Annotated in this window: 53 protein-coding genes and 1 other RNA gene (1 of these 54 running past the window's edge); 37 read left to right on the top strand and 17 right to left on the bottom strand. The window is 40.2% G+C overall.

Annotated elements, in window-relative coordinates; all coding sequences use genetic code 11:
- Positions 1–525, bottom strand: the 5' portion of a protein-coding gene (gene tolC, locus Q1K78_RS06025; RefSeq protein WP_300175451.1) for an outer membrane channel protein TolC. 801 nt of this gene lie to the left of the window's left edge; only the first 525 of its 1,326 coding nucleotides appear in the window; it begins with the start codon at positions 523–525; the stop codon falls past the left edge of the window.
- A 234-nt stretch (positions 526–759) separates the two neighbouring features.
- On the opposite strand from tolC, the gene nudF reads away from it, so the two are divergent.
- The 6 genes from nudF (at position 760) to parC (ending at position 7,563) form a co-directional block, all read left to right on the top strand.
- Positions 760–1,395, top strand: a complete 636-nt coding sequence (gene nudF / locus Q1K78_RS06020; RefSeq protein ID WP_300175449.1) for an ADP-ribose diphosphatase — start codon at positions 760–762, stop codon at positions 1,393–1,395.
- Between the two features lie 4 nt (positions 1,396–1,399).
- Positions 1,400–1,831 carry a DUF1249 family protein gene (locus tag Q1K78_RS06015; protein ID WP_300175447.1) on the top strand — a complete coding sequence of 144 codons (432 nt, stop codon included), beginning with the start codon at positions 1,400–1,402 and terminating at the stop codon, positions 1,829–1,831.
- Positions 1,832–1,846: 15 nt separating this feature from the next.
- A complete protein-coding gene (cpdA, locus tag Q1K78_RS06010; protein WP_300175445.1) occupies positions 1,847–2,671 on the top strand; it encodes a 3',5'-cyclic-AMP phosphodiesterase in 825 nt (274 codons plus the stop codon).
- Positions 2,672–3,256 carry an esterase YqiA gene (yqiA, locus tag Q1K78_RS06005; RefSeq protein WP_300175443.1) on the top strand — a complete coding sequence of 195 codons (585 nt, stop codon included), beginning with the start codon at positions 2,672–2,674 and terminating at the stop codon, positions 3,254–3,256.
- A 143-nt stretch (positions 3,257–3,399) separates the two neighbouring features.
- Positions 3,400–5,280, top strand: a complete 1,881-nt coding sequence (gene parE / locus Q1K78_RS06000; protein WP_300175441.1) for a DNA topoisomerase IV subunit B — start codon at positions 3,400–3,402, stop codon at positions 5,278–5,280.
- A gap of 3 nt (positions 5,281–5,283) precedes the next feature.
- On the top strand, positions 5,284–7,563 hold the full coding sequence (parC, locus tag Q1K78_RS05995; RefSeq protein ID WP_300175439.1) for a DNA topoisomerase IV subunit A: 2,280 nt from the start codon (positions 5,284–5,286) through the stop codon (positions 7,561–7,563).
- Between the two features lie 127 nt (positions 7,564–7,690).
- Here the strand turns inward: parC and degS are convergent, their stop codons facing one another.
- Both degS and zapG read right to left on the bottom strand, forming a co-directional pair.
- Positions 7,691–8,758, bottom strand: a complete 1,068-nt coding sequence (degS, locus tag Q1K78_RS05990) for an outer membrane-stress sensor serine endopeptidase DegS (protein ID WP_300175437.1) — start codon at positions 8,756–8,758, stop codon at positions 7,691–7,693.
- Positions 8,759–8,963: 205 nt separating this feature from the next.
- On the bottom strand, positions 8,964–9,419 hold the full coding sequence (gene zapG, locus Q1K78_RS05985) for a Z-ring associated protein ZapG (protein WP_300175435.1): 456 nt from the start codon (positions 9,417–9,419) through the stop codon (positions 8,964–8,966).
- Between the two features lie 124 nt (positions 9,420–9,543).
- Between zapG and zapE the strand changes: the two genes are divergently transcribed.
- From zapE to sspB, 8 genes are all read left to right on the top strand, one after another.
- Positions 9,544–10,650 (top strand): cell division protein ZapE, encoded by a 1,107-nt coding sequence (gene zapE, locus Q1K78_RS05980; RefSeq protein WP_300175502.1) that lies wholly within the window; start codon positions 9,544–9,546, stop codon positions 10,648–10,650.
- A gap of 278 nt (positions 10,651–10,928) precedes the next feature.
- Positions 10,929–11,357, top strand: coding sequence for a 50S ribosomal protein L13 (gene rplM, locus Q1K78_RS05975; protein ID WP_300175433.1), 429 nt, complete (start codon positions 10,929–10,931; stop codon positions 11,355–11,357).
- Positions 11,358–11,372: 15 nt separating this feature from the next.
- On the top strand, positions 11,373–11,765 hold the full coding sequence (rpsI, locus tag Q1K78_RS05970; RefSeq protein WP_300175431.1) for a 30S ribosomal protein S9: 393 nt from the start codon (positions 11,373–11,375) through the stop codon (positions 11,763–11,765).
- Between the two features lie 398 nt (positions 11,766–12,163).
- Positions 12,164–12,757: a ubiquinol-cytochrome c reductase iron-sulfur subunit gene (gene petA, locus Q1K78_RS05965; protein ID WP_300175429.1), complete on the top strand. Its 594-nt coding sequence runs from the start codon at positions 12,164–12,166 to the stop codon at positions 12,755–12,757.
- Entirely contained in the window at positions 12,757–14,025 is a 1,269-nt protein-coding gene (locus tag Q1K78_RS05960; protein WP_300175427.1) for a cytochrome bc complex cytochrome b subunit, read from the top strand. The genes petA and Q1K78_RS05960 overlap by 1 nt, the downstream gene beginning before the upstream one ends.
- Positions 14,022–14,759 carry a cytochrome c1 gene (locus tag Q1K78_RS05955; protein ID WP_300175425.1) on the top strand — a complete coding sequence of 246 codons (738 nt, stop codon included), beginning with the start codon at positions 14,022–14,024 and terminating at the stop codon, positions 14,757–14,759. The genes Q1K78_RS05960 and Q1K78_RS05955 overlap by 4 nt, the downstream gene beginning before the upstream one ends.
- A gap of 142 nt (positions 14,760–14,901) precedes the next feature.
- Positions 14,902–15,537, top strand: a complete 636-nt coding sequence (gene sspA, locus Q1K78_RS05950) for a stringent starvation protein SspA (RefSeq protein WP_300175423.1) — start codon at positions 14,902–14,904, stop codon at positions 15,535–15,537.
- A gap of 1 nt (position 15,538) precedes the next feature.
- On the top strand, positions 15,539–16,000 hold the full coding sequence (sspB, locus tag Q1K78_RS05945) for a ClpXP protease specificity-enhancing factor (protein ID WP_300175421.1): 462 nt from the start codon (positions 15,539–15,541) through the stop codon (positions 15,998–16,000).
- 82 nt (positions 16,001–16,082) lie between these two features.
- Here the strand turns inward: sspB and Q1K78_RS05940 are convergent, their stop codons facing one another.
- From Q1K78_RS05940 to Q1K78_RS05925, 4 genes are read right to left on the bottom strand one after another with little or no spacing between them, the layout of a single operon-like run.
- Complete coding sequence (locus Q1K78_RS05940; protein WP_300175419.1) at positions 16,083–16,670, bottom strand: BON domain-containing protein; 588 nt, start codon at positions 16,668–16,670, stop codon at positions 16,083–16,085.
- Between the two features lie 4 nt (positions 16,671–16,674).
- Positions 16,675–17,265: a phosphoheptose isomerase gene (locus Q1K78_RS05935; protein WP_300175417.1), complete on the bottom strand. Its 591-nt coding sequence runs from the start codon at positions 17,263–17,265 to the stop codon at positions 16,675–16,677.
- 3 nt (positions 17,266–17,268) lie between these two features.
- The gene (locus Q1K78_RS05930; protein WP_300175415.1) at positions 17,269–17,640 is read right to left on the bottom strand and encodes a YraN family protein; all 372 of its coding nucleotides are present in this window, start codon (positions 17,638–17,640) and stop codon (positions 17,269–17,271) included.
- Positions 17,621–19,432 carry a penicillin-binding protein activator gene (locus Q1K78_RS05925; protein WP_300175413.1) on the bottom strand — a complete coding sequence of 604 codons (1,812 nt, stop codon included), beginning with the start codon at positions 19,430–19,432 and terminating at the stop codon, positions 17,621–17,623. The genes Q1K78_RS05930 and Q1K78_RS05925 overlap by 20 nt, the downstream gene beginning before the upstream one ends.
- A 136-nt stretch (positions 19,433–19,568) precedes the next feature.
- On the opposite strand from Q1K78_RS05925, the gene rsmI reads away from it, so the two are divergent.
- From rsmI to lpxC, 16 genes are all read left to right on the top strand, one after another.
- A complete protein-coding gene (gene rsmI, locus Q1K78_RS05920) occupies positions 19,569–20,432 on the top strand; it encodes a 16S rRNA (cytidine(1402)-2'-O)-methyltransferase (protein ID WP_300175411.1) in 864 nt (287 codons plus the stop codon).
- A 56-nt stretch (positions 20,433–20,488) separates the two neighbouring features.
- Positions 20,489–20,897, top strand: an RNA gene (gene rnpB, locus Q1K78_RS05915) — RNase P RNA component class A.
- Between the two features lie 167 nt (positions 20,898–21,064).
- Positions 21,065–22,015, top strand: a complete 951-nt coding sequence (rsmH, locus tag Q1K78_RS05910) for a 16S rRNA (cytosine(1402)-N(4))-methyltransferase RsmH (RefSeq protein ID WP_300175409.1) — start codon at positions 21,065–21,067, stop codon at positions 22,013–22,015.
- Positions 22,012–22,338, top strand: coding sequence for a cell division protein FtsL (gene ftsL / locus Q1K78_RS05905; RefSeq protein WP_300175407.1), 327 nt, complete (start codon positions 22,012–22,014; stop codon positions 22,336–22,338). The genes rsmH and ftsL overlap by 4 nt, the downstream gene beginning before the upstream one ends.
- Positions 22,335–24,074 (top strand): penicillin-binding transpeptidase domain-containing protein, encoded by a 1,740-nt coding sequence (locus Q1K78_RS05900; RefSeq protein ID WP_300175405.1) that lies wholly within the window; start codon positions 22,335–22,337, stop codon positions 24,072–24,074. The genes ftsL and Q1K78_RS05900 overlap by 4 nt, the downstream gene beginning before the upstream one ends.
- Positions 24,075–24,081: 7 nt before the next feature.
- The gene (gene murE, locus Q1K78_RS05895) at positions 24,082–25,563 is read left to right on the top strand and encodes a UDP-N-acetylmuramoyl-L-alanyl-D-glutamate--2,6-diaminopimelate ligase (RefSeq protein ID WP_300175403.1); all 1,482 of its coding nucleotides are present in this window, start codon (positions 24,082–24,084) and stop codon (positions 25,561–25,563) included.
- Complete coding sequence (gene murF / locus Q1K78_RS05890) at positions 25,560–26,918, top strand: UDP-N-acetylmuramoyl-tripeptide--D-alanyl-D-alanine ligase (protein WP_300175401.1); 1,359 nt, start codon at positions 25,560–25,562, stop codon at positions 26,916–26,918. Before murE ends, murF begins: the two co-directional genes overlap by 4 nt.
- A complete protein-coding gene (gene mraY / locus Q1K78_RS05885) occupies positions 26,918–28,000 on the top strand; it encodes a phospho-N-acetylmuramoyl-pentapeptide-transferase (protein ID WP_300175399.1) in 1,083 nt (360 codons plus the stop codon). The genes murF and mraY overlap by 1 nt, the downstream gene beginning before the upstream one ends.
- Before the next feature lies 1 nt (position 28,001).
- Complete coding sequence (gene murD, locus Q1K78_RS05880; protein ID WP_300175397.1) at positions 28,002–29,327, top strand: UDP-N-acetylmuramoyl-L-alanine--D-glutamate ligase; 1,326 nt, start codon at positions 28,002–28,004, stop codon at positions 29,325–29,327.
- Positions 29,328–29,329: 2 nt separating this feature from the next.
- Complete coding sequence (ftsW, locus tag Q1K78_RS05875; protein WP_300175395.1) at positions 29,330–30,532, top strand: cell division protein FtsW; 1,203 nt, start codon at positions 29,330–29,332, stop codon at positions 30,530–30,532.
- Positions 30,516–31,580, top strand: coding sequence for an undecaprenyldiphospho-muramoylpentapeptide beta-N-acetylglucosaminyltransferase (gene murG, locus Q1K78_RS05870; protein WP_300175393.1), 1,065 nt, complete (start codon positions 30,516–30,518; stop codon positions 31,578–31,580). Before ftsW ends, murG begins: the two co-directional genes overlap by 17 nt.
- An 18-nt stretch (positions 31,581–31,598) precedes the next feature.
- Positions 31,599–33,062 (top strand): UDP-N-acetylmuramate--L-alanine ligase, encoded by a 1,464-nt coding sequence (gene murC, locus Q1K78_RS05865; RefSeq protein WP_300175391.1) that lies wholly within the window; start codon positions 31,599–31,601, stop codon positions 33,060–33,062.
- Between the two features lie 229 nt (positions 33,063–33,291).
- Complete coding sequence (locus tag Q1K78_RS05860) at positions 33,292–34,032, top strand: cell division protein FtsQ/DivIB (protein ID WP_300175389.1); 741 nt, start codon at positions 33,292–33,294, stop codon at positions 34,030–34,032.
- Between the two features lie 14 nt (positions 34,033–34,046).
- Positions 34,047–35,309 carry a cell division protein FtsA gene (gene ftsA, locus Q1K78_RS05855; RefSeq protein WP_300175387.1) on the top strand — a complete coding sequence of 421 codons (1,263 nt, stop codon included), beginning with the start codon at positions 34,047–34,049 and terminating at the stop codon, positions 35,307–35,309.
- Positions 35,310–35,341: 32 nt separating this feature from the next.
- Positions 35,342–36,577: a cell division protein FtsZ gene (ftsZ, locus tag Q1K78_RS05850; protein ID WP_300175385.1), complete on the top strand. Its 1,236-nt coding sequence runs from the start codon at positions 35,342–35,344 to the stop codon at positions 36,575–36,577.
- Positions 36,578–36,682: 105 nt separating this feature from the next.
- Positions 36,683–37,600, top strand: coding sequence for a UDP-3-O-acyl-N-acetylglucosamine deacetylase (gene lpxC / locus Q1K78_RS05845; protein ID WP_300175383.1), 918 nt, complete (start codon positions 36,683–36,685; stop codon positions 37,598–37,600).
- Between the two features lie 101 nt (positions 37,601–37,701).
- On the opposite strand, the gene Q1K78_RS05840 is transcribed toward lpxC, so the two are convergent.
- Complete coding sequence (locus Q1K78_RS05840) at positions 37,702–38,172, bottom strand: DciA family protein (protein ID WP_300175381.1); 471 nt, start codon at positions 38,170–38,172, stop codon at positions 37,702–37,704.
- A gap of 331 nt (positions 38,173–38,503) precedes the next feature.
- Between Q1K78_RS05840 and secA the strand changes: the two genes are divergently transcribed.
- On the top strand, positions 38,504–41,227 hold the full coding sequence (gene secA / locus Q1K78_RS05835; protein WP_300175379.1) for a preprotein translocase subunit SecA: 2,724 nt from the start codon (positions 38,504–38,506) through the stop codon (positions 41,225–41,227).
- A 102-nt stretch (positions 41,228–41,329) separates the two neighbouring features.
- Positions 41,330–41,728, top strand: a complete 399-nt coding sequence (gene mutT / locus Q1K78_RS05830) for an 8-oxo-dGTP diphosphatase MutT (RefSeq protein WP_300175377.1) — start codon at positions 41,330–41,332, stop codon at positions 41,726–41,728.
- Between the two features lie 58 nt (positions 41,729–41,786).
- Here the strand turns inward: mutT and yacG are convergent, their stop codons facing one another.
- The 8 genes from yacG to nadC all read right to left on the bottom strand — a co-directional run bounded on the left by yacG (position 41,787) and on the right by nadC (position 48,890).
- On the bottom strand, positions 41,787–42,011 hold the full coding sequence (gene yacG / locus Q1K78_RS05825; RefSeq protein WP_300175375.1) for a DNA gyrase inhibitor YacG: 225 nt from the start codon (positions 42,009–42,011) through the stop codon (positions 41,787–41,789).
- 7 nt (positions 42,012–42,018) lie between these two features.
- Positions 42,019–42,765, bottom strand: coding sequence for a cell division protein ZapD (zapD, locus tag Q1K78_RS05820; RefSeq protein ID WP_300175373.1), 747 nt, complete (start codon positions 42,763–42,765; stop codon positions 42,019–42,021).
- A gap of 8 nt (positions 42,766–42,773) precedes the next feature.
- Complete coding sequence (gene coaE / locus Q1K78_RS05815) at positions 42,774–43,394, bottom strand: dephospho-CoA kinase (RefSeq protein ID WP_300175370.1); 621 nt, start codon at positions 43,392–43,394, stop codon at positions 42,774–42,776.
- Positions 43,391–44,278: an A24 family peptidase gene (locus Q1K78_RS05810; RefSeq protein WP_300175368.1), complete on the bottom strand. Its 888-nt coding sequence runs from the start codon at positions 44,276–44,278 to the stop codon at positions 43,391–43,393. Before Q1K78_RS05810 ends, coaE begins: the two co-directional genes overlap by 4 nt.
- 106 nt (positions 44,279–44,384) lie before the next feature.
- Positions 44,385–45,623, bottom strand: a complete 1,239-nt coding sequence (locus tag Q1K78_RS05805; RefSeq protein WP_300175366.1) for a type II secretion system F family protein — start codon at positions 45,621–45,623, stop codon at positions 44,385–44,387.
- A gap of 18 nt (positions 45,624–45,641) precedes the next feature.
- Positions 45,642–47,330, bottom strand: coding sequence for a type IV-A pilus assembly ATPase PilB (pilB, locus tag Q1K78_RS05800; RefSeq protein WP_300175364.1), 1,689 nt, complete (start codon positions 47,328–47,330; stop codon positions 45,642–45,644).
- Positions 47,330–47,782 carry a pilin gene (locus Q1K78_RS05795; protein ID WP_300175363.1) on the bottom strand — a complete coding sequence of 151 codons (453 nt, stop codon included), beginning with the start codon at positions 47,780–47,782 and terminating at the stop codon, positions 47,330–47,332. The genes pilB and Q1K78_RS05795 overlap by 1 nt, the downstream gene beginning before the upstream one ends.
- Positions 47,783–48,002: 220 nt before the next feature.
- Complete coding sequence (gene nadC / locus Q1K78_RS05790; protein WP_300175361.1) at positions 48,003–48,890, bottom strand: carboxylating nicotinate-nucleotide diphosphorylase; 888 nt, start codon at positions 48,888–48,890, stop codon at positions 48,003–48,005.
- Between the two features lie 123 nt (positions 48,891–49,013).
- Between nadC and ampD the strand changes: the two genes are divergently transcribed.
- The 5 genes from ampD to lpdA all read left to right on the top strand — a co-directional run bounded on the left by ampD (position 49,014) and on the right by lpdA (position 56,933).
- Positions 49,014–49,565 (top strand): 1,6-anhydro-N-acetylmuramyl-L-alanine amidase AmpD, encoded by a 552-nt coding sequence (gene ampD, locus Q1K78_RS05785; RefSeq protein WP_300175500.1) that lies wholly within the window; start codon positions 49,014–49,016, stop codon positions 49,563–49,565.
- A 288-nt stretch (positions 49,566–49,853) separates the two neighbouring features.
- Positions 49,854–50,624 carry a pyruvate dehydrogenase complex transcriptional repressor PdhR gene (gene pdhR / locus Q1K78_RS05780; protein WP_300175359.1) on the top strand — a complete coding sequence of 257 codons (771 nt, stop codon included), beginning with the start codon at positions 49,854–49,856 and terminating at the stop codon, positions 50,622–50,624.
- Positions 50,625–50,679: 55 nt separating this feature from the next.
- Positions 50,680–53,343, top strand: a complete 2,664-nt coding sequence (gene aceE, locus Q1K78_RS05775) for a pyruvate dehydrogenase (acetyl-transferring), homodimeric type (RefSeq protein ID WP_300175357.1) — start codon at positions 50,680–50,682, stop codon at positions 53,341–53,343.
- A gap of 11 nt (positions 53,344–53,354) precedes the next feature.
- Complete coding sequence (gene aceF / locus Q1K78_RS05770) at positions 53,355–55,226, top strand: pyruvate dehydrogenase complex dihydrolipoyllysine-residue acetyltransferase (RefSeq protein WP_300175355.1); 1,872 nt, start codon at positions 53,355–53,357, stop codon at positions 55,224–55,226.
- A gap of 276 nt (positions 55,227–55,502) precedes the next feature.
- Positions 55,503–56,933: a dihydrolipoyl dehydrogenase gene (gene lpdA / locus Q1K78_RS05765; RefSeq protein ID WP_300175353.1), complete on the top strand. Its 1,431-nt coding sequence runs from the start codon at positions 55,503–55,505 to the stop codon at positions 56,931–56,933.
- A gap of 82 nt (positions 56,934–57,015) precedes the next feature.
- On the opposite strand, the gene Q1K78_RS05760 is transcribed toward lpdA, so the two are convergent.
- The gene (locus Q1K78_RS05760; protein WP_300175498.1) at positions 57,016–57,621 is read right to left on the bottom strand and encodes a TetR/AcrR family transcriptional regulator; all 606 of its coding nucleotides are present in this window, start codon (positions 57,619–57,621) and stop codon (positions 57,016–57,018) included.
- Positions 57,622–57,671: the final 50 nt, after the last annotated feature.

Genomic DNA, 57,671 nt, shown 5'->3' with positions numbered 1-57,671 from the left:
GTGAACATCGGTAATTGCTGATAAGCCAACATCAAAACGTTGTTTAGTCTGTTCAAGTTGACGGCCTACTGCGGCTTTTTCTGAACGAACAAATTCTAAATTATCATTAGCACGCAGTACATCAAAGTAAGCTTGGGCAACACGTAAAATCACACCTTGCTGTTCTGCTGCATAAGTAGAATCAGCCTGACGAGCCGTTTTCTCTGCAATATCTAAACTTACCCAGCTTGATTGTTGGTAAAGCTCTTGAGATAAATTAATACCAGCAGTTAGACGGTCATTTTCACGAGTATCAAGATCACTACGAACGATATTGTAGCCAGCAGTTAAATCAATTTGTGGTAATAACGAACTTTGAGATGAGTTGACCGCTTCAAAAGCTGCATCTTTAGTTGCGGCTGCTCTTAATAGCTGAGGATCATTTTCTTTAGCTTGGTTGTATATTTGCGCAAGGTCATCGGCAGCAGCTAAAGAGCTGAAACTACCTAATGCCATTCCAATAAAGAGTGGAAGCAGTTTTCTCATGGTGGTTTGTCCTGCAAAAATTATTTTATATAATATAGTTCATAGAGTGTACATTATCTTTCTATGCTCTGGCTGTAAAGATTACGTTTTTTTACGTTTGATTGGCCCTTCTCCTTGTAATAATGTGGAAAGCTTCTAAAAAAAATGTAAGCATTATCAAAAAAGTTGAGCTAATAAATTGTTGCTATCATCGATGAGTGATAAAACAGAGCGATATAAAATAAGGAGTTCGGTATGGACACGACATCAAGCAAGTTCTTACACAATCAATTTACGTCTAATGATGTCGATGTTTTGTCAAAAGAGTCCTTATATAACGGCTTTTTTAAAATGACTAAAGTTGCGTTTCGTCATCAGCTTTTTAGTGGTGGTTGGAGTGACATTATCGAGCGTGAACTCTTTGAACGAGGGCATGCAGTTGCGCTGCTACCTTATGATCCACTTAGCGATCGCGTTGTTTTAATTGAACAAATTCGAGTAGGGGCTTTAGAGTCTCAATCCCCTTGGCAGTATGAAATTGTCGCTGGAATGATAGATAAAGGCGAATCAGCAGAGCAAGTCGCGATTCGTGAAGCTGAAGAAGAGGCCGGTATTTTTGTTTCTTGTTTAGAGAAAATTTCTCATTTTTATCCTTCTTCTGGTGGATGCACAGAAAAGTTAGACGTTTTTGTAGGTTGTGTTGATGCTTCTAAAGCAGAAGGAATTCATGGTTTAGAGGATGAAAATGAAGACATTCGAGTGCATGTGGTGACTCGTGAAGAAGCGTATGCTCTGGTTACTCGTGGCATAATTGAGAATGCAGCCTCAATTATTGCGCTTCAATGGTTAGAATTAAATGTTTCGCGCTTACGATCACAGTGGAATTCGTAATAACATGCGTAAATATCACGTAGACTTAGCCAGTTTGATGAGAGTATATGAAACCAATTACGCAAAATTGGTGTCACTTTTACCAAGAAATGAAATTATTGGTTCACTAGCAAGCTATAAAGTGTGCCAGCAGCAATATCAAATAAAAGTGAAAGAAGTGACGGTATATACTACATTGGTTGAGGTTTATCAGATAGATGAGCAACCTATTTACCCATTGCCTAAGTTGACAGTTAGACTTTATCACGATGCAAGAGTGGCCGAAGTATGTGCTAGCCAACAACTGGCGTATATTAAAGCAAAATATGAGTACCCGAATGGGAAAATGCTTCAAAAAGATGAGAAGCACCAATTAAACCAGTTCCTAAGTGACTGGCTAACATTTTGTTTGAAAAATGGGATAAGCCAAGAGCCCGTTTTTTTAGAAAAGAATTAAAAGGTTGTAGCTATTTTGCTCTCTGAAACATTACTTAATAATAAAAACAGCCTTATTAGGTTGTTACAAATAACAGATACTCATTTGTTTGCGCCTGAAGATGGAGCGCTTCTTGGCGTACCTACATTAAAAAGCTTTCAAGCCGTTGTTGAGCAAGTACAACGGCGCACTCCTGATTTTGATGCGATTTTAGCAACGGGTGATATATCTCAAGATCATACCGTTCACTCATACCAACATTTTGTTGCTGGTATTAAGCCATTAAAAAAACCGTGCTATTGGTTACCAGGTAATCACGATTATAAACCGAGTATGGGGGGAGTATTACCTTCTCCTCAAATCCAAACTTGTGAACATGTGCTTATCGGTCAAAATTGGCAATTAATTATTTTAGATAGCCAAGTTGTTGGTGTGCCTCATGGCGCGTTATCGCCAGAGCAATTAGCTTTGTTAGAAACCGCGCTTTCGCAGAACCCAGAACGTCATTCATTAATATTATTACACCATCATCCATTACCTGCGGGCAGTGCGTGGCTTGATCAACATCAGTTAAAAGATAATGAGGATTTTTGGTCAGTGCTTGAACGACACCAGAATGTCAGTGGTATTGTGTGTGGTCATATTCATCAAGAGCTCGATCGTAGGGTGAACGGAGTTCGTTTACTTGCGACACCATCAACCTGTGTTCAATTTCTTCCTGATTCCGATGATTTTGCGTTAGATCCTCAAGCACCAGGATGGAGAATATTAGATTTGTTACCTGATGGTACGATTGAAACTCAAGTTCATCGTTTGGAAAATTGTCATTTTTCTTCAGACAGTGAAGCGGGAGGATATTAAATGAAAAAACCGAGCTTACTTTTATATATTCATGGTTTTAATAGTTCGCCGCTGTCTCATAAGGCACTTGTGATGGCCCATTTTTGCGAAGAACATCGACCTGATATTAAGGTTATCGTACCTAAATTACCTTCTTATCCTCAAGAGGCTGCTCAATATCTAACTCAGATCGTTGAAAAATACAAAGCTGACTATCATATTGGTTTAGTGGGCAGTTCATTAGGTGGGTATCTATCAACGTGGTTACATAATACATATGGTTTTAACGCCGTATTAGTTAACCCAGCAGTAAAGCCTTATGAATTACTTGCCGATTATTTAGGCGCACAGGTTAATCCATATACTGGCGAAGAGTATGTGTTAGAAGAGAAACACATGGCTGAGCTATCGGCGCTACAAATAAAGGATATAGATTTACCAAACTGTTTATGGCTATTGCAGCAAGAAGGGGATGAAGTTCTTGATTATCGCCAAGCAGTAGAAAAATATTCTGGTTGTAAACAAACGATAGAAAAAGAGGGTGATCATAGCTTTGTTGATTTTGAGCGTTACCCTGGGAAAATTATTCAATTTCTCAATTTATAGTTACGCTTTCTCTACGCTAGAGACACAGTATCGATACAATCTTTAATACAAAGCCACATATTTAAGGAGGAATAGAGCCGTTTGCTTGACTTTCCTTCTTCCCTTTCAGACTATGTAACAAATTTTAAGAAGCCTTCCGAGATATGACTGAACAATATAATGCAGGAGCCATCGAGGTTCTAAATGGCCTTGAGCCCGTTCGTCGCCGTCCTGGTATGTATACCGACACCTCTCGCCCAAACCATTTAGGGCAAGAAGTTATAGATAACAGTGTCGATGAAGCCTTAGCCGGACACGCGAAAAAAGTTGAAGTGATTTTGCACGCCGATCAATCTCTTGAAGTGATTGATGACGGGCGTGGTATGCCTGTTGATATCCATCCGATAGAGAAGGTGTCAGGTGTTGAACTGATCCTTTGTAAGCTACATGCTGGTGGTAAATTCTCAGGTAAAAACTACGAATTCTCAGGGGGTTTGCACGGGGTTGGTATCTCGGTAGTAAATGCCTTATCAAAACGTGTAGAAGTCACGGTTCGTCGTGGCGGTGAGATCTACGAAATTGCGTTTGAACATGGTGAGAAGGTTTCAGATTTAACGGTTGTTGGCACTTGTGGTCGCCGTAATCGTGGTACAAGCGTTCATTTCTGGCCTGATACCAGTTATTTTGATTCACCTAAATTTTCGGTTACTCGCCTTGTTAACAATCTAAAAGCCAAAGCGGTATTGTGCCCAGGGCTAGAGATTGTTTTTAAAGACAAAGTAAATGATAAAGAGTACCAGTGGTGTTATGAAGATGGTCTTAAAGATTATCTTTTAGAGGGTGTTAGCGGTTATGCGCTATTGCCTGAAGACCCATTTACGGGTGCATTCTTAGGTAAAGGCGAAGCCGCTGATTGGGCCGTAACTTGGTTGCCTGAAGGTGGAGATCTTGTTTCTGAAAGCTACGTAAACCTTATCCCTACAGCTCAAGGCGGTACACACGTCAATGGCATGCGCCAAGGTCTTTTAGATGCAATGCGTGAATTCTGTGAGTTCCGAAATTTATTGCCACGTGGTGTAAAGCTAACGGCGGATGATATTTGGGATCGTTGTGCTTACGTTTTGTCGGTTAAAATGCAAGATCCTCAGTTTGCTGGTCAAACGAAAGAGCGTTTATCTTCTCGTCAATGTGCTGCATTTGTTTCTGGTGTTGTAAAAGATGCATTTAGCCTATGGTTGAATGAGAAACCACAAATCGCAGAGCTGATTGCTGAAGCGTGTATTGCCAATGCGCACCGTCGTATGCGAGCAGCAAAGAAAGTTGTTCGTAAGAAGATAGCATCAGGCCCTACATTGCCAGGTAAATTGACAGACTGCTCAATTCAAGATTTAGCTCGTACCGAACTTTTCTTAGTGGAAGGCGACTCGGCGGGTGGTTCAGCAAAACAAGCGCGTGATCGTGAATTCCAAGCGGTAATGCCATTACGAGGTAAGATCCTAAATACATGGGAAGTATCAGCGGACCAAGTATTAGCCTCTCAAGAAGTTCATAATATTTCTGTCGCGTTAGGGATTGACCCTGATTCCGACGATTTATCTGGTTTACGTTACGGCAAAGTTTGTATCTTAGCCGATGCCGATTCAGATGGTCTTCATATCGCAACACTATTGTGTGCCTTATATCTAAAACACTTCACGGCTTTAGTTCGTGCCGGTCACGTCTATGTGGCAATGCCTCCACTGTACCGTATTGACTGTGGTAAAGAGGTGTTTTATGCCTTGGATGAATCTGAAAAAGAAGGCGTATTAGATCGTTTAAGTAATAAGCGTGCAAAAATAAACGTGCAACGATTTAAAGGATTGGGTGAGATGAACCCACTTCAACTTCGTGAAACAACCATGGATCCAAATACTCGCCGTCTGGTTCAATTAACCATTGATGACGATGAAAAAACGAATGAAATGATGGATATGCTTTTAGGAAAAAAACGTGCAGACGACCGTCGTGCTTGGCTACAATCTAACGGCGATCAGGCAGAGGTATAACAAATGAGTGCAGAAATGTCCTTAGAAGGTGTTGAACAACTTCCATTGCGCAAGTTTACAGAAGACGCTTATCTAAACTACTCCATGTACGTAATAATGGATCGCGCATTACCTTATATTGGTGATGGTTTGAAACCCGTTCAACGTCGTATTATCTATGCGATGTCAGAGCTTGGTTTATCTGCGAATGCAAAATACAAAAAATCGGCTCGTACGGTTGGTGATGTATTAGGTAAATACCATCCACACGGTGACTCAGCTTGTTATGAAGCGATGGTATTAATGGCTCAGCCTTTCTCTTACCGCTACCCACTGGTAGATGGTCAGGGTAACTGGGGTGCGCCGGATGATCCAAAATCGTTCGCAGCAATGCGTTATACCGAATCAAAATTATCGAAGTTTGCTGATGTATTACTTGGTGAGATAAGCCAAGGTACGGTTGAATGGCAGCCAAACTTTGATGGCACAATGAAAGAGCCAAAGATCTTACCTGCGCGTCTTCCTCATATATTGCTGAATGGCATTATGGGTATTGCGGTTGGTATGGCTACCGATATTCCACCTCATAATGTGCGTGAAGTTGCTAATGCGACCGTTCATTTATTGGATAACCCTAACGCTGATTTAGATGAAGTAATGAACTTTATCCAAGGGCCTGATTATCCAACTGAAGCTGAAATTATCTCGTCCCGTAGCGATATTAAGAAAATCTACAATACTGGCCGAGGCAGCATTAAAATGCGCGCGGTATGGCATAAAGAAGGCGGTGATATTGTTATCTCCGCATTGCCGCATCAAGTGTCAGGCAGTAAGTTACTAGAACAAATAGCAAACCAAATGCGAGCGAAGAAGCTACCAATGGTAGAAGATCTTCGTGATGAATCGGATCATGAAAACCCAACGCGTATCGTGATTGTTCCTCGTTCAAATCGCATTGAAGCTGAACCACTAATGAATCATTTGTTTGCTTCTACGGATCTTGAAAAAAGCTTCCGTGTGAATTTAAACATGATTGGTTTGGATTTACGTCCGAAAGTGAAAGGCTTAGTTAGCATTCTTAATGAATGGATTGAGTTCCGTCGCACTACGGTTCGTAAACGTTTGCAGCATCGTCTTGATAAAATATTAGCGCGTTTACATATTTTAGATGGTTTATTAGCTGCGTATTTGAATATCGATGAAGTTATCGAAATCATTCGTACAGAAGACGATCCTAAACACCAGTTAATGACGCGCTTTGATTTAACTGCGATTCAAGCGGAAGCCATTTTAGAGATTAAACTTCGCCAGTTAGCAAAACTGGAAGAGATTAAGATCCGTGGCGAGCAAGATGAATTAGCGAAAGAGCGTGATCAACTTGAGAAACTGTTGGGTTCTGAGCGTCGTTTAAGTACGTTAATTAAGAAAGAAATCTTAGCGGATGCAGAGAAGTTTGGCGATGATCGTCGTTCTCCTCTGGTTGAGCGTGAAGAAGCGAAAGCATTAACAGAACGTGACCTTATCCCAAATGAAACCATTACGGTTGTTCTTTCTGATAAAGGTTGGATCCGTCACGCGAAAGGACATGAACTTGACCCAACCACGTTAAATTATAAATCGGGTGATAAATACCTAGCTCATGCGCGTGGTAAGAGTAATGATCCTGCGGTATTCATGGGGAGTAATGGTCGAAGTTACGCATTAGAATCGCATACTTTACCTTCAGCAAGAAGCCAAGGTGAACCAATTACGGGCCGATTGAATATAACGGCAGGCAGTCAAATTACTCATGTTGTTATGGGGGAAGAAGATCAAGCGTGGTTAATCAGCTCTGATGCGGGCTATGGTTTTGTTTGTAAGGGAAGTGATTTACTATCGAAGAATAAGAATGGTAAGACGTTATTGACGCTACCTGAAAATGCGCTAGTGATGAACCCTGAAGTGGTTTCTGATTTAGATAATGATGAGATTTTAGCTATCACCAATGAAGGTAGGATGTTGTTGTTCCCAATTAAAGATTTACCACAACTAGGTAAAGGTAAAGGGAACAAGATCATTAATATTCCAGCGGCTCGCTCTAAATCTCGTGATGAGTTTTTATCTCACTTATTACCATTGCCACAAGGCGCGACGGTTACACTTTATGCTGGTAAACGTAAGTTAGGCTTGAAACCTAGTGACTTAGATAACTTTAGAGGAGAGCGTGGTCGTCGCGGTAGTTTATTACCAAGAGGCTTGCAGCGAGTTACGCGTATTGATGTGAATGGAGAAAATGCATCGAACGAAGAGAGTGAATCAGCTTAGGTTCATGAACTAAACATAAAAATAGCGCATGAATAATGCGCTATTTTTTTGTCTATTAATATTATACCAATAATTATCTTATTCATTCTTACTAGCTAAATCACTTAATTGCATTGGTATTAAAAAACTAATTTGAAGGATCTTCAGCAATCGTTACTTGGATAGTTTGAGCGATTCCTTTACGGATGATATCTATATTGACTTCAGTACCTGGACGTAACTCTGTCACAATATCGGTTACATTCTGTCTATTTATTACACCCTTACCATCAATGCTAGTAATTATGTCTTGAGTTATGATGCCTGACTTCTCCGCAGGGCTATTTGGGGCAACTCCTAAGACCAAGATACCATTGATGTTATCTGCATTCATTAGGCGAGCCATTGCTGGATTTATGTCTCTACCATCGATGCCAATGTAACCTCGGATAACTTGTCCATCAGTAATCAAACGACGCATGATCTTATCTGCGAGAGCGTAGGGGATAGCAAAAGAGATCCCGTAGGTTTCTAAGTCGGTTGCTTGCTGAAAAGAGGCTGTATTTATCCCGACTAACTCTCCGCGTGTATTAACAAGAGCTCCGCCAGAGTTACCTCTATTAATAGCCGCATCGGTTTGAATCAATCCTTGGGTGCCATCGGAACTTAAAGCAGCACGACCTGTGGCAGAAATAATACCAAAGGTGGTTGTTTGTCCTAGGTTATAAGGGTTACCAATAGCCAATACCACATCACCAATATCAGCCTGATAATTTGGATTTAATGGAATTACAGGGAGGTTAGTATCTTTAATTTGTAATACCGCGAGGTCGGTACGTTTATCTTTACCAATGAGTTGGGCGTTGAATAAACGACCATCTTGGAGAGCGACAATGACTTGATCTGCATCAGCAACGACATGATAGTTCGTTATGATATAGCCTTTATCACTGACTATAACGCCAGAACCAAGGCCTTCAGTATCTAATCGAAGTCGGTCTTCATTGTTGTATTTTCGGCTGTAAATATTTACTACAGCAGGAGCTGCACGTCGAACTGCATAATTAAATGAAATTTGATCGCTTATTTGCTGTGAGGCTTGATGGACTTGGTTAGATTCAATTGAAATAGATGAACGCAGGTTAGGAAAGGCAAATAGCAGAACTGTCGCTGTGGCAGTTCCGATAATAGCAGAGCGCAATATAAATGAAAGCATCGGCTTCCTAACCTTTAAAAATCAAAAAATAGAGGGTTAGGATAACATTGAATGTTATTAAAAAGTAGAGATTGAATTTAGGGAGGATTGGTCGAATGTATGTGTTAAAAATGAAAAAGGTTTCAGTATCAAAATACACTGTTGCTATGTTAGCTGGAGTATATGATGCAAAAACCTTTTTAAGCATTAATTTTACTTTCTGATGTTATGCGATTTTATCTTCTTTTATTGCGCTGATATCGATCTCAGGTTCATCATTTAATAAGCCGGTCGCACCGTTGGCGTAATCTTTTGGTTGTTTATTGATTTCATTTTTAACGTGCGCGGTTTTTTTATTTAGCTCAGGTGAAAGTGTCATTTCATCTAAACGGTTTGAAAATGGATTATCTTGCTCAGGCAAATTAGGCATTAATTCTTTTGATGTTGATGCCATATGGTCATACATCTTATTAAAATCTTTTGCCAATGCTTCTAACATCGTTGCGCTGGTTGCGAAGTGATCTACCAATTCTTGTCGATATTGTTCCAATTCATATTTTGACTTTTCTAAGTCTTGTTTTAGTGATTTTTGTTGTTTGATGCCAGGCACCGTAACACGGGAAATAAGAAAACCAGCAATAACACCAACGGTTAAACCGATTAAAGCGTATGTCCAAGCCATGAAGAGCTCCTTGTTATATTTATTAATATGAGTCGGCATAACTGTGAGTTAGCCCACTCATTGAGTATGTTGAGATCATGCTACTATGAAGAGAGTCAATCAACAAAAGAAAAGATTAAAACTGATGACGCCATTAGAAAAATATCATATCGACTTACAGCAAGACGGTTTTCATTATGATAGAGATCAACAATGTGCTGTTGAGCACTTAGATGAATTATATCGACGCCTATTGGTATTAAAAGTTCCTCAGACAGAGATTAAAAAATCGTGGAAACACTTTTTTAAAAAAGTGGAACCGCAAAAACTGATTCCAGAAAAAGGACTTTATTTTTGGGGGGGTGTGGGACGAGGTAAAACGTATTTAGTTGATACCTTTTATGATTCTTTGCCGACAAAACGAAAGATGCGAGTGCATTTCCATCGTTTTATGCAGCGCGTTCATGATGAACTGGGGGCGTTGCAACAGCAGGCTGACCCACTATTAATTGTGGCGGACAAATTTAAACAAGAAACGGATATTATCTGTTTTGATGAATTTTTTGTCTCCGACATTACCGATGCGATGATTTTAGCTACTTTATTAGAGGCTTTATTTGAGAGAGGGATCGCTTTGGTGGCGACATCAAATATACCACCTCAAGATTTGTATCGTAATGGTTTGCAGCGTACACGTTTTCTTCCTGCTATCGCGCTTATTGAGGCTCACTGTGAAATTGTAAATGTAGATAGTGGTATTGACTATCGCTTAAGAACATTAGAGCAGGCAGAGATCTTTCATTTTCCATTAGATGAAAAAGCAGAGCAGAATATGAAAACGTATTTTGAAAAGCTAACGCCTGAAAGTAAATATAAGCCAACAGTTATTGAAATTAATCATCGCCAACTACAGGTAAAAGCAGAAGGTGATGGGGTTGTTCATTTTGAATTCTCGGCATTATGTGAAAGTGCACGAAGCCAGCATGACTATATAGAGTTGTCTCGCTTGTATCATACGGTCTTACTTTCTAATGTTAAGGTGATGGGGGAGTTTAATGATGATGCGGCTCGTCGTTTTATTGCGATGGTTGATGAGTTTTATGAGCGAAACGTCAAATTAATCATCTCTGCTGAGGTGGATTTAGCCTGTATTTATGAAAAAGGGCGCTTAACGTTTGAATTTAAACGTTGTCAGTCTCGGTTGATTGAAATGCAAAGTCAGGAATACTTAGCGAAAGAACATTTATCTTAATCATTTTCCCCTTGTTTTTGTAATTTAAGAGGTTTATTTGATGTGATGAGGTTCAAAATTCATTTTTTTTACCTTTTTTACCTAATATGTGAAATATCTTCAAAAAAAAGGTGATTTTTTCTTCACGCTTCACTATAATCCTCCGACCCACCGTTACTGTACTGGCTTAATAGCCAAGAGTGCCAACCACTCGAAGGGGTGATGACTGGGCTCGAAAATATACAGTGGGAGCGAAAGCTCCTAATCAGTGAATTTATTTAATAACGGGTATCATTAGCATGAAAACTTTCGTTGCTAAACCAGCCGCTGTAAAGCGTGACTGGTATGTTGTAGACGCAGAAGGGAAAACTCTTGGTCGTATCGCAACTGAAATCGCATCTCGCCTACGTGGCAAGCATAAAGCAGAATACACTCCTCACGTAGATACTGGTGATTACATCATCGTTATCAACGCAGAGAAAGTACGCGTAACTGGTAACAAAGCAGCTGGCAAGATCTACTACCGCCACACAGAGTTCCCAGGCGGACTAAAATCTATTTCTTTCGAGAAACTGATTGTTCGTAAACCTGAAATGGTTATTGAATTAGCTGTTAAAGGTATGCTTCCACGTGGTCCTCTTGGTCGTGCTATGTACCGTAAACTTAAAGTTTACGCTGGCGTTGAACATAACCACAGTGCTCAACAACCACAAGTACTAGACATTTAACCGAGGATCATTGCAATGGCAGAGAATCAATACTACGGCACTGGTCGCCGTAAAAGTTCAGCAGCTCGTGTTTTTATCAAACCGGGTACTGGCAACATCGTAATCAACAAGCGCAGCCTTGAAGTTTACTTTAGTCGTCCAACAGCACGTATGGTTGTTAATCAACCTCTAGAGCTAGTTGAAATGACTGATAAACTAGACCTATTCATCACTGTTTCTGGTGGTGGTATTTCTGGTCAAGCTGGTGCGATCCGTCACGGTATCACACGTGCGCTTATGCAATTCGATGAAACATTACGTCCTGCACTACGTGCTGCTGGTTATGTTACGCGTGACGCTCGTTGCGTTGAACGTAAGAAAGTTGGTCTACGTAAAGCTCGTAAGAAACCACAATTCTCTAAGCGTTAATATTACGCTTGCCAAGTGGCTTTGGTTTCAAAGCTACTTTGGTTATTGTGGAAAAAGCTCAGCATTTATGCTGGGCTTTTTTTGTTTTTGTGAGTTCACATACTCTTTAACACTTGAATTTCCTTATCTTTTCTTGTCTTTTCTTCCTTTCCGCTTTTAAAAGCCTACCTAGTTCACAAATGTTGCAAAAAAGTAGCTTTACCTTGTCAAAAAGTAAGGTTTTCTTTATCATTTATGGGTTAAAACAACAGCACAATAATTATGAACAAATTCTTTGGTTATTTTTAGTGTCTAGGGCATCAAAAGCTCAGTTGTATCACACCATTGAAAGTTAGCCGTAGCTCGTAAATGTATGGACATAATAAAAACTACATAAAGAGCACATGGGAGAAAGTTGGATGAGCAATGCGCCAGTGAATAATGGTCGACGTCGCTTCTTAACTGCAACAACTGCGGTTGTTGGTGGGTTAGGAGCAGTGGCGGTAGCCGTACCTTTTATTAAATCTTGGAATCCGAGTGCACGAGCGAAAGCTGCAGGTGCTCCGGTTGAAGTCGACATCAGTAAGCTTGAAAATGGGCAGATGGTTCGTGTTGAATGGCGAGGAAAACCTGTATGGGTAGTACGTCGTTCAGAAGCGCTTTTACAATCATTAACTGAGATTGATGGTCAGCTTCGAGATCCATCTTCAGGTGAAGAGCAACAACCAGAATATGCACAAAATGCATATCGTTCAATTAAGCCTGAAATCTTTTTAGCCGTTGGGATCTGCACTCACCTTGGCTGTTCACCTACCTATTTACCTGACAGTTTTAGTGAACAAGTTGAAGGCGTTAATTCTGGTTTCTTTTGTCCGTGCCATGGTTCTAAGTTTGATATGGCTGGTCGAGTATTCCAAGGCGTACCTGCGCCATTGAATCTTGTGGTTCCTAAACATATGTACCTTAGTGATACTCGTATCCTAATTGGGGTTGATGACGGAGGGGAAGCGTAATGCAACCATTACTTGATTGGGTAGAAAAACGTCTACCTGCAATGAATGCCTATAAAAAGCATTTATCTGAGTACCCAATGCCAAAAAACTTTAATTTTTGGTATTTCTTTGGGTCACTAGCTATGCTCGTTCTTGTTAATCAGTTGATTACAGGGATTTGGTTAACAATGAACTATGTTCCGTCTGGTGAAGGGGCATTTGCTTCTGTTGAATACATCATGCGTGATGTTGATTACGGTTGGTTGTTACGTTATATGCACTCAACAGGCGCATCAGCGTTTTTTGTAGTGGTATATCTTCACATGTATCGTGGCTTGATTTATGGTTCTTATCAGAAGCCTCGTGAGCTCTTATGGCTATTTGGCATGTTGATCTTCTTGATATTAATGGCTGAGGCGTTCATGGGGTATTTATTACCATGGGGTCAGATGTCTTACTGGGGTGCTCAGGTTATTATTTCACTATTTGGTGCAATTCCAGTTATTGGTGATGACTTGACGTTGTGGATCCGTGGTGATTATGTAATTTCAGGGGCGACGCTCAACCGTTTCTTTGCATTACATGTGATTGCGTTACCTATTGTATTGCTGCTATTGGTTGTATTGCATGTTCTTGCTCTACATGAAGTTGGTTCAAATAATCCTGATGGTATTGAGCTGAAACAACCAAAAGCAAAAGATGACAAAGGCGAACATAAGACTCAGTTTAAATTCCACGAGTATTATACGACGAAATACAACATCATTGATTCTGTGCCGTTTCATCCTTATGGCACAGTAAAAGACATGATCGGTGTTGCGGGCTTCTTGTTCTTCTTTTGTTATGTATTGTTCTTTAACCCAGAGATGGGGGGGTATTTCCTAGAAGGACCTAACTTTGAAGCGGCGAACCCACTGAAAACACCCGAACATATTGCCCCGGTTTGGTACTTTACTCCATTTTATGCCATTTTACGTGCGGTACCAGATAAGTTAATTGGTGTTGCAGCAATGGGTGCATCGATTGTTGTGCTGTTCCTTCTACCATGGTTAGACCGCTGTAAAGTGCGTTCATATCGTTACCGTAGTAAGTTGCATTTATTGAATATTGCACAGTTTACAGTGAGCTTTATTGCTCTTGGTATTTTAGGTGCATTGCCTGCGACCTCGTTGTACACGTTATTGGCTCAAATATTCAGTCTGACTTACTTTATGTTCTTTGTTCTTTTGTTTGTTTACAGTAAAAATGAACAAACAAAACCATTACCAGAGAGGGTGACATTTAAATGAGAAAGTTGATTTTAGTACTTTTTGCTTTGTTGCCATCAATGGCAATGGCTGCTGGAGCAGGTGTTCCGTTAGATAGCGCAAATAATGATATTCGTGATCAAGCATCACTGCAAAATGGTGCGAAGTTATTTATGAACTATTGTGCTGGTTGTCATTCAACTCAATATCAGCGTTATGGTCGAGTTGCAGAGGATTTAGGGATCCCTGTTGATTTGATGATGGATAATCTTGTGTTTGATCCAAATGCCAAAATTGGTGATTTGATGGAAAATGCGATCCCAGAAACACAAGCTGCGAATTGGTTTGGTGCTCCACCGCCGGACCTAACGCTTGTGGCTCGTGTTCGTGGTACTGATTGGTTATACACATATTTACGCACTTTTTATGCAGATCAAACACGTCCATTTGGTGTAAATAATATGGTATTCCCAAGCGTTGGTATGCCGCATGTTCTTCAAGAACTACAAGGCGTAACTACTCCGATTTATGAAACAACAATAGTTAATGGTGTTGAACATAAAGTGGTAGTAGGGGTTGAATCTGATGGCACGGGTGAGCTGAGCTCTGGTGAATATGATGCTGCTGTTCGTGATTTAGTTAACTTTTTAGAATACTCAGGTGATCCGGTACAGCTTGAACGTCATCGTTTAGGTTGGTGGGTGATGGGTTTTTTAGTGATATTCGCTTTTGTTTGTTATTTACTTAAGAAAGAATATTGGCGCGATGTCCACTAATCGTGATATTCTAGATCGTTAATTGTACGCAATGGAGGCTTTGCCTCCATTGTTTTTGTGTCACTACTATTTAAGATTGAATAGTAATGACAAGCACCACAGATACGGTGCTTTTGCTCCTAGATAAATACCGGAGGGCTCAATGGCTGTTGCTGCCAACAAACGCTCAGTAATGACGCTTTTTTCAGACGCTTCTGACATGTACAGTCATCAAGTACGTATTGTACTTGCTGAAAAAGGAGTAAGTGTTGAAGTTGAATTGGTTGATCCATCCAACTTACCTGCAGAACTTGTAGAATTAAACCCTTACAAAACTGTACCTACACTAGTTGATCGTGAGCTTGCTCTATACAACTCAAATATCATTATGGAATATCTAGATGAGCGTTTTCCTCATCCACCATTGATGCCTGTTTACCCTGTAGCTCGTGGTAACAGCCGTTTGATGATGCACCGTGTAGAGACTAACTGGTATTCATTAGCAGAGAAAGTAGTTAAAGGTTCTTTTGAAGAATCAGAAGCTGCTCGTGCTAAGTTACGTAATGATTTACTAATGCTAGGTCCAATCTTTGCTGAATATACTTATTTCATGAGTGATGAGTTTAGCTTAGTTGACTGTTACTTAACTCCGTTATTGTGGCGTTTACCGTCTATGGGTATTGAGTTATCAGGCCCAGGCGCTAAAGAACTAAAAATTTACATGAACCGTGTGTTTGAACGTGATTCGTTCCTAGCTTCGTTAACTGAAGCTGAACGTGAACTACGTTTAACAAACTAGTATGGATATGAGTTCAATGATGCCGCGTCGCCCATACTTGTTACGAGCATTCTATGAATGGATTGTAGATAATGAGTTAACTCCACATCTTGTTGTTGATGCAACAATGAATGGAGTTCGAGTACCTGAAGAGTTTATTGAAGATGGTCAAATCGTTTTAAACGTTGCACCACACTCTGTTGGTAATCTAGAAATGGGTAATGAAGCGGTAACATTTAATGCTCGTTTTGGTGGTCGCCCACATTCGTTGATTCTTCCGCTTTATGCAATTCAAGCTATCTATGCACGTGAAAACGGTGCAGGAACTATGTTTGAACCAGAAGATGCTTATGAGTTGAGTTCTGATGATGGTATCTTTGAAGAAGAGACATTAACGTCTGTTTCAGAAGAAATGTCTTCGTCAGATGAAAAACCAGACTTACCACGACCAACTGGCCGTCCAAGTTTACGAGTAGTTAAATAGTTTAGCTATTAAATCTATCATATTAAAAAGCCTGCATTTTGTGCAGGCTTTTTTATTGGAACAATATTGATAACTCAATAGGTTATTTGTCGACGCCGCCGCCTTGACCATACTCAAAGACTTTAATAACCCCTTTTACGCCGGTTATATTACGAGCGACCTCTGTAGCAAGATCTCCTTGCTCTTCAGTCACAAAGCCGACAAGGAAAACCTCTTCAGCTTCAGTAAACACACTGATTTTTATTCCATTTAATTCTGATTTTGCTAATAATGAAGATTTTACCTTTGTGGTTATCCAGCTATCATTATTAATTTGTGTAAAGGTTAACAAGGGGCGAATACGAATTTGGTTATAAACGGTATTAATCCCCTTCATCTTTTTAATTTGTTTCTCAAACATTTGATTTATTTGAGTGTCTTTAGCTTGTCCGATTAGCAGGATTTTACCATTATAAGTTACTGCATTTACTCGCATGTTGTATTGGAAAGGGGATTTATTCACTAATCCTGTTGCTTCTAAAGATAAGTTTTTATCAGATAGTTGTTCTTTTATCGTACGGTTATCAGTCGCGACAGAAGCCGTTGTCGCAGCCCCAGCAATAAATAAGCCAGCACACCCTTGCAATAAAACGACAGAAAGAAAAAGAGCACTTAGTTTTATTAATTTCATAGTATTACTCAGAATTCTGTGGAAAAAGAACCAGATCAACTAGATCGCAGATGGAATGTAAGGTTAAAAGGTGGACCTCTTGAATACGAGCAACTCGATGAGACGGGATTCGGATTTCCACATCAGATTCGCCTAATAACCCAGCCATCACACCACCATCCATTCCTGTTAATGCAATAATTGTCATATCGCGACTTACTGCCGCCTCCATCGCCTTTAAGATGTCTTGGCTATTTCCGCTAGTTGAAATAGCAAGTAAAATATCACCTGGTTGTCCTAATGCTCTGACTTGTTTAGAAAATATTTCATCATAATTGTAGTCATTGGCAATTGCAGTCAAAGTAGAGGTGTCAGCAGTTAAAGCCATTGCTGGTAAACTAGGACGTTCTGTTTCAAAACGATTTAATAAGCATGAAGCGAATTGTTGGGCGTTAGAGGCAGAGCCCCCATTACCGCAGCATAAGATTTTATTCCCATTCAATAACGTTGCTACCATAGCTTGAGAGGCGTGCATAATATGATCAGGAAGCGCTTCGGCTGCTGCGATTTGAATTTGGATGCTTTCAGTAAAGCTTTCTTTAATATGGTCTAGCATTGTTTACCCTTCAACAATTGCATTTTTGATCCAGTTGATCTCCTCACCTTGAGAATGGATAGCAACTACATCAAATCTAAAAGATGTATGTTCAACAGAGAGCCCATTTTTCATGAGCCAAAAGAGAGCGGTTCGCTGTAATTTGCGCTGTTTCTTCCATGTTACCATTTCTTGCGCGGAACCGTAATTTGAAGTGTTGCGATATTTTACTTCGACAAAAACAAAGGTATCTCGATCTCGCATGATGAGATCGAGCTCTCCAGTTTTCGAATAGAAATTACGTTGAATAAATGTGAGTTGGTGTTGCTCTAAATAACGCTGAGCCACCAACTCATAATATTCACCTTTGGCGCGCTTATTCTGTTTCGTCTCCATGAACAGCCCAACTCATTTGTCGTTGAATAACACACTCTTGATTAATGCTAAGTTCACCTGTTTTTCCTTGCATATGGTAATTATCTACCGCTTTCATCTGAGGTAACTCGACAATTAATTGGTAAGCATCCATACCTAATGCATGCAGGCGGATTTCGCCATTGCTGCTTTTTGGCCAAAGTTCATCATATTGAGCTTTGAACTTATGATCTTCTTTTACTAGTAATGGGATATCACTGAACTCAATACCGTGAATTTCGACTAATTTAGTCTGACTACCACTGTTGCTACGTGAGCTCGCATACAGTTTTGGTGGTGCAATCCCAGGATTGATAGCGACATCAATGAAGGGTTTTAACAGAACTAATTCGCTGCTTCTCGCTACCATGTAAACCGCATCAATATCTCGACGGCTACGAGGCTGAGATTCTAATTCTATGTTAGTTAATGCGTTCATTTGATAAATACGAGCTTGGCTGCTTTCAATACCAAAGACACTGTTTATTTTTTGCTGCAATTGCGATTTTTTACCAAAGTAGCTAATCGAAGGCTTTTTCGCGGTTAGTTGATACCATTTATCGCTAAATGCTTGGCTAAGGCGTTCACCCATTGTTCCTTGTGGCGCAAGAAATAGAGGATGTTTATGTCCTTGTTCAAATAAATGAATCGCTGCTTGCTCTGCTTCCTGCTCAGGTGAAAGCGTGAAGTAACAGCTATTTTTATCTGTATTGATTTCACTTGGAATATTTAGTGCCAGTTGAGCAATATCAGTGTCATTTAAGGATTGAAATTCTTCTATTTTACTGCGAAGAAGCGGGCCGACCACAAATTGAATATCTTCTTGTTGTAAGGTTGCCAAGATATCTGCCATTGGTGTTGCTTCAGTATCAATGATTTTGAACTTGGTAAATTCACCACGTTCTTTATCTTCCATCATTGCATTAATAAAACCATCTCGAGCCCGAATTGCTTGAGGACCAAAACGTCCAGTTAAAGGCAAAAGTAGAGCCACGTTATCTGGGCGTATGATCTCAAGAGCAAGAATATCTACTATCTCTTGTGGTGTATAAGTTGCCGCTGGATGAGTAGGATTTGCCTGTAGCCATTCATTAAGGGCTTCTTGCAGTCGTGCTGGTGAGTGTTTTAAGGTGTCTAGGTAAGTCGCTAATTGAACCCAACCATGCAAGTTTGTCTCACTTTTATCTAATTTGATGTCTTGTAGGTTAGCACTATTTAATGACGATATATTAGTCCACACTTGAGACCATAGTTGTTGTTTTTGGTCATTAGCAGTATAAGCATTCAGAGCAATTAGCTCTCTTGCTGCGTTGAGGTTATTACCACTGAATAAATGCAGTTCATGGCGAAGTTTGTAGTATTGTATCCATTGGCTGTCGTCTAACTTCCACCAAGCTTGAAAATCAAGAACTTGCAGTGCTTTATCATAGTTACTTTGTGATTTTAATAATGTTGCGTGACCCAGCTGCATTTCTGCGGTTTGAGCGGGTGATAGTTGTAAGGCTGATAATCGAGTTAGCAAATTGTTAGCCAGTGCAACGTTTTGTTCTTGCACTGATGCTTTTAGCCCCATAATAAGGAAATCAGCTTGTAGGGTGCCTTGTTGCTGATCTGCTTTTAAAATATAAGCAGAACTGGTTTCTGATGGTGCTTGAGTAATATCAAAGCGTTCTGGCGCTTTTGGTGAACTTGAACATGCGGCTAATGTTAGCGCTAAGGCTACAGGAGCAATAAGGCGTGTTACACTGTTCTTTCTAAGGGTCATATTTGCCATGGGTAATATACTGGTCCTAATTAAAAGGGCTGTTGTTACTATGGATGCTAATCACCCGAACAGCTAAAATATTATTTTGATTATAGTGATGTCTACTCATATTCCCTATATTAATCGCAGAAGAGATAGTAAACAAATGACAGATCACAATTTATCTGTGGTAGAGACTGCAACTTTGTACATTGTTCCTACGCCAATCGGTAATTTAGGAGATATAACACAGCGAGCTTTAGAGGTTTTAAAGTCCGTTGACTTAATCGCTGCTGAAGATACTCGACATACTGGCAAGTTATTGTCTCACTTTGGTATTTCTAGTCAAACATTTGCATTGCATGATCATAATGAACAGCATAAAGCAGACCTGTTGATCAGTAAATTACAACAAGGCCAATCTATTGCTCTTGTCTCAGATGCGGGAACACCGTTAATTAGTGATCCAGGTTACCATTTGGTGAATCGTTGTCGTCAAGCAAATGTCAATGTTGTTCCATTACCTGGTGCTTGTGCGGTGATCACCGCGTTATCAGCTGCTGGCTTACCTTCTGACCGTTTTAGCTTTGAAGGCTTTTTACCGCCAAAGAGTAAAGGACGTCGTGATAAGTTTGAAGAAATAGCTCATGCTGAACGTACCTGTATTTTCTACGAGTCTCCTCATCGTATTATGGATTCTCTGGATGATATGCTGACGGTTCTTGGTGCTGAAAGACACGTGGTTTTGGCTCGTGAATTAACCAAAAGATATGAAACCATTCATGGCGCGCCATTAGGTGAATTGATTGATTGGGTAAAAGAAGACGATAATCGTAAGCGCGGAGAAATGGTTTTGCTCATTCATGGCTTCAGAAGTGAAGCGAAAGATGAACTTCCGTTTGAAGCAACACGCTCGGTCTCAATTCTTGTAAAAGAGCTTCCGCTTAAAAAAGCAGCAGCAATGGCGGCTGAAATACATGGCGTGAAGAAAAATGCCCTATATAAATGGGGTTTAGAGCATTTAGATTAAAGATATAGAGAAAAAGGGGTGGTAAGTTATTACTGACTCTTATATCATTCGCTTTAGGAGCTGACTCGGTAATCGCTGCTTCATTCAAGTCCTTAGGGAAACTGGTGAAGGGGAGGAAAGTCCGGGCTCCATAGAGCAGGGTGCCAGGTAACGCCTGGGAGGCGCAAGCCTACGACAAGTGCAGCAGAGAGAAAACCGCCGATGGCTTAATCTTCTTTTATTCTTCGGGATAGGGAAGTAAGCACAGGTAAGGGTGAAAGGGTGCGGTAAGAGCGCACCGGGCGTCTAGTAATAGTGCGTTGCAAGGTAAACTCCACCCGGAGCAAGATCAAATAGGCCCTCACATAGCATTGCTCGTGTTTGGGGGCGGGTAGATTGCTTGAGCCTGTGAGCGATTGCAGGCCTAGACGAATGGTTACCACCGCGCAAGCGGGACAGAACCCGGCTTATATGTCGGCTCCTAACTTAGCCCACCATAGAACTATTTCGGTAGTCTTATGGTGGGCTTTGTGCTTTCTGCTACATTGGTTTAGAATTATCACTAATTTGACACACACCACTGTATTTTTAGTTTACACTTCTAGCTAAAATTCAGTCGCTTATTCTCATTATTACGGTAGTAAATACTCACTATGTCTGAACAATTTCAACACGTATCCGTTCTTCTTCATGAATCTATTGATGGTTTAGCGATTAAACCTGATGGTATCTATATTGATGGTACTTTTGGTCGCGGTGGTCATAGTCGTCAAATTTTATCTCAATTAGGTGAAAACGGACGTTTGTACAGTATTGACCGTGATCCTCAAGCAATCGCTGAAGCTAAAACGATTACCGACCCTCGATTCAATATCATTCATGGGCCATTCTCTGGTCTAAAAGGATATGTTGAAGAGTTAGATTTAGTAGGGAAAATTGATGGTGTTTTGCTTGATTTAGGTGTGTCATCACCACAGCTCGATGATGCAGACCGTGGCTTTAGTTTCATGAAAGATGGTCCATTAGATATGCGTATGGACCCGACATCAGGAATGCCAGTGTCTCAATGGTTATTGACTGCCGATGTTGAAGATATTACTTGGGTTATTCGTGAGTTTGGCGAAGACAAGCATGCATGGCGCATTGCTAAAGGTATTGTTGCTTATCGTGATAACGAAGAGAATGAGCCGTTAACTCGTACTGGACAGCTAGCTAAATTAATTTCTGATGTAGCGCCTAAGAATTTTAAAGAGAAAAAACACCCTGCTACTCGTACTTTCCAAGCATTCCGTATTTATATTAATAGTGAATTGGATGAAATTGATACAGCCTTAAATGGTGCTCTTGATGTGTTTGCTGAAGGTGGACGCTTGTCTGTGATTAGCTTTCATTCATTAGAAGACCGTATGGTTAAGCATTTTATTCGAAAAGAAAGCAGAGGCCCACAAGTTCCTCATGGTATCCCTTTGACTGAAAACCAAATTAAAGCACTAGGCAGTGCAAAAATGAAGCCTATTGGTAAAGCCATTAAGCCAACCGTTAATGAAGTTGACGTTAATATTCGTTCACGTAGTTCTGTACTACGTATCGCTGAGCGCTTATGAGTCAAAATTCCCCTTCATCGTCTAATTTAACAAAGATGATTGGCCTAGACCTTTTGGGTGTAGGTCGCCTTCATACAATTTTATTAATTTGCACTTTTATCAGCGCGATAGGCGTGGTATTAGCGACACATAATACGCGTCAAATGGCCGTGCAAAGAGAAAACTTATTGCTTGAAAAAGACATTTTAGATGGTGAGTGGCGTAATTTGATTTTAGAAGAGAGTGCATTAGCGGAACACAGTCGAGTGCAATCTCGCTCTGTCGATGAACTCAATATGGAACGACCGGCACCGGATAAAGAAGTTATAATTAAATTACGATGAAATTACCAAATAGAAAAAAAAATAATAAACGCATAACCAAAGCGCCACCGACTCTCATTCAGTGGCGCTTTGGCGTTATTGTTTTCTTTGTTTTTCTTGCATTAGCAATTCTAATTGCTAGGGCTGCTTACATCCAAGTTATTGAGCCGGATAATCTTATAAAACAAGGGGATATGCGTTCTATTCGAGTTAAAGCGCTTCCTTCTGCTCGTGGTATTATTTCTGATCGTAATAATGAGCAATTGGCGGTGAGTGTTCCGGTTGATGCGGTTTGGGCTGATCCGGTGGCTATCTATAAAGCGGGTGGATTAGTTGAAATTGAGCGTTGGTATGCTTTGGCTGATGTATTAGGGCTTAAGCGAAAAGAGTTATTATCTAAAATTGAAAAAAATAAAAAGCGTCGTTTCATTTATTTACAGCGTCAAATATCACCAGCAGTGGCTGCTTACATTAAAAAACTGAAACTAGCAGGGATCGGTTTAAAAGCAGAATCACGTCGTTATTACCCAAGTGGTGAGATCAGTGCGCACGTTATCGGTGTGACAGGAATTGATAGCCGTGGCTTAGAGGGTATTGAAAGTAGTTATGATGGTTGGTTAACGGGTGAACCTGGTCGACGAACCGTTCGAAAAGACCGCTATGGTCGAGTCGTTGAAAATATTTCGTTAAAAGAAAAACAAGAAGGAAAACCCCTTACTCTTAGTATTGATCAGCGCTTACAAGCGATAGCTTATCGAGCAATTAAACAAGCCGTTGCAGATTATCGTGCAATGTCAGGTTCGGTTGTGATGATTGATATTAAAACGGGTGAAGTGTTAGCTATGGTTAATGCACCTTCGTATAACCCAAACAACCGAGATCAATTACAAAGCTTTAGAATGCGAAATCGTGTTATTACCGATACGTTAGAGCCAGGATCAACGGTTAAACCTTTTGTCGTATTAGCGGCTTTAGATGGTGGGACCGCAAATTTAAACACTATCATAGATACGGGTAATGGCATCATGCGAATTGGTGGTAGCCGTGTTCGTGATGGCTCTAAAATAGGTAAAGCTGATTTAACAACGATATTAAAGAAATCGAGTAATATTGGTGTGGCGCACTTGGCGTTAAATATGCCCTTACAAGAACTATTGGCTGAATACAGTGCGGTTGGTCTTGCGGATCCTTCTGGCTTAAATTTGATTGGTGAAGCAACCGGTATTTTTCCTGATCGCCGTCGTTGGTCTGATTTTGAAATAGCAACGCTTGCGTTTGGTTATGGTCTTTCGGTTACTCCAATTCAGTTAGCTCATGCTTATGCGACATTGGGCGCTTATGGTGAATATCGTCCGTTGTCTATTTTAAAAACAACCGGCCCAACGCCTGGTAAGCAAGTCGTTAATCGTCAGCACGCGAAAGCTGTGTTAGAAATGATGGAAACCGTAACTCAACCGGGAGGCACGGCAACAAAAGCAGCGGTTCCTGGCTATCGAGTGGCGGCTAAAACGGGTACTTCACGTAAAGCGGTTCGTGGTGGTTACAGCGATGAATACATGACTGTGACAGCAGGGGTTGCTCCTGTTAGTAACCCACGTATTGCATTGGTGACTATTGTGAACCAGCCACAAGGTGATGAGTATTACGCAGGCCAAGTTGCCGCGCCTATTTTTGGGCAGATAATGAAAGACGCTTTGCAAATTCTTAATGTGGCGCCAGACGAAAGTACCGTAAAACAAATTGATGTATTGAATTAGGAAAGTGATGATGCAGTTATCTGAATTACTGTTGCCTTGGTGTGAATTAACTCAATCTGTGGCAATTTCATCGATGACACTGGACAGTCGTAATGTGTCTTCTGGCTGTCTTTTTATCGCAGTTAAAGGTCATGCTGTTGATGGGCGACAATTCATCCCCTTGGCAATAACAAAAGGTGCAGTTGCAATTGTAGCGGAAGCTGATGATGAAAATATAGCGGGAACCGTTACGACAATTGAAGGTGCCATTGTTGTTTACATTGACTCCCTATCCGAAAAACTAAGTGCTATTGCTGGTCATTTTTATCACGCTGATAAGCGAGAAATGAAATTAGTTGGTATTACTGGTACCAATGGTAAAACAACGATTTCTCAGATTATTGCGCAGTGGGCAACGTTACTAAATACGCCGGCAGGTGTAATGGGTACGACTGGTAATGGTCTATTGACGGATCTGAAACCTGCGTTAAATACCACGGGCAGCCCGCTTGAAATTCAACAAACACTAAGTGAATTAGATAGTATTGGCGCAGAACTTACGGCGTTAGAAATATCCTCTCATGGTTTAGTTCAAGGCCGAGTCAATGCATTATCGTTTGATGCGGCAGTCTTTACCAATTTAAGCCGTGACCACCTTGATTATCATGGCACTATGGCTAATTACGCTGAAGCGAAAAAATTGTTATTTACCGCTCATCAGCCTAAGAACTCAATTATAAATGTAGATGACGCTATTGGGCTCTCTTGGTTAAAAGAGTTACCTCAGGCTGTCGGTGTATCACTAAATGAAGAGCAACTAGTTGGTCATTCAGGTCAAAAAGTATTTGCTACCTCTGTTGCTTATTCTACTAATGGGATTCAATTAACATTAGCCTCTGATTGGGGTGATGCAGAGCTTTCTGTACCATTAATTGGCGCATTTAATGCCAGTAATGTATTGGTTGCTTTCGCGACACTTCTTTCTCTTGGTTATGACATTAAAGAGCTTGCTCAATCAGCTTCACAACTGAGTGCTGTTATTGGCAGAATGGAATTGTTCTCAGCAAAAGACAAAGCGAAAGTAGTTGTTGATTATGCGCATACACCGGATGCTCTTGAGAAAGCATTACAAGCATTGCGTGTTCATTGTGAAGGTCAGCTTTGGTGCATTTTTGGCTGTGGTGGCGACAGAGATACTGGTAAGCGACCTATGATGGCTCGTATTGCTGAAGAGCAAGCTGATGTGATTATTTTAAGTGATGACAACCCACGCTCTGAAGATCCCGCTCTGATTATAAAAAATATGTTAGCCGGATTGCTGAAACCAGACGCCGTGCATGTGGTCCATGATCGCTTTGAAGCGTGTCAATTTGCATTATCTCAAGCGAATGAAAAAGACATTATCCTACTTGCAGGAAAAGGGCATGAAGATTATCAAGTGCTTGCAGGTAAAACGATTCATTATTCAGATCGTGAAAGTGCACAGACATTATTAGGACTATTATCATGATAGCAATGACATTAAGCCAGATCGCAGCCGTTTGTGGTGGAAAAGTGATTGGCATTGATTGCCAAATATCATCGGTTTCTACTGACAGCCGAAATATAGATAAAGAAGGGCTTTTCGTTGCATTAATTGGTGAGCGTTTTGATGCCCATGACTTTGCAGAAACAGCAAAAGAGCAAGGGGCGTTGGCTTTATTGGTTTCTCGTGAACTAGCGTGCTCACTTCCTCAAATTATTGTTGAAGATACTCAAAAAGCGTTGGGTTTACTAGCGCAAGCCGTTCATCAGCAATGCAGTACGTTTACGTTTGCCCTAACAGGAAGTTGTGGCAAAACGACAGTCAAAGAAATGCTTGCTTCAATATTACAAGCATCTGGTAATGTATTAGCTACCGCGGGTAACTTTAATAATGAAATTGGTGTGCCATTGACATTATTACGCTCTCAACCAAGTGATGACTTTGCGGTTATTGAATTGGGGGCTAATCATCAACATGAAATTTCTTATACTACTCGTTTGGCTCGCCCAAATGTGGCTCTAGTTAATAACGTAGCAGCAGCGCATTTGGAAGGTTTTGGTTCACTTGACGGTGTTGCGAAAGCAAAAGGTGAAATTTTTGAAGGATTGCAAGATAACGGTACGGCTATTTACAATTTAGATAGTAATGGTTTACCTAAGTGGTCTGAATTATTTGATGGAAAAAAAGTGCTGTCGTTTTCGATGAGTGATCCAAGTGCTGATTTCTATGCCTCAAATATTGAGGTTAATTCCATTGGTGAACCAAGCTTTCAATTACACACCACTATTGGCTGTATTTTAGTTTCTTTATCTATTATTGGTAAGCACAATATCAGTAACGCAGTCGCAGCTGCAGCGCTAGCGCGTCAAACTGGTTGCTCGTTAGTTGATATTCAACAAGGACTTCAACGATTAGGTAATGTGAAAGGTCGTGTTGCGGTGGAAACACTAGCTTCAGGTTTGAAGGTTATTGATGACACCTATAATGCGAGTGTCCCTGCGGTAAAAGCGGCGGTTGATCTCCTAGGTGCGTTTTCTGGCCAGCGTTGGCTAGTTTTAGGCAATATGGCAGAGCTGGGTGAAGAAAGCCTTGCACTTCATCGTGAAGTTGGTGAATATGCTGCCCCATATCAATTTGAGCAAGTAGTAACATTTGGTGATGATACGAAGGTGATTAGTGAGCTATGTAATGGCCGTCATTTTGAAAGTCGCGCAGAATTGAATTGCTATTTGAAACAAGAATTACAATTAATTAAAAATAACGAGGTTACTGTGTTAGTGAAAGGTGCCAATAGTTCACGTATGAGCGAAGTGGTTTTAGCTCTTAAGGAGAGTCAGTAATGATTATCTGGTTATCTAACTTTTTAGAGCAATATTTCCCATTTTTTCGTTTATTCGAATACCTTAGCTTTCGAGCTATTTTAAGTATTATTACTGCATTATCTATTTCGTTATGGATGGGACCAAAGCTAATTAGATGGTTACAGAACCTACAAATTGGTCAAGTGGTTCGTGATGATGGTCCAGAGTCTCATTTTAGTAAACGTGGTACCCCAACCATGGGCGGGATCATGATCTTAACCGCGATTACGGTTACGGTATTCTTATGGGCTGATTTAACTAATCCTTATGTTTGGGCGGTTATCTTCGTCTTACTTGGCTATGGTGCGGTTGGTTTTGTTGATGATTACCGAAAAGTGGTTCGTAAAAATAGCGATGGACTTATTGCCCGTTGGAAATATTTTTGGCAGTCAGTTATTGCGTTAGTCATTGCTTTTGCTTTGTATGCTTATGGTAAAGATACCGCTGCAACCCAACTTGTGGTTCCGTTCTTTAAAGATGTGATGCCTCAGCTTGGTTTGACTTATATTCTTTTAACTTACTTTGTTATTGTTGGTACAAGTAACGCGGTAAACCTGACTGATGGCTTAGATGGTTTAGCGATCATGCCAACCGTATTTGTGGCTGGAGGATTTGCTTTCATTGCGTGGGCAACAGGCAACGTACAGTTTGCTAACTATTTGCATATTCCACACATCCCACAAGCAAGTGAATTGGTTGTCGTATGTGCTGCGATCGTAGGTGCCGGTTTTGGTTTCTTATGGTTTAACACATACCCAGCACAAGTATTTATGGGCGATGTTGGCTCATTAGCACTAGGTGGAGCATTAGGTACGATAGCTGTTTTAGTTCGTCAAGAATTCTTATTGGTTATCATGGGTGGTGTCTTTGTTGTTGAAACATTATCGGTAATCCTACAGGTTGGTTCATACAAGCTACGTGGCCAACGTATCTTCCGTATGGCCCCAATTCATCACCATTATGAATTGAAAGGATGGCCAGAACCTCGTGTAATCGTGCGTTTTTGGATTATCTCTATGTTATTGGTTCTTATTGCATTAGCGACATTGAAGGTACGTTAATATGACTGGTTTTGGTGGTGTGAAAAACGTTGTTGTGGTTGGCTTAGGAATGACAGGATTATCTGTTGTTAAGCATTTACTTAGACAACCAGAAGCGTTAATAGTAAAAGTTATAGATACTCGTGAAACGCCACCAGGCCAAGAACAATTGCCTGAACAGGTTGAGTTATATTCTGGTGGTTGGCAACAAGACTGGCTGTTAGATGCCGATCTTATTGTTACCAACCCTGGTATTGCACTTGCCTCTCCACAGTTACAGCCTGCGATTAAAAAGGGTACGCCAGTTGTTGGTGATATCGAACTTTTTGCTTGGGCAGTGACTGCCCCTGTGATTGCAATTACAGGATCTAATGGCAAAAGTACCGTTACTGATTTAACTGGAACAATGGCCAATGCTGCTGGTGTAAAAACTGCAGTGGGTGGCAACATAGGCTTTGCCGCGTTAGATTTGTTAGAACAAGATGCTGAACTTTATGTACTTGAGCTCTCCAGTTTTCAATTAGAAACAACCTCATCGTTAAAATTAAAAGCGGCTGCATTTTTGAATTTATCTGAAGACCATATGGATAGATATCAAGGTATGGCAGATTATCGTCAAGCGAAGCTACGTATTTTTGATCATGCTGATGTGTGTATTGTTAATCGTGATGACAAAGAAACCTACCCTGATATTGAAGTTAACAGCATAAAGAATTTTGGTTTTGATCAAGGTGATTACGGTTGTGTGCTTAATGATGGTATTTATTATCTGGCAATAGACGCAGATCCAATACTGGCAGCAAGTGAATTAGGGTTGGTTGGTAAGCACAATATTGCCAACAGCCTAGTTGCGATTGCTTTATTGGATGCCGTTGGGATTAACCTAGAATCTTCATTAGATATATTAAGAACTTACAATGGATTGACACACAGATGCCAAGTTGTAGCAGATAATCAGGGTATTCGTTGGGTCAATGATTCCAAAGCAACCAATGTTGCGAGCACTCTTGCCGCGCTGTCTGGTCTAAAGATAGAGGGTAAATTACATCTATTAGTGGGTGGAGTTGGTAAAGGTGCTGATTTTTCCGAACTATCTCCTGCGCTACATGATTTGGATTTAATGATGTATTGCTTCGGGGAAGATGGTGAGCAATTTCTGTCTTTAGATCCCCGCTCTCAACAGTGTCAAACGATGGATGAAGCAATAGAAACGCTATTTCATACTCTCAAGGAAGGTGACATGGTGATGCTATCTCCTGCTTGTGCGAGCTTTGACCAATATGCAAATTTTATGGCTAGAGGTGATGCTTTCACCCAACTAGCAAAACAGTATTCAGCTGAGAGTTAATTTTGATAATTGATCGTATTAAGCAATGGGCATCTCCAGTGCAAGAATGGTGTTTAACACCATCACCTAAAGTGATGTTTGATCGTCAGTTGATTTGGATTGCGCTTGCTCTGATGCTTACTGGTCTTGTTATGGTTGGTTCAGCCTCTTTTCCTATCAGTACACGCTTAACAGGTCAGCCTTTTCACTTTATGATGCGCCATATGCTATTCGTATGCTTAGCTCTTGGGGCTTCCTCAGTAGTATTACGTATTAAATTGGATGACTGGTTAAAGTACAGTAGCCATCTATTGCTAATTTCTTTTTTGCTATTGGCTGCTGTTTTAGTGGTGGGTAAATCAGTAAATGGTGCGGCACGTTGGTTACCTTTAGGGATCTTTAACTTACAGCCTGCCGAGGTTGCTAAACTGTCGTTATTTGTTTTTATTTCTGGCTATCTTGTTCGTCGTCATGGTGAAGTGAGAGACAGTTTTAAAGGATTCGTAAAACCATTAGTTGTTCTTATTGGCCTCGCTTTCTTTTTGTTATTACAGCCCGATTTAGGAACGACAATTGTAATGTTTGTCACAACCATCGGTATGTTATTTATTGCTGGTGCTAAGCTTTGGCAATTTATCGCGTTAGTGATGAGTGGTATCTCACTCGTTATAGTACTGATTATTGCTGAACCTTATCGTATGCGTCGTGTGACTTCTTTCTTAGACCCATGGCAAGACCCATTTGGTAGTGGTTACCAATTAACGCAATCCCTCATGGCATTTGGTCGAGGCAGTTGGTTTGGTGAAGGATTAGGTAATTCAATTCAAAAATTAGAATACTTACCAGAAGCACATACCGATTTTGTGTTTGCCGTTGTTGCTGAAGAGTTAGGTTTTGTTGGCGTATCTTTGGTACTCATTCTCATTTTTTCTTTAGTGTTAAAGGCCTTATTTATTGGTCGAGAGTGCTTGCTGCATGATCAGCGTTTTGGTGGGTTTTTAGCATTTGGGATCGGTATTTGGTTTGCTTTTCAAACGTTGGTTAACGTTGGTGCGGCAGCTGGTATCGTTCCAACCAAAGGGTTAACGTTGCCACTGATAAGTTACGGTGGTTCCAGTTTGATTATCATGTCGGTCGCAGTATCACTGTTAATTCGTATTGATCATGAATGTCGTATTTTTCTAGAAAACGAGCCTCCACGGAGCGAAAATGAAGAACAAAAATAAACGTTTATTAGTGATGGCTGGTGGCACTGGCGGTCATGTATTTCCTGGATTAGCGGTAGCAAAGCAGCTACAAAGTGAAGGCTGGGAAATTCGTTGGTTAGGAACAGAAGATAGAATGGAAGCTGATTTAGTACCAAAGCATGGTATTGAAATCGATTTTATCAAAGTAAAAGGCTTACGTGGACAGGGATTTAAAAAGCTACTAGCGGCACCATTTCAAATATTTGGCGCGATTTCTCAAGCGAAGAAACACATTCAAGCTTGGCAGCCTGATGTAGTATTAGGTATGGGTGGTTATGTAAGTGGTCCAGGTGGTATTGCTGCTTGGTTATCTGGTATTCCTGTTGTATTGCATGAACAAAATGCGGTTGCTGGGTTAACTAATCAATGGTTATCTAAAATAGCAAAACGTGTTTTTCAGGCTTTTCCTGGTGCATTTCCAAATGCAGAAGTTGTGGGTAATCCGGTTCGAGAAGATGTGTGCCAATTACCTCAACCTAGTGAGCGATTTGCAGAGCGTACCGGTCCTATTCGAGTATTAGTGATGGGAGGCAGCCAAGGAGCACGTATTCTTAATACGACCTTACCTGAAGCGTTACCAAAACTGAATCATGCTGTCGAGATCTGGCACCAAGCAGGTAAAGGAAATCAAGAAACGGTCAATACCGCTTATCAAGAAAATGGTATTACAGATGCTAAAGTTACTGAGTTTATTGATGATGTTGCCGCAGCGTACGCTTGGGCTGATGTTCTAGTATGTCGATCTGGTGCACTAACGGTTTCAGAGGTTTCAGCTGCGGGTGTTGGTTCTGTATTTATTCCTTTTATGCATAAAGATCGTCAACAAGCATTAAATGCGGACCACCTTGTGCAGTGTGGTGCAGCGCAAATGATTGAACAACAAGATTTAACAGTTCAGGGTTTGATTGATACACTGAACAAATTAGAGCGAAAAGAATTATTAGAAATGGCATGCAATGCTCGTAAGGCAGCCATTATTGATGCTGATGTACGTGTCGCCAGTGCAATTAAAAGCCTCGCAAAATAAAAAGAATTGAGATTTAGAATGATAAAAGATCAGAAACTGCAATTAGCTGAAATTAGAACTATGATCCCTGAAATGCGCCGTGTTGAATGTATTCATTTTGTGGGTATTGGTGGAGCAGGTATGTGTGGTATCGCTGAAGTACTTTTAAACGAAGGCTATCATATCAGCGGTTCAGATATGGCAGAGAATACTGTCACTGCACGTTTAGCTCAAAGAGGCGCAGAGATCTTTTTTGGTCACCAAGCCAGTAATGTAGAAAAAGCAAGTGTTGTGGTTGTATCTACTGCGATTAACCCTGAGAACCCTGAAATTGTTGCAGCGAAAGAAAATCGAATTCCAGTTATTCGTCGCGCTGAAATGCTAGCAGAGTTGATGCGTTATCGTCATGGTATTGCGGTTTCAGGTACGCACGGTAAAACTACAACCACTGCATTAACGACTCAAATTTATTCAGAAGCAGGGCTAGACCCAACTTTTGTTAATGGTGGTTTGGTAAAAAATGCAGGTACAAATGCACGCTTAGGTTCAAGTCGCTTTCTGATTGCAGAAGCAGATGAAAGTGATGCGTCATTCTTACACTTACAGCCAATGGTAAGTATTGTAACCAACATTGAAGCTGATCATATGGACACTTATGGCGGCGACTTTGAAGTTTTAAAACAAACCTTTATAGATTTTCTTCATAATCTACCATTCTATGGTCAAGCGGTAATGTGTATTGATGACGACGTGATAAGAGAATTATTACCTCGAATTAGTCGTCAGGTTATTACTTATGGTTTTGCGGAAGATGCAGATGTACGCTTAATTAAGTATCGTCAAGTGGCTCAGCAAAGCTTCTTTACCGTTCAAAGAAAAGATCGCACAGATTTAGATATTATTCTTAATATTCCGGGTAAGCATAATGCCTTGAATGCGACGGCTGCTATTGCGGTTGCAACAGAAGAAGACGTTGAAGACAGCGCGATTCTTTCTGCGCTTCTGAATTTTGAAGGAGCAGGACGTCGCTTCGATCAATTGGGTGAATTTGAAACTGGTAACGGTTCAGCAATGCTGGTGGACGATTATGGACACCACCCAACAGAAGTCGACGTAACAATCAAAGCGGCTCGTGCTGGTTGGGAAGATAAACGTTTAGTTATGATTTTTCAGCCACACCGCTATAGTCGTACTCGCGATCTGTATGATGATTTTGCTAACGTATTAGATAATGTGGATGTACTTATCATGCTTGATGTTTACTCTGCGGGGGAAACTCCGATAGTAGGTGCTGATGGGCGAGCATTATGCCGAACTATTCGTGGCCGAGGAAAAATCGATCCTATTTTTGTACCAAATATTGAAGCATTGCCACCAGTGTTAGCTAATATCCTTCAAGATGGTGATTTAGTTTTGACTCAGGGCGCTGGTGATGTAGGTAAATTAGCGAAACAATTGGCTTCAATGAAATTAAATATTGAAACTATGAAAGAGTTTGGGTGATTATTGTTTAATTAGTTAGAACTTCTAATAAAAATACGAATAATGAGATAGAATCCTTATTGTATTAATAATATCCTAGTAAGATATTGGGATAGAGAGCTTTTACACTCTATACTTATTAGATAAATTTATTTAACGCCATCAAAGCTTACGTATTTTGTATAATTGAGTTGGTAGTGGCGTTATTTGTTGGCACTGTTGTGAAAATAATATGATTAAGACGGTCAAAATGAATATTTCATTTGATAAAGAAAAAATAAGAAAACACCTACCTGGTGCACTTTTTCTTTCTTTGGTTGTGATGATTTCGTTGTGGCTTGTTATTTCAACCATAAGTTGGATGACAGATGAAGACAGATTGCCTTTATCTCATATCATTATCCAAGGTCAGTTAAAGCATATAACGACAGATGATATTCGTGAAGCAATAGATTCAATGGATTCTATTGGGACATTTATGACCCAAGATGTGAATAAACTGCAAGATGCATTATTGTCTCTACCTTGGATAGCTCAGGTATCGGTAAGAAAGCAGTGGCCTGAAACGATTAAAGTATTTGTGGTAGAGAATCAACCAGAAGCTACGTGGAATAACAGGGTAATTGTTAACCCTGATGGCGTGGTATTTAATGCGCCGATGAGTGATTTGTTAGAGCCCAAGCCGGCTTTATTTGGTCCAGAAACGAGCAGTAAAGAAGTGTTGAATTTTTGGCATCAATTACAAAATCAATTCGCCCCATTGAATATCACTGTTCATAGTGTTGCACTGACAGATAGGTTATCTTGGCAAGTTGTATTAGATAATGGCATACGATTAGAGCTTGGTCGTGATGCTCGAGAAGAAAGAGTTGATCGCTTTGTTGCTCTATATAAGCAATTAGAAAGTAAAAAGAATTCGATAGATTATATAGATCTTCGTTACGATACAGGCGCTGCTGTTGGGTGGAAGTCTGTTAATGTTGAAGATTAAAGAAGAGAATTGACATGAGTAAAACGCCAGAAGGCAGTATTATTGTTGGTTTAGATATCGGTACAAACAAAGTATCAGCGTTAGTTGGTGAAGTTTTACCTGATGGCCAAGTGAGCGTTATTGGTTCTGGATCATGTCCCTCTCGTGGAATGGATAAAGGAGGGGTTAACGATCTTGAATCAGTAGTTAAATCTGTTCAAAGAGCGATCGACCAAGCTGAATTGATGGCAGAATGTACCATTACCTCTGTATTTATTTCCTTATCTGGTAAGCACATTGCTAGCCAAATAGAAAAAGGAATGGGATCTATTTCTGAAGAAGAAGTGACTCAAGATGATATGGACAGTGTTATTCATACTGCAAAATCCGTTAAAATCGGTGATGAACAGCGAACACTGCATGTAATACCACAAGAATTTACGATTGATGTTCAAAAAGGTATTCGAAATCCAATTGGATTATCGGGTATGAGAATGGAAGTGAGTGTTCATTTAATTACATGTCATAATGATATGGCGCGCAATATAGTAAAAGCTGTAGAACGTTGTGGCTTGAAAGTTGAGCATGTTATATTCTCTGGTTTAGCATCTAGTAATGCAGTTATTACTGAAGATGAACGAGATCTTGGTGTTTGTGTTGTAGATATCGGCGCAGGTACAATGGATATTGCTATCTGGACTGATGGTTCATTACGTCACGCTGAGGTTCTACCTTATGCGGGTAATGCTGTAACTAGTGACATTGCTTACGCTTTCGGTACGCCATTCAACGATGCTGAAAAATTAAAAGTAAAATACGGTTGTGCTCTCAGTGAGCATATAAATCGTGATGAAACGGTTAATGTACCTAGCGTTGGTGGTCGACCATCAAGAAGTTTACAACGAAGAATGCTAGCAGAAGTTATCGAACCAAGGTATTCTGAGCTACTGGGTCTTGTAAATCAGCGAATTCTTGCTATTCAAGATAAGTTACGCGCTGAAGGAACAAAGCACCATCTTGCTGCTGGTATTGTATTAACTGGTGGCGGATCACAGATTGAAGGTTTGGTAGATTGCGCTGAGCGTGTGTTTCAAACCCAAGTCAGAATAGGCCAGCCTTTAGAAGTGACAGGCCTAACAGATTACGTAAAAGAACCTTACCAAGCAACAGCGGTAGGGCTTTTGCATTACGGTAAAGAAAGTCAATTGCATGATGAGGAAGATTATGTGCCAAGTAAGCACCAATCTCTCACTACCGTAATAAAGAAATTTAAAAATTGGATACTAAAAGAGTTTTAACCTGAGCGAACAGGAAGGAACGGAGAGAACAGATGTTTGAGCCGATGATGGAAATGTCCGACGAAGCAGTAATTAAAGTAGTTGGTGTAGGTGGCGGTGGCGGCAATGCTATCGAGCACATGGTACGTGAGTCAATTGAAGGTGTTGAATTTATCAGTGTAAATACTGATGCTCAGGCACTTCGTAAGACGAGTGTTAATACTGTTATTCAGATTGGTGGTGACATCACTAAAGGCTTAGGAGCAGGTGCAAACCCGCAAGTTGGTCGTGATGCTGCACTAGAAGATCGTGAAGCGATTAAAGAAGTATTAGCTGGTGCCGATATGATATTTATCGCAGCAGGTATGGGCGGCGGTACTGGTACTGGTGCTGCGCCAATTATTGCTGAGATTGCAAAAGAATTAAATATTCTAACGGTTGCTGTTGTTACAAAACCGTTTAGCTTTGAAGGTCGTAAACGTCTTGCTTTTGCTGAGCAAGGTATTGAAGAGTTATCGAAACATGTTGACTCATTAATTACGATTCCAAACGAAAAATTATTAAAAGTACTTGGGCGTGGTATCACATTACTAGAAGCGTTCGCAAAAGCGAATGATGTTCTTCGTAATGCGGTTCAGGGTATTGCAGAGTTAATTACTCGTCCTGGTATGATTAACGTCGATTTCGCCGATGTTCGAACTGTTATGTCTGAAATGGGACATGCAATGATGGGTAGCGGTACTGCAGTAGGTGAAGACCGAGCAGAACAAGCAGCAGAAGAAGCGATCTCAAGTCCATTGCTTGAAGATATCGATCTTGCGGGTGCTCGTGGTGTTCTTGTTAACATTACTGCTGGTTTAGATATGCGTCTTGATGAATTCGAGACAGTAGGTAATACAGTAAAAGCATTTGCATCAGATAACGCTACAGTGGTTATTGGTACTTCTCTTGACCCTGATATGACTGATGAAATTAGAGTAACAGTTGTTGCTACTGGTATCGGTACTGAAAAGAAACCTGAAATCACGTTAGTGACAAACAAAGCAGCTACTCCAGCAGCGACACAACCAGCAGTTCAAACTCCTGTGAAAGCAAAAGCACCAGTTGTTGAACCTATGGTTGAGAAAGCGGCACAAAACGTGCAAGTAACTAAGCCAGCTGCACAACAAACAGCACCATCAACGTCGCCTGCGGCAGGTGTTCAGAATACTGGAGCAGCGCAAGCTAAACCAGATCAGAAAGAAGATTATTTAGATATCCCAGCGTTTTTACGACGTCAAGCTGACTAATTAATCATCAAACGATTTGGTTTTATAGAAAGTTGTGTGCTAAAATATCAAACCAGTTCCTAGAATTGGTTTGATATCAAGCATATTTATAGTTGAGATGAGCATATGATCAGACAACGTACACTGAAAAGTATCGTACAAATGACAGGTGTGGGTTTACACTCAGGCCGAAAAGTCACGCTTACTCTTCGTCCAGCAGCGTCAAATACAGGTGTAATTTATCGTCGTACAGACCTTAATCCACCGGTAGATTTCCCTGCGGATCCCGAGTCAGTGCGCGATACTATGCTATGTACAGCGTTAGTTAATGATGACGGCGTTAGAATCTCAACAGTTGAACACTTGAATGCTGCATTAGCGGGCATGGGCATTGATAACGTAGTTATTGAGGTTGATGCTCCTGAAATTCCAATTATGGATGGCAGTGCAAGTCCTTTTGTTTATCTTTTGCAATCTGCAGGTATTGAAGAACTTAATACAGCGAAGAAATTCATTCGTATTAAGAAACCTGTTCGCATTGAAGATGGTGATAAGTGGGCAGAAATTCGTCCTTATAACGGTTTCCGCTTAGATTTCACTATTGACTTCAATCACCCAGCAATTGAATCAGATGACCAAAAGTTAGTGTTTGATTTTTCAAGCCAATCGTTCATCAAAGATATTTCGCGAGCTCGTACTTTCGGGTTTATGCGTGATATCGAGTACTTACAATCACAAAACTTATGCTTAGGCGGTAGTTTTGATTGTGCAATCGTACTAGATGATTACCGTATTCTTAATGAAGACGGCTTACGTTTTGCTAATGAATTTGTAACGCATAAAGTACTAGATGCTGTTGGCGACCTTTATATGTGTGGTCATAGTATTCTAGGTGAGATAAGTGCTTATAAATCAGGTCACGCTTTGAATAATCAATTACTTCGTGCTGTTCTTGCTGATCAAGAAGCATGGGAGTGGACAACTATTGAAGATGAGAAAGAGTCCCCTGTAGCGTATATGCAACCAGGAATGGTACTTGCTTAGTCCATCATCAAATAAAAAAGCCAAGCAGTTGCTTGGCTTTTTTGTATCTGTAGTATTTCTTATTTCTTATTTCTTATTTCTTATTTCTTATTTCTTATTTCTTATTTCTTATTTGCTAATGCCGCTAAACTTTCTAATCGTTTTTTTAATTTAGGCGATGCTGTTTCTGCTACCATTTCCAATGCACTTGCTGCAGCTGCTGATAACTCTCGTTTTGCTTGTTTTTCTGTTTTATATACCGTGGGTTTTTCACCAACGAAAGATCGAGCCAGATCTGGGTTGATCTTTACTTCTAAGTTAGATAAACCGGGTAAACCATGACGACGAAATGCAGATAAGATCGCGATTCTTTCGTAATTAATTCGTGTTGCCCAGACGCTACCTGAAACTTCGATCACTAAAGATCCTTGGCGATAGTTTGCCACGCGGCAATGATCTTCACAGCCTGAAGGCAGAGCGTCTTTAAGTACATGTGATAATTTGGATAAAATAATCGCTTTTTCTTGTAAGTCTTTAAAGCGAGTATTATTAAAAAAATCATTCGCAGGTTTGGGTCTGTGGTCTCGCATCATAAGGAACTCTCACAACTAGGGCGTTATTGAACAGGGTTTTATCAAAGAAAAAGTCATAAATGCTAATTAGATCTGAATTTTTCAGAATTGGAATCAAACTCTACGGATTTAACTTAGGATTGCTTAACGATATCGCTTATACTTTCCTAATTATTACTTATGATGACTAGCAACACAAGAATCAGAGTTGGCCTTGAAAAATCAAAGCTTCATCCCCATAAGATAAGTATATAAAGATATTTTTTTCTTAGAGTAATTTCTCTAGGCGATTGATTCACATTTCAGAATAAACGATCAGAAATGATCAAGAGATAAGAGAAGCAACGGAATCATGTTTTCTAAAATTCTAACAAAAGTTATCGGTAGCCGTAATGATCGAACATTACGCAAACTACGTAAAATCGTAGATCAAATTAATAAACTTGAACCACAATTCGAATCATTACAAGACGAAGAATTAAAAGCGAAAACAATCGAGTTCCGTGCGCGTTTAGAGCAAGGTGAAGATTTAGACAATCTATTACCAGAAGCATTTGCTACGGTACGTGAAGCATCAAAGCGTTTGTATGGTATGCGCCACTTTGATGTTCAAATGATTGGTGGCATGGTGCTAAACGATAGCCAAATTGCAGAAATGCGTACTGGTGAAGGTAAAACATTAACAGCAACACTACCATGTTATTTGAATGCTTTAACGGGTAAAGGAGTTCACGTTGTAACCGTGAATGATTACCTTGCTACGCGTGATGCAGAAACAAACCGTGAATTATTTGAATTCCTAGGTATGACCGTTGGTATCAACATACCAAACATGGCACCTCAAGAGAAAAAACAAGCGTATTTATGCGATATATTATATGGCACAAATAATGAGTTTGGTTTTGACTACTTACGTGACAACATGGCTTTTCGTGCGGAAGACCGTGTTCAACGTGAACGCTATTTTGCCGTGATCGATGAAGTGGATTCAATCTTAATCGATGAAGCTCGTACTCCTCTTATCATTTCTGGACCGGCTGAAGATAGCTCTGAGCTTTATACTCGAATCAATACACTGATCCCTCAGCTTGTAAAACAAGATAAAGAAGACAGTGAAGAGTATCGTGGAGAAGGTCACTACACATTAGATGAGAAAGGAAAGCAGACTCACCTAACAGAGAATGGTCAAGAGTTTGTAGAGCAGCTACTTAAAGATGAAGGCTTAATGGACGCAGATGATACCTTGTATTCTCCTGCTAATATAAGCTTACTTCATCACATTAATGCTGCATTGCGTGCACACGTATTGTTTGAAAAAGACGTTGATTACATCGTAAAAGATGACGAAGTGATTATTGTTGATGAGCACACTGGTCGAACTATGCCTGGTCGTCGTTGGTCTGAAGGTTTACACCAAGCTGTTGAAGCAAAAGAAGGTGTTAAAATTCAGAACGAGAACCAAACCTTAGCATCAATCACTTTCCAAAACTTCTTCCGCTTATATGATAAATTGTCAGGCATGACAGGTACAGCGGATACAGAAGCATTTGAATTCCAATCTATTTATGGCCTAGATACGGTAGTTATTCCAACCAACCGTCCAATGACTCGTAATGATATGGGCGATTTAGTCTACATGACAGAAGCTGAAAAATTTGCAGCTATCATTGAAGACATTAAAGAATGCTCAGAGCGCGGTCAGCCGGTACTTGTTGGTACAGTGTCAATCGAAAAGTCAGAGCTATTATCAAACGCACTGAAGAAAGCAAAAATTAAGCATAACGTTCTTAATGCTAAATTTCATGAAAAAGAAGCGGATATCGTTGCCAATGCAGGTACATTAAGTGCGGTAACCATCGCAACTAATATGGCAGGTCGTGGTACGGATATTGTACTTGGTGGTAGTTGGCAGGCTAACGTCGCTAAATTAAGCAATCCAACTGATGCTCAGATCCAAGAGATTAAAGCAAGCTGGAAAGAAGCACATGATGAAGTTATTGCCGCTGGTGGTCTTCATATCATTGGTACGGAGCGTCATGAGTCTCGTCGTATTGATAACCAATTGCGTGGTCGTTCTGGCCGTCAAGGTGATGCGGGTTCTTCTCGTTTCTACTTATCTATGGAAGATGCACTAATGCGTATCTTTGCTTCAGATCGTGTTTCTAACATGATGAAGAAGTTAGGTATGGAAGAAGGTGAAGCGATTGAGCATCCATGGGTAACGAAAGCGATTGAAAACGCACAGCGTAAAGTAGAAGGTCGTAACTTTGATATTCGTAAACAACTTCTTGAATATGATGATGTAGCTAATGACCAGCGTAAAGTGGTTTATGAGCTACGTGATGAGTTAATGAATATTGACGATATTAGCGAGATGATTGGCTATAACCGTCAAGAAGTACTTGAAGGCTTATTTGCTCAATATATTCCAGCTCAATCACTTGAAGAAATGTGGGATGTGGAAGGGTTAACAACACGCTTGCGTGCTGACTTTGATTTGGATATGCCAATTCAAGAGTGGCTAGATAGCGATGATAAACTTCATGAAGATAATCTACGTGATAGAGTCATCGAAACTGCAATTCAAGTATATAAAGATAAAGAAGAGTCTGTTGGCGAATCTGTTCTACGTAACTTTGAAAAAGCCGTTATGCTGCAAACACTTGATGGCTTATGGAAAGAGCATTTGGCTGCAATGGATCACCTACGTCAAGGTATTCACTTGCGTGGCTATGCTCAGAAAAACCCGAAACAAGAATACAAGCGTGAATCGTTTGAACTGTTCGAAGGTCTACTTGATACTCTAAAATTTGATGTTGTTTCTATTTTAAGTAAAGTACGTGTACAGCAACAAGAAGATGTTGAACGTATGGAAGAACAACGTCGTCAACAAGCAGAAGTTGCTGCCCAACGTCAGAAATTACAGCATAAAGAGGCTGAAAGTCAGCTTGATGATGGTGAAGTGACAGAAGACAGTCATACTCCAGTGGTTCGTGATGAACGAAAAGTTGGTCGCAATGAACCTTGCCCATGTGGTTCTGGTAAAAAATACAAACAGTGTCACGGCACAATCTAGTGCTACTGATTGCTCGTAAATAATAAGAAACCGCTATTAGTAGCGGTTTTTTTATAGGTATATTATCTGATCAAATACATGATTATTATAGGAAGGCTATAAATGAAACGATTGCATATAGTTGCAGCGATTATTTTAAATGCTGAAAAGACCAAAGTATTTATTACTAAGCGTCCAGACAAGGTACATAAAGGCGGTTTTTGGGAGTTTCCTGGCGGCAAAGTAGAAGTAGGGGAAAGTGCGGAGCAAGCACTTATTCGGGAGCTAAATGAAGAGATAGGTATAGAATCAACCGAGTTAGCTATTTTTGAATCGTTAAATCATGACTATCCAGATAAATCACTCTACTTTGATTTTTTTACAGTGACTCAATTTGACTGTGAGCCTTATGGAAAAGAGGGGCAGCAAGGTTTATGGGTACCTATTTCTGAGTTGATTAATTACGATTTTCCAGAAGCTAATGTTCCAGTATTAGAAAAAGTCATCGCGTTTTTTAATTAAAAAATCATGCATAAAAAAAGCGATCATAGTGATCGCTTTTTAATTAATCTATTATTGATTAGTACTGATCTTCAGACCATCCATCAGAATCTGACATATCTGGAGCACCAGGAATGGATTTCTCTTCATCTGCCCATTCACCAAAATCAATCATTTGGCATTTTTTACTGCAAAATGGACGATATTGGCTTTCTGTATTCCATATTACCGCTGATTGACAGGTTGGACATTTAACGATTGTCGGTTTAGCCGTTGTTGATTGTTGAGTATTTGATTCTGACATGTTTTCCTCAGCAGACTGCAAGTGTAAACTCAATGTCTTTTTCGCAATTCTTATTAGTTTCAAAAGACATAAAGCGTAACGCAAAACGACTTTTATGCCCAGAGATCATTGGATAGATACCATATTCTATTGGGATCTCTAAGCGGAGTAAATTGGCATTTTTCATGTCACTTTGCATGAAGCCATTACGGGCTATTTGAGGCTCAAAATGTGCTGTTTCTCGTGTTAACCGCAACCATAATGATAATGCATCAGAAAGTGAAAGCAGCTGTGACATCCAGTTGTGCGTGTTGCTAGATCTAACTTCTAAAGGTAGATGTAGCCAATGGTGCAATGCCGGTAAGTCAAAGCAACAATCACCACCCGGAATAAAGAATCGTTGTTTTAATGCTGATAAGAATCGGTCTTCTTTTAAAGAGTGACCCGGTCGAGTTGTTTGCATTAAATTTTGGTGAACCTGACTGATTTGTTCTAGCACTGAAAGCAAAGCTGACTGATCAATATCTTCTATGTCCATCCAAGCTTTATACTGTAAGCGTAGCTTTTCTAGGTCTTTACCTAAATCAGCTTTAACTTGAACTTGTTCTAAAATATCAAGCATATGAAAAAGAGAGCTAAAGAAAACTTGATATTCAAATGGTTGAGTCAAATCCGCAGAATGACCAAGCTTACGAAATAGAGATTCTATTCGTAAGTAAATTCGAGTCCTTTCATTCAAAGGATGTTCAAATTTTTGTACACTCAATCCATTCATGATCGTTATTAATTCTCTTTATTTATAGATGTTTGAGACAATAGCAGATATTTATTATGTAGCAGAGAAATTTCACCATCCAAACTATGAATATTGTGATCATTCTTAATAATGTCATCAGCAATGGCTAATCGATCTGCTCGTGAGGCTTGTGAAGCTAATATCGCTTTTACTTGGTTTGTGTTTACTCTATCACGATTAACGGTTCGATTAATTTGAGTTTGCTCCAAAACATCAACAACAAGAATGCGATTTGCTAAATACTGTAATTGATTTTCAACTAAAAGAGGAACAACAAGTATTACATAGTCTGATTGAGCTAAAGAAAGTTGGCGCTGCATCTCTTCTTTAATTAAAGGATGAAGCAGATCGTTAAGCCATTTTTTATCATTAGGATTTGAGAAAATACGTTGTCGTAGTTCTGTTCTATTTAAATGCCCATTATCTAATAAAATCGGTTTTCCAAAATGATGGATGATTTGATTTAATCCAATGCTATTTGGTTCGACCACTTCACGGGCAATGATATCAGCATCAATAATGTCAATATTATGATTTTTATGAAAAGTATCAGCGACTGTGGTTTTTCCACTACCAATACCTCCAGTAATAGCAATAACATAACTCATAGTGGAAAACCTAAGATAGTGGTGAAATACCATTGCCCAATTTGTTGACCCCAAAGTAAGCATATCCAACCCGCAATCGCCAAATATGGACCAAAAGGAATGGCTTTATCTAATCCCTTCTTTTGTGCTCTTAACATGGCAATACCAATAATAGCGCCAATAATGGATGAAACTAATACGACTAACGGTAATTGTTGCCAACCAAGCCAAGCGCCAAGAGCCGCTAATAATTTAAAATCGCCATACCCCATACCTTCTTTACCCGTGAGCAGCTTAAAGCCCCAGTAAATAGACCATAAAATAAGATACCCCGCCATTGCACCAATAACAGAGTCAGCTAGGCTGACTGGACTCCAACCAACGAGCGCTAAGTAAAGGCCAGACCATAATAAAGGCAGAGTGATCTGGTCGGGAAGTAACATGGTATCAATGTCGATGAAGGTTAGAGCGATAAGAACTAAGGTCAGTACAACGGCAGCAATAGCAAAATATGAAAACGGCAGTAAAAATGAAACAGTAAAACACATCGCTCCAGAGAGTAACTCTATCGCTGGGTATCTCATGCTAATTGGATTGCTGCATTGACGGCACTTACCTCGTAAGACTAGCCAGCTAATAACTGGAATGTTGTCATAGAACTTGATTTGCGTATTACATTTTGGGCAGCGGGAGCGTGGGACGCTGAGATTAAATACCTCTTCTTTTTCGACTGTTTTTTTCTTTGGTGCTAAATCAGGAAAACAATCAATACATTCTTTCTTCCATTCTTTTTCCATCATGATTGGTAGGCGGTAAATCACTACATTTAGAAAGCTGCCGACTAATAAACCAAATAGAGTTGCAAATAGGGGGAAGAGCCAAGGGTAATAGTCAAAAGCAGCCATGTAGATGAGTCCAATATTGAGGTTGAGTATGTATTGTGATGGTATCAGAATTATAAAAAATGAAGTAGTTAAGACGCTTTGATATTACAAAAAACACAGTGCGACTTTATCCTATGACATTCATTAGATTAAAGATGGGTAGGTACATAGAGATAACTAAACCCCCAATAATGGTACCTAAAAATACAATGATAAACGGTTCTATTATTTTACCTAAATTATCAACGGTATTGTTTACCTCTTCTTCATAGATATGAGCAATTTTATTAAGCATGTCATCTAATTTTCCTGATTCTTCTCCAATCATTACCATTTGTACTACCATTTCAGGAAACGCGTGAATATGACGCATTGCAAGATACAGGGGCATGCCGGCTGCTGTATTTTGTTGTACTGACATAATGGCTTGTTGATAATATAAATTGCCTGCGGTTTTACTGGTGGTTTGTAAGCTGTGTAAAATAGGTAATCCGGAAGTAAAGCTAGTTGCTAAGGTTCGACTGAATTTAGCAATGGCTGCTTTAGATAGTATGGGTCCGACGATAGGTAGCTTTAGGCTGTATCTACTAAGTTTCATTCTAAACGAGTAGGATTTTTTTCGTATGACACTAAACGTGGATATACAGGTTATAAGTAGAATAAGTAAGTGTCCGCCATAGGATTGTAAAGCGTGTGAAAGAGTTATGATTTTTTGAGTAAACCAAGGTAGTTCGGCGCCAAATCCATTGAAAATATGTTCAAATTCTGGAATAACGAGAGTTAGCATTAATACAGTAACCGTAATGGCAACGACCATGACGATACTAGGGTAGATCATCGCTTTGATGACTTTATTCTTTAATGCATCACTTTTTTCTCTGTATTCAGCTAAACGAGCAAAGGATTGAGACAAACTACCGGTCTCTTCTCCTGTTGCCACAAGATCAATATAAAAAGAATCGAAGTGTCGGTTGCTAATGGAAAGAGCGTTAGATAGTTGAGTGCCCGCCTCAAGAGATAACCCAACTTGATTTAAGAACGACTTCATTTCTGCTTTGGTATTATTTTCAGCAATAAGTCGAATCGATTGAATTAAAGGAACATCAGCACTGAGCATGGTGGCTAATTGACGGGTAAGAAGTGTGATGTCTTTGCGTTTAATTGCGTGTTTTATTTTTTCAAAGCTAGTGATACTGTGCTTTTTTATTTTTTTTATTCTAATATTTTGCTTTAGCAGTTTTGTTCTTATTTCAAGTTCACTGAGGGCGAGGGTTTTGCCTGATACCTTTTTTCCTGTGTTATTAATACCACGCCAGTGAAAGCTGTGTAAGTTAAGGACTTTGATTTTTTTCTGCACTTTAGTCATATGATTTCACTGTGTTATCTATAAATACAAGACGCGATTTAATTCTTGCAAACTGGTGGTACCATTTTTCAATCGTTTAATGCCTGATGTCCTTAAATTGTCCATTCCTTGCTGCATCGCCAGTTGTTCTATTTGTCTGACGCTTGCTCCTTGTAGAGTTGCGATTGAGAGTTCTGGTGTAAATGGCATAACTTCATAGATCCCTATTCTTCCAAGATAGCCTTGAGTGCATTCGTTACAGCCTTCTGAGTTGGCTTTAAAAAGAGTATCGAATGAAGATAGGTCATATTCCTCTTGCTGTTCACGGCTAAGACTGTCTGGTTGTTTGCAATGAGGACAAAGTCGTCTAGCTAAACGTTGGGCAATAATGAGGCTGAGTGAAGAAGCAAGGTTATAGTTTTCTATGCCCATATTACTTAATCGAACCACGGTCTCGGCGGCAGAATTAGTGTGAAGAGTAGAAAGAACTAGATGGCCTGTTTGTGCTGCTTTAATCGCGATTTCTGCTGTTTCTAGATCTCGGATCTCGCCTACCATGACAATATCGGGGTCCTGGCGTAAAAAAGATCGCAGAGCATGAGCAAAGGTTAAGTCTATTTTGGTATTTATCTGTACTTGGTTGATGCCATCAAGGTTGATCTCTACAGGGTCTTCTGCCGTGGAAATGTTCTTCTCTGTGGTATTTAAAATGTGCAAACCAGAGTAAAGAGAGACCGTTTTACCGCTGCCTGTGGGCCCTGTAATTAAGATCATTCCTTGTGGGCGTTTTAATGCGTTAAGGTAGAGATCTTTTTGCTGATCACTATAACCTAGCTTATCAATATCTAAATTGGCCGTACTGCTGTCTAATAAACGTAAAACAATTTTTTCTCCCCATAATGTTGGAAGGGAAGAAACTCGCATATCAATGGAAGTATCATTATTTAGTTTGAGCTTAATACGTCCATCTTGTGGTAAGCGACGTTCTGCAATATCGAGTTTTGCCATGATCTTTAAGCGAGCAGATAACCGTCGACTCAAATGAGATGAGGGGGAGTTGTTTTCAACTAAGATCCCATCACAGCGAAAACGAATACGGTAGGTGTTTTCATACGGTTCAAAGTGAATATCAGAGGCGCTTTTCCGAACCGCTTCTAATAAAATTTGATTAATAAAGCGGGTAACAGGAGCATCGTCTTTGCTTAGATCCTCGGTTGATTCTATTTCTCCTGAAGAGATATCGACGAGTGAGGCTAGCTCATCTTGAGTGATTTCTTTACTCTCCATTTCTCCACCTGAGAGGGCCGATCCGTAAACGCGACGAATCGCGGCTTGGATTTGCCCTTGGTCAGCTAAAACCAATGTGATCTGTTTTCCTGTGGTGAAGCGAAAGTCATCTTCAACTTGGCTAATACTAGGATCTGAAATGGCTAAATGAATGGTACTGTTATCGTAACTGATAGGAAGTGCTTGATGACGGATGATTAAGTCACGCAAGCCGAGTTCTTGGCAAGTTGAGACGTAGTTAAGTTGCGAGATATTTACAACGTCAAGACCAAAGATGTGTTTGAGATGGTTAATTAGCTCAGCAGGGCTAAAGATGTGTTTAGCTAATACAGCAGAACATACAGTATGTGTGTCAGCTTGAACTAGCGCTATGATGGAACTCTCTTGCGCTAAGGTGATGAGTTCAGCTTGGCGCAAGATAGAGGCTAGGTTGGTGTACATTATTGTATTGTCTGTACTGAAGTACAGTTGGTTGGAGTAATAGCGGCACTGGCATTTGTAGTACAACTCCATTGGCCGTTAGTCTCTCTAGATAACTGTAATTTGGTATCAGGAACTTTACTATCAGAGTTAAATGTAAATAGAACAGTTCCATCTGTAGTTTCTGTTTTTGCTAGTTTTAAAGTACCATTAGTGAATACCTCTATTGTACCAAGGCGAGAAAAAGAATCAGAATCACTAGCTGTTGTGTCAGGAAAACTTCCTTCTGTTGAAATATATTCTTCGATATTTATTTTTATTGCAGCAATATTTGATAAACCTACTCCTAACTCTGCTTTTTTTACGTAGTTTTGATATTGCGGAACTGCAACCGCAGTCAATACTCCTATCACAGCCACTACAATCATTAACTCAATTAAGGTAAAACCGTTCTGTCTTTGATGCTTTTCCATTATTTTCTCCAGTATAAATTCATGACCAATATTTTTATTGATTGGGTAATCATAGGGCTAAATCAGGAAGAAAAAAGGAGTTAAAAAGAGGATTTCGAGTTACCTATGACTTCTATGTAATTGAATGACAAAGTGTGGTGGGAAATTCGGTTCACTTCAAGAAGCGACGTGCAAAAAAAGAGCTGACATGGTGTCAGCTCTTTGAAGGAGTGAGTTGGACTTATTTAAAGCGCATCGATAAATCCATTGCAGTAAGGTGTTTCGTTAATGCACCGACAGAAATATAGTCAACGCCTGTTTCAGCAAACTCTGCAATGGTGTCTAACGTTACGTTGCCTGAGTTTTCTAATGCGGCACGGCCTGCGTTTAATTTAACGGCTTTACGCATCATGTCTGTGGTGAAATTATCGAGCATAATAATATCAGCCCCTGCATCAATGGCTTGTTGTAACTCTTCTAAGCTTTCTGTTTCTACTTCTACAGGCTTGTCCGGGTTTAATTTTTTTGCGGTTGAAATGGCTTTTTCAATGCCACCACACGCGATGATATGGTTTTCTTTAATTAGATAAGCATCAAACACACCAATACGATGATTGTAACCACCACCGCATGCTACTGCATATTTTAATGCGCTACGCAGACCCGGGATTGTTTTACGTGTATCAAGTAGACGGCATTGTGTATGTGCAATTTTTTCAGCATACGTTGCCGTAGTGGTAGAGCAACCTGATAAGGTTTGAATAAAGTTCATCGCATTGCGTTCACCGGTTAAGAGTGTGCGAGCTGGGCCTGTTAATGTACAAAGCGTTTGGTTTGGTTCTACTTTATCGCCATCTTCTACGTGCCAGTCGATAGCAACGGTGCCACCTAGTTGTTTAAAGACTTCATCGGCCCACATTTTTCCACAAAATACACCATGTTCACGTGTGATGATTGTTGCAACAGATTGAGTTTCTTCTGCGATTAAGCTTGCGGTAATGTCCGTACTTACATCGAGAGTTCCGCCTAGATCTTCACGTAGCGTATCTGACACGGCACGAGTAATTTCGGTTGGAAGCTGTTGTTTTAAATATTCAAGACGAGAGGCGCTGTCATGGGTTTTGATCATGGTTAGGTCCATTGAATTATTTGAAATAGATTATGGCGACAATAATACTCGCGCTAGAGCAGAATTTCATCATAAGATACATACAAGTTGCATAAGTTACTTTAATTGACATAGGAATAGATGATGAAATTCACTTTATCAACAGATCATTGGCTTAATGAAGCAAAGCATGTGGTGTCACCATTTTATGATGAACGTCCTGATGATAAAGATATTTCCTTATTGGTTGTTCATAACATCAGTTTGCCGCCAGGGCAGTTTGGTGGGCCTTATATTGAACAGCTATTTATGGGTACTCTAAACCCGAATGAACACCCATTCTTTAATGTTATTCATCAATTTAGAGTATCAGCGCACTGTTTGATCCGTCGTAATGGCAGTGTGGTGCAATTTGTTCCTTTTAATAAAAGAGCTTGGCATGCTGGAGCATCCTCGTTTGCAGGACGTACACGATGTAATGATTACAGTATTGGTATTGAGTTAGAGGGAACTGATTTTATTGCCTATACTCAGGATCAATATGAGAGTTTAGCTGTGGTAACAAACGTGCTACAAGCGGCTTACCCACAAATAGAAGATAACCGTATTACTGGACACCAATATATTGCCCCATTAAGAAAGACCGATCCTGGACTCTCATTTCACTGGGTTAAGTACCATAAACTAAGGAAATAGAAGAGGTTAGCTTTAAGGCTTATCTTTTGTGATTTCTTAAATTTATTACATAAATAACGATTTACAAATTAAATTGGTCTGACCAATTTAATGATTCATGTTTTTATATTGTTAACAAACGGTGTTATTCAACTTCGTTCCATGATTCAAATCAACTTTTGTCTAGACAAAATCCCTTTTTTTATGATAAATTTCGCTTCAAATTAAATTGGTAATACCAATTTTTTAAAGTAACGAATGACTCACGGTAATGTGAGAAGTAATCAACTTAAATTAGGTTGAGCTACGATGACATATCAAAGGATACGTCAGCCAAAGCTGTCCGATGCAATCGAGCAAGAGCTTGAACGGCTGATTTTAGAGGGAACCCTTTCTCCCGGGCAAAAATTACCCGCAGAAAGAGAGTTAGCAAAACAGTTTGATGTTTCTCGCCCTTCCGTACGAGAGGCAATACAGCGTTTAGAAGCAAAGCATTTATTAACGCGCCGTCAAGGTGGAGGCACTTTTGTTAATAAAGGCTTATGGCAAAGCTTTTCAGAGCCGTTGTTAGATCTATTAGCGACTCATCCTGAAACGCAATTCGATTTACTGGAATCGCGTCATGCGCTAGAAGGTATCTCAGCTTATTACGCGGCTTTACGTGGTAATGAAGAAGATTTCAAACGGATTAAAGAGTCACATGAGTTAATCCAACAAGCGCAACAAGATGGTGATTTAAAAGCAGAAGCTTCTGCGGTTATGCATTGTCTTATTACGGTCACCGAGTCGGCACATAATGTGGTTTTACTCCACATGGTACGAAGCTTGGAACCCTTGCTTGAGCAAAACGTATTACAAAATTTTACTTTATTAAATCGTCGCGAAGCGGTGGTTAATAAGGTAAGAGAACATAGAGCTGAGATTGTAGAGGCAATAATATCAGGAAGGCCTGAAGAGGCGCGCTTGGCATCACACTCACATCTTGCTTATATTGAAGAAACATTGTTGGAATTGACAAAAGAAGAGAGCCGCCGAGAGTGCTCACTTCGTCGAATTCAACAAAGTAATGACATGAATTAATTCGATTCATTTCATTGTCACCCTATTTGAACCAACAGATAAAAGGATAGCTCGCATGTCTGACATGAAGCATGACGTTGATGCACTAGAAACTCAAGATTGGTTAGAAGCTCTTGAGTCAGTTGTACGTGAAGAGGGTGTTGAACGCGCCCAATATCTATTAGAGCAAATTCTTGATAAAGCTCGTTTAGATGGTGTTGATATGGCTACTGGTATCAATACGAACTACATCAATACCATCCCTGTAACGCAAGAACCTGCGTACCCAGGTGATGTTACTCTTGAGCGTCGTATCCGTTCAATTATTCGTTGGAACGCAATCATGATCGTTCTGCGTGCTTCTAAGAAAGATTTGGATCTAGGCGGCCACATGGCGTCTTACCAATCTGCAGCAGCATTTTACGAAGTATGTTTTAACCATTTCTTCCGTGCTCCGAATGAGACGGACGGTGGTGATTTAGTTTATTACCAAGGTCATATCTCTCCAGGTATCTACTCTCGTGCATTCGTTGAAGGCCGTTTAACAGAAGAGCAACTAGATAATTTCCGTCAAGAAGTTGATGGTAAAGGTATTCCTTCTTACCCACACCCTAAACTGATGCCTGAATTCTGGCAGTTTCCTACAGTATCTATGGGTCTTGGTCCTATTTCTGCTATCTATCAAGCGCGTTTCCTTAAGTACCTTGATGGCCGTGGCATGAAAGATACATCAGCACAACGTGTTTACGCGTTCCTAGGTGATGGTGAGATGGATGAGCCAGAATCACGCGGTGCGATCTCTTTTGCTGCACGTGAAAAACTGGATAACCTATGTTTCCTAGTCAACTGTAATCTACAGCGTCTAGATGGGCCTGTTATGGGTAACGGTAGCATCATTCAAGAACTAGAAGGCCTATTTAAAGGTGCTGGTTGGAATGTTGTTAAAGTTATTTGGGGTAGCAACTGGGATTCATTACTTGCTAAAGACACGACTGGTAAGCTTCTTCAGTTAATGAACGAAACTATCGATGGTGACTACCAAACTTTCAAATCTAAAGATGGCGCTTACGTACGTAAGAACTTCTTTGGTAAATACCCAGAAACAGCGGCGCTTGTTGCTGATATGACTGATGACGAAGTCTTCGCTCTTAAGCGTGGTGGTCATGATTCATCTAAACTGTTTGCTGCATTCAACAATGCAAAAGAAACAAACGGTAAGCCAACAGTAATCCTAGCTAAAACAGTTAAAGGTTACGGCATGGGTGATGCTGCTGAAGGTAAGAACATTGCGCACGGTGTTAAAAAAATGGACATGACTCATGTTCAACACCTACGTGATCGTTTAGGTCTAGAAGATATTCTTTCTGATGAAAAAATTAAAGAACTTCCTTATTTAACACTAGAAGAAGGTTCAGCAGAGTACAACTACTTACACGCTCGTCGTAATGCACTACATGGTTACACACCTAAGCGTCTGCCTAAGTTTACTCAAGAATTTAAAGTACCTGAACTTGATGCATTTGCACCTCTATTAGTTGAGCAGAAGCGTGATATTTCAACAACAATGGCTTATGTTCGTACGCTAAATATCTTACTTAAAGATAAGAACATTGGTAAGAACATCGTTCCTATCATTTGTGATGAAGCTCGTACATTTGGTATGGAAGGTCTATTCCGTCAAGTTGGTATCTACAATCCACACGGCCAAGAATATACTCCTGAAGATAAAGGCATTGTTTCTTACTACAAAGAAGCAACTTCTGGTCAAGTTCTTCAAGAAGGTATCAACGAATTAGGTTCAATGGCGTCTTGGGTTGCTGCTGCAACATCATACAGCACCAACGATCTACCAATGATCCCATTCTACATCTACTACTCAATGTTCGGTTTCCAACGTATTGGTGACATGGCATGGTTAGCGGGTGATCAACAAGCTCGTGGCTTCCTACTAGGTGCTACCGCTGGTCGTACAACGCTAAATGGCGAAGGTCTACAGCACGAAGATGGTCATTCACACATCTTGGCAAACACGGTTCCTAACTGTGTATCTTATGATCCAACGTTTGCTTACGAGCTAGCGGTAATCATGCAAGACGGTATTCGTCGCATGTACGGTGAAAGCCAAGAGAACATTTATTACTACCTAACAGTAATGAATGAAAACTATGCAATGCCAGCAATGCCAGAAGGCGCTGAAGAAGGCATCCGTAAAGGTATCTACAAGCTTGAATCTTACACAGGTTCTAAAGCTAAAGTTCAGTTAATGAGCTCAGGTACCATTATGAACGAAGCTCGTAAAGCAGCTCAAATTTTGAGTGAAGAATATGGCGTTGCATCGGACATTTTTGCGGTTACTTCATTCAATGAATTGACTCGTGATGGCCAAGATGCAGAGCGTTACAATATGCTTCACCCTGAAGCTGAAACGAAAGTGCCTTACATTACTCAAGTTCTTGGTAACGAACCTGCAATCGCAGTAACGGATTACATGAAGAACTACGCAGAGCAAGTTCGTGCATTCGTTCCTGCTGAGTCTTACAAAGTACTTGGTACTGATGGTTTTGGTCGTTCAGACAGCCGTGAGAACCTACGTCGTCACTTCGAAGTTAACGCAGGCTATGTAGTAGTTGCTGCTCTAACTGAACTAGTAAAACGTGGTGATATTGAGAAGTCTGTGGTTGCACAAGCAATTGCTAAATTCAATATTGATACTGAAAAAACTAACCCGCTATACGCATAAGGTAGAAAACAATGACAATCGAAATTAATGTACCAGACATCGGTGCAGATGAGGTTGAAGTAACTGAGATTCTAGTTAAGGTCGGTGACCGAGTTGAAGAAGAGCAGTCACTGATCACTGTTGAAGGCGATAAAGCTTCAATGGAAGTTCCTGCGTCTCAAGCGGGTATCGTTAAAGAAATTAAGATTTCTGAAGGCGATTCAGTAACAACTGGTTCTCTAATTATGATCTTTGAAGCTGAGGGTGCTGCTGCACCTGTAGCTCCAGTAGTTGAAGCGGCTCCAGTAGCTGCTCCTGCTGCGGCATCTGTTGCTGAGCTTAAAGAAGTTCACGTTCCAGATATCGGCGGTGATGAAGTTGAAGTAACTGAAATCATGGTAGCGGTTGGCGATACGGTAGAAGAAGAGCAGTCTCTTCTTACTGTTGAAGGCGATAAAGCATCGATGGAAGTTCCTGCACCATTCGCGGGTACAGTTAAAGAAATCAAAATAGTATCAGGTGATTCAGTGTCAACTGGCTCTCTAGTGATGATCTTTGAAGTTGCAGGTTCTGCTTCAGTAGCAACTCCTCAAGCGGCAGCTGCACCAATTGCTGTGGCTCCTGCCGTTTCTGCTGAGAAAGAAGTACATGTTCCAGATATCGGCGGTGATGAAGTTGAAGTAACTGAAATCATGGTTGCTGTTGGCGATACAGTAGAAGAAGAGCAATCTCTAATTACTGTTGAAGGCGACAAAGCATCAATGGAAGTTCCGGCACCGTTCGCTGGTACTATCAAAGAGATTAAAATTACGGCAGGCGATAAAGTGTCTACTGGTTCTTTAATCATGACATTTGTTGTTGAAGGCGCAGCGCCAGTTGCTGTACAAGCGACAGCTGCACCGGTTGCACAAGCAGCTCCAGTTGCAGCAGCTTCTGCTCCTGCGACTACAGGTGAATTTGAAGCAAACAACGAGTATGCACACGCATCTCCAGTTGTTCGTCGTCTTGCTCGTGAGTTCGGTGTAAACCTTGCTAAAGTTAAAGGTACAGGCCGTAAAGACCGTATCCTTAAAGAAGACGTTCAAAGTTTTGTTAAAGATGCACTTAAGCGTCTTGAGTCTGGTGCTGCTGCATCAGCTAAAGGCGGTGACGGTTCAGCTCTTGGTCTACTTCCATGGCCAAAAATTGATTTCAGCAAGTTTGGTGAAACAGAAGTTAAGAAACTTTCTAAGATTAAGAAAATTTCTGGTGCTAACCTGCATCGTAACTGGGTGATGATCCCGCACGTTACACAGTGGGATAACGCTGATATCACAGAGCTTGAAGCATTCCGTAAAGAACAGAATGCAATCGAAGCGAAAAATGATACAGGTATGAAGATCACGCCACTTGTGTTCATCATGAAAGCAGTTGCAAAAGCTCTTGAAGCATTCCCAGCGTTTAACTCTTCTTTATCTGATGATGGCGAAAGCATCATTCTTAAGAAATACGTAAACGTAGGTATCGCTGTTGATACACCAAACGGTCTTGTCGTTCCTGTGTTTAAAGACGTGAACAAAAAAGGCATTTACGAGCTATCTGAAGAGCTAATGGCTATTTCTAAGAAAGCACGTTCTGGTAAGTTGATGGCTTCTGATATGCAAGGAGGTTGTTTCACAATCTCAAGTCTTGGCGGTATCGGTGGTACAGCGTTTACACCAATTGTAAATGCACCAGAAGTAGGTATCCTTGGGGTATCTAAGTCTGAAATCAAACCAGTATGGAATGGCAAAGAGTTCGCTCCTCGCCTACTGCTTCCTCTGTCTCTGTCTTATGATCACCGAGTGATTGATGGCGCAGAAGGTGCTCGTTTCATTACTTTCCTAAACAGTGCATTATCAGACATTCGTCGTTTAGTACTGTAATTAGCGGTAATTGAAATAAACAATAAGGTGGCAAATAAGCCGCCTTATTGCTTCATAAATTGAAGGTATAACTTCAGTTTTTTTGAATTAAATTAAATACAATTTACGAATACGACACTTTTTTGAAGAGCCGTCATAACGTGAATTGTTGTCTAGCTCACAGGCTAACCCAATCTTGCTTTCACACTGTTAACATCTATGTAAAATAAAGTCAGTCTGAAAACAATAATAGAATATCGGTCAGCCTGTTAGGGAAATGACTATAACGAGGTCAAAATGAGCAAAGAAATTAAAGCACAAGTTGTCGTACTTGGTGCCGGCCCTGCTGGTTACTCTGCCGCATTCCGTTGTGCAGATTTAGGTTTAGAAACAGTTATCGTTGAACGTTACAACACGCTTGGTGGTGTATGTTTGAATGTGGGTTGTATCCCATCAAAAGCCTTGCTTCACGTAGCTAAAGTTATCGAAGAAGCAAAAGCGATGGCCGCTCATGGTATCGTATTTGGTGAGCCTCAAACAGACATCGATAAAATCCGTCTGTGGAAAGAAAAAGTAGTTACTCAATTAACTGGCGGTCTTGGCGGTATGGCTAAGATGCGTAAAGTAACAGTAATTAATGGCTTTGGTAAATTTACTGGTGCTAACACTATTGAAGTAACTGCTGAAGATGGTAATACAACAATCAACTTTGATAACGCGATTGTTGCTGCTGGTTCTCGTCCAATTAAACTGCCATTCATTCCACATGAAGACCCACGTATTTGGGATTCAACGGATGCGCTTGAGCTTAAAGAAGTACCTAAGAAACTGCTTATTATGGGTGGTGGCATTATCGGCCTAGAAATGGGTACGGTTTATCATGCACTAGGTTCTCAAGTTGATGTTGTTGAGATGTTTGATCAGGTTATCCCTGCAGCAGATAAAGATATCGTTAAAGTTTACACTAAACGTATCAAAGACAAATTCAATCTAATGCTTGAAACGAAAGTGACAGCAGTAGAAGCAAAAGAAGATGGTATCTACGTATCAATGGAAGGCAAAAAAGCACCAGCAGAAGCTGAGCGTTATGATGCTGTTCTTGTTGCTATCGGCCGTGTTCCTAATGGTGCTTTATTAGACGCTGAAAAAGCAGGCGTTGCTGTTGATGAACGTGGTTTCATTAACGTTGATAAGCAAATGCGTACTAACGTATCTCACATTCACGCTATCGGTGATATCGTAGGTCAACCTATGCTTGCCCACAAAGGTGTGCATGAAGGTCATGTTGCTGCTGAAGTTATTTCTGGTAAGAAGCACTACTTCGATCCTAAAGTAATTCCTTCAATTGCCTACACTGAGCCAGAAGTTGCTTGGGTTGGTAAAACAGAGAAAGAAGCAAAAGCTGAAGGCATCAACTACGAAGCTGCAAGCTTCCCTTGGGCTGCATCAGGTCGTGCAATCGCTTCAGATTGTGCTGATGGTCTAACTAAGCTTCTTTTTGATAAAGATACTAACCGCGTTATCGGTGGTGCTATTGTTGGTACCAATGCAGGTGAGCTTCTTGGTGAAATCGGTCTTGCAATTGAAATGGGCTGTGATGCTGAAGATATCGCATTGACTATCCATGCTCACCCAACATTGCATGAATCAATTGGTATGGCTGCTGAAATTTATGAAGGTTCTATTACTGACCTTCCAAATGCAAAAGCAGTGAAGAGAAAGAAATAACTTTTTCTGAACCAGTTAGAGTTTAAATATAAAAAAAACCGCTGAGTAATCAGCGGTTTTTTTATTACCAGAATCCAGGCTCTTATTTATAAATACATAACATATTTAAGAAACAGTTCGCTGTGTCTTCTAGCTCTTCAATAGAGTTACTGCGATTAGCTTGAACGAAAACAGAATAACAAATGCCATGAAGCATTTTTGCTAAGTTTTCAGGAGTGTGATCATTACATACTTCGTTATGTTCAATACCTTCAGCAAACATAGTGTGAATAATTTTTTGGTTATTCACTTGAGTGCTCAAGAAAAGAGGCCACACTTCTTCACGTGTTGAAGTACTCCATTCAAACCATACCTTAATCCATTTATCCCCTGCTTGAACAGTATCAATGATATTCATTAATAGAGTTTGAAGGTTGGTACGAACATCAAGTTCAAGAGAGATAGAATGTAGAACAAATTGATGAAATTGCTCTTCAACGCTATTTAATACATCATCAACAAGATCTTCTCTTGTTGGAAAATAATTAAATACTGTTGCCACTGATACTTGTGCTATTTCTGCAACATCAGCATGACCGCCACGGCCAATACCTCGTTGTGAAAATACTTCGATTGCAATATCTAGCAGTTGTTCTTTACGTTTTTCTGGAGATAGCCTAGTTCTCGGTCTTTTTTGAATCGTATCCATTTCATTATATCCTTGCCAACAAATTATTATTTTATATAAGGTATTATTAT

Origin of the sequence: uncultured Aliivibrio sp. (assembly GCF_946479765.1) — a bacterium.
Lineage (GTDB): Bacteria > Pseudomonadota > Gammaproteobacteria > Enterobacterales > Vibrionaceae > Aliivibrio.
The sequence above is the reverse complement of the archived record's forward strand: the minus strand, read 5'-3'. Positions and strand labels throughout refer to the sequence as shown.

Excerpts from the sequence above, each read along its gene's own strand:
- Q1K78_RS05960 (WP_300175427.1), top strand. The coding sequence starts at position 12,757 with ATGCAACCATTACTTGATTGGGTAGAAAAACGTCTACCTGCAATGAAT.
- mutT (WP_300175377.1), top strand. The coding sequence starts at position 41,330 with ATGAAACGATTGCATATAGTTGCAGCGATTATTTTAAATGCTGAAAAG.
- aceF (WP_300175355.1), top strand. The coding sequence starts at position 53,355 with ATGACAATCGAAATTAATGTACCAGACATCGGTGCAGATGAGGTTGAA.
- nudF (WP_300175449.1), top strand. The coding sequence starts at position 760 with ATGGACACGACATCAAGCAAGTTCTTACACAATCAATTTACGTCTAAT.
- murC (WP_300175391.1), top strand. The coding sequence starts at position 31,599 with ATGATAAAAGATCAGAAACTGCAATTAGCTGAAATTAGAACTATGATC.
- lpdA (WP_300175353.1), top strand. The coding sequence starts at position 55,503 with ATGAGCAAAGAAATTAAAGCACAAGTTGTCGTACTTGGTGCCGGCCCT.
- coaE (WP_300175370.1), bottom strand. The coding sequence starts at position 43,394 with ATGAGTTATGTTATTGCTATTACTGGAGGTATTGGTAGTGGAAAAACC.
- parE (WP_300175441.1), top strand. The coding sequence starts at position 3,400 with ATGACTGAACAATATAATGCAGGAGCCATCGAGGTTCTAAATGGCCTT.
- Q1K78_RS05840 (WP_300175381.1), bottom strand. The coding sequence starts at position 38,172 with ATGATGCGAGACCACAGACCCAAACCTGCGAATGATTTTTTTAATAAT.
- yqiA (WP_300175443.1), top strand. The coding sequence starts at position 2,672 with ATGAAAAAACCGAGCTTACTTTTATATATTCATGGTTTTAATAGTTCG.
- ftsZ (WP_300175385.1), top strand. The coding sequence starts at position 35,342 with ATGTTTGAGCCGATGATGGAAATGTCCGACGAAGCAGTAATTAAAGTA.
- Q1K78_RS06015 (WP_300175447.1), top strand. The coding sequence starts at position 1,400 with ATGCGTAAATATCACGTAGACTTAGCCAGTTTGATGAGAGTATATGAA.
- murF (WP_300175401.1), top strand. The coding sequence starts at position 25,560 with ATGATAGCAATGACATTAAGCCAGATCGCAGCCGTTTGTGGTGGAAAA.
- aceE (WP_300175357.1), top strand. The coding sequence starts at position 50,680 with ATGTCTGACATGAAGCATGACGTTGATGCACTAGAAACTCAAGATTGG.
- murG (WP_300175393.1), top strand. The coding sequence starts at position 30,516 with ATGAAGAACAAAAATAAACGTTTATTAGTGATGGCTGGTGGCACTGGC.
- zapD (WP_300175373.1), bottom strand. The coding sequence starts at position 42,765 with ATGAATGGATTGAGTGTACAAAAATTTGAACATCCTTTGAATGAAAGG.
- pilB (WP_300175364.1), bottom strand. The coding sequence starts at position 47,330 with ATGTACACCAACCTAGCCTCTATCTTGCGCCAAGCTGAACTCATCACC.
- petA (WP_300175429.1), top strand. The coding sequence starts at position 12,164 with ATGAGCAATGCGCCAGTGAATAATGGTCGACGTCGCTTCTTAACTGCA.
- parC (WP_300175439.1), top strand. The coding sequence starts at position 5,284 with ATGAGTGCAGAAATGTCCTTAGAAGGTGTTGAACAACTTCCATTGCGC.
- yacG (WP_300175375.1), bottom strand. The coding sequence starts at position 42,011 with ATGTCAGAATCAAATACTCAACAATCAACAACGGCTAAACCGACAATC.
- ftsL (WP_300175407.1), top strand. The coding sequence starts at position 22,012 with ATGAGTCAAAATTCCCCTTCATCGTCTAATTTAACAAAGATGATTGGC.
- pdhR (WP_300175359.1), top strand. The coding sequence starts at position 49,854 with ATGACATATCAAAGGATACGTCAGCCAAAGCTGTCCGATGCAATCGAG.
- mraY (WP_300175399.1), top strand. The coding sequence starts at position 26,918 with ATGATTATCTGGTTATCTAACTTTTTAGAGCAATATTTCCCATTTTTT.
- Q1K78_RS05760 (WP_300175498.1), bottom strand. The coding sequence starts at position 57,621 with ATGGATACGATTCAAAAAAGACCGAGAACTAGGCTATCTCCAGAAAAA.
- rplM (WP_300175433.1), top strand. The coding sequence starts at position 10,929 with ATGAAAACTTTCGTTGCTAAACCAGCCGCTGTAAAGCGTGACTGGTAT.
- Q1K78_RS05805 (WP_300175366.1), bottom strand. The coding sequence starts at position 45,623 with ATGACTAAAGTGCAGAAAAAAATCAAAGTCCTTAACTTACACAGCTTT.
- lpxC (WP_300175383.1), top strand. The coding sequence starts at position 36,683 with ATGATCAGACAACGTACACTGAAAAGTATCGTACAAATGACAGGTGTG.
- Q1K78_RS05925 (WP_300175413.1), bottom strand. The coding sequence starts at position 19,432 with ATGGCAAATATGACCCTTAGAAAGAACAGTGTAACACGCCTTATTGCT.
- nadC (WP_300175361.1), bottom strand. The coding sequence starts at position 48,890 with ATGATCAAAACCCATGACAGCGCCTCTCGTCTTGAATATTTAAAACAA.
- sspA (WP_300175423.1), top strand. The coding sequence starts at position 14,902 with ATGGCTGTTGCTGCCAACAAACGCTCAGTAATGACGCTTTTTTCAGAC.
- sspB (WP_300175421.1), top strand. The coding sequence starts at position 15,539 with ATGGATATGAGTTCAATGATGCCGCGTCGCCCATACTTGTTACGAGCA.
- ftsA (WP_300175387.1), top strand. The coding sequence starts at position 34,047 with ATGAGTAAAACGCCAGAAGGCAGTATTATTGTTGGTTTAGATATCGGT.
- rpsI (WP_300175431.1), top strand. The coding sequence starts at position 11,373 with ATGGCAGAGAATCAATACTACGGCACTGGTCGCCGTAAAAGTTCAGCA.
- Q1K78_RS05940 (WP_300175419.1), bottom strand. The coding sequence starts at position 16,670 with ATGAAATTAATAAAACTAAGTGCTCTTTTTCTTTCTGTCGTTTTATTG.
- murE (WP_300175403.1), top strand. The coding sequence starts at position 24,082 with ATGATGCAGTTATCTGAATTACTGTTGCCTTGGTGTGAATTAACTCAA.
- Q1K78_RS05900 (WP_300175405.1), top strand. The coding sequence starts at position 22,335 with ATGAAATTACCAAATAGAAAAAAAAATAATAAACGCATAACCAAAGCG.
- Q1K78_RS05935 (WP_300175417.1), bottom strand. The coding sequence starts at position 17,265 with ATGCTAGACCATATTAAAGAAAGCTTTACTGAAAGCATCCAAATTCAA.
- secA (WP_300175379.1), top strand. The coding sequence starts at position 38,504 with ATGTTTTCTAAAATTCTAACAAAAGTTATCGGTAGCCGTAATGATCGA.
- Q1K78_RS05955 (WP_300175425.1), top strand. The coding sequence starts at position 14,022 with ATGAGAAAGTTGATTTTAGTACTTTTTGCTTTGTTGCCATCAATGGCA.
- zapG (WP_300175435.1), bottom strand. The coding sequence starts at position 9,419 with ATGGCTTGGACATACGCTTTAATCGGTTTAACCGTTGGTGTTATTGCT.
- degS (WP_300175437.1), bottom strand. The coding sequence starts at position 8,758 with ATGCTTTCATTTATATTGCGCTCTGCTATTATCGGAACTGCCACAGCG.
- Q1K78_RS05795 (WP_300175363.1), bottom strand. The coding sequence starts at position 47,782 with ATGGAAAAGCATCAAAGACAGAACGGTTTTACCTTAATTGAGTTAATG.
- zapE (WP_300175502.1), top strand. The coding sequence starts at position 9,544 with ATGACGCCATTAGAAAAATATCATATCGACTTACAGCAAGACGGTTTT.
- rsmI (WP_300175411.1), top strand. The coding sequence starts at position 19,569 with ATGACAGATCACAATTTATCTGTGGTAGAGACTGCAACTTTGTACATT.
- rsmH (WP_300175409.1), top strand. The coding sequence starts at position 21,065 with ATGTCTGAACAATTTCAACACGTATCCGTTCTTCTTCATGAATCTATT.
- Q1K78_RS05930 (WP_300175415.1), bottom strand. The coding sequence starts at position 17,640 with ATGGAGACGAAACAGAATAAGCGCGCCAAAGGTGAATATTATGAGTTG.
- ampD (WP_300175500.1), top strand. The coding sequence starts at position 49,014 with ATGAAATTCACTTTATCAACAGATCATTGGCTTAATGAAGCAAAGCAT.
- Q1K78_RS05810 (WP_300175368.1), bottom strand. The coding sequence starts at position 44,278 with ATGGCTGCTTTTGACTATTACCCTTGGCTCTTCCCCCTATTTGCAACT.
- Q1K78_RS05860 (WP_300175389.1), top strand. The coding sequence starts at position 33,292 with ATGAATATTTCATTTGATAAAGAAAAAATAAGAAAACACCTACCTGGT.
- murD (WP_300175397.1), top strand. The coding sequence starts at position 28,002 with ATGACTGGTTTTGGTGGTGTGAAAAACGTTGTTGTGGTTGGCTTAGGA.